This is a genomic window from Thalassospira sp. CH_XMU1458 (assembly GCF_037027205.1).
Classification (GTDB): domain Bacteria; phylum Pseudomonadota; class Alphaproteobacteria; order Rhodospirillales; family Thalassospiraceae; genus Thalassospira; species Thalassospira tepidiphila.
Genome location: NZ_JAYMDW010000002.1, coordinates 399,335 through 455,585, shown reverse-complemented (window position 1 = coordinate 455,585; position 56,251 = coordinate 399,335). Strand labels below are relative to the sequence as shown.

At 55.3% G+C, this 56,251-nt stretch carries 58 protein-coding genes, 5 tRNA genes and 1 riboswitch (2 of these 64 cut by a window edge); of the genes, 33 read left to right on the top strand and 30 right to left on the bottom strand.

Features of this window, described 5'->3' with window-relative positions; genetic code table 11:
* On the top strand, window positions 1–390 hold the final stretch of the coding sequence (locus WBY09_RS09515) for a cysteine synthase A (protein ID WP_197145070.1). It extends 609 nt beyond the left edge of the window; 390 of the gene's 999 nt are visible here — the last part of the coding sequence; its start codon lies beyond the left edge, outside the window; the stop codon is at window positions 388–390.
* A gap of 60 nt (window positions 391–450) precedes the next feature.
* Here the strand turns inward: WBY09_RS09515 and WBY09_RS09510 are convergent, their stop codons facing one another.
* Window positions 451–1,809 carry an MFS transporter gene (locus WBY09_RS09510; RefSeq protein ID WP_336232599.1) on the bottom strand — a complete coding sequence of 453 codons (1,359 nt, stop codon included), beginning with the start codon at window positions 1,807–1,809 and terminating at the stop codon, window positions 451–453.
* A gap of 111 nt (window positions 1,810–1,920) precedes the next feature.
* Between WBY09_RS09510 and WBY09_RS09505 the strand changes: the two genes are divergently transcribed.
* Window positions 1,921–2,826, top strand: coding sequence for a LysR family transcriptional regulator (locus WBY09_RS09505; RefSeq protein WP_197145072.1), 906 nt, complete (start codon window positions 1,921–1,923; stop codon window positions 2,824–2,826).
* Window positions 2,827–2,846: 20 nt separating this feature from the next.
* Here WBY09_RS09505 and WBY09_RS09500 read toward each other — a convergent pair whose 3' ends face one another.
* Window positions 2,847–3,434, bottom strand: coding sequence for an AAA family ATPase (locus WBY09_RS09500; protein ID WP_252723917.1), 588 nt, complete (start codon window positions 3,432–3,434; stop codon window positions 2,847–2,849).
* Window positions 3,435–3,516: 82 nt separating this feature from the next.
* Between WBY09_RS09500 and WBY09_RS09495 the strand changes: the two genes are divergently transcribed.
* From WBY09_RS09495 to WBY09_RS09485, 3 genes are all read left to right on the top strand, one after another.
* Window positions 3,517–4,536, top strand: coding sequence for an LLM class flavin-dependent oxidoreductase (locus WBY09_RS09495; protein ID WP_197145073.1), 1,020 nt, complete (start codon window positions 3,517–3,519; stop codon window positions 4,534–4,536).
* A 181-nt stretch (window positions 4,537–4,717) separates the two neighbouring features.
* Window positions 4,718–6,292, top strand: a complete 1,575-nt coding sequence (locus WBY09_RS09490) for an L-lactate permease (protein WP_336232598.1) — start codon at window positions 4,718–4,720, stop codon at window positions 6,290–6,292.
* A gap of 1 nt (window position 6,293) precedes the next feature.
* Window positions 6,294–6,452: a hypothetical protein gene (locus WBY09_RS09485; protein WP_157194096.1), complete on the top strand. Its 159-nt coding sequence runs from the start codon at window positions 6,294–6,296 to the stop codon at window positions 6,450–6,452.
* Between the two features lie 54 nt (window positions 6,453–6,506).
* On the opposite strand, the gene WBY09_RS09480 is transcribed toward WBY09_RS09485, so the two are convergent.
* On the bottom strand, window positions 6,507–7,139 hold the full coding sequence (locus WBY09_RS09480; RefSeq protein WP_336232597.1) for a LysE family translocator: 633 nt from the start codon (window positions 7,137–7,139) through the stop codon (window positions 6,507–6,509).
* Window positions 7,140–7,538: 399 nt separating this feature from the next.
* Between WBY09_RS09480 and WBY09_RS09475 the strand changes: the two genes are divergently transcribed.
* Window positions 7,539–9,158 (top strand): inverse autotransporter beta domain-containing protein, encoded by a 1,620-nt coding sequence (locus WBY09_RS09475; RefSeq protein WP_336232596.1) that lies wholly within the window; start codon window positions 7,539–7,541, stop codon window positions 9,156–9,158.
* A 72-nt stretch (window positions 9,159–9,230) separates the two neighbouring features.
* The gene (locus WBY09_RS09470; protein WP_336232595.1) at window positions 9,231–10,394 is read left to right on the top strand and encodes a PA0069 family radical SAM protein; all 1,164 of its coding nucleotides are present in this window, start codon (window positions 9,231–9,233) and stop codon (window positions 10,392–10,394) included.
* A 48-nt stretch (window positions 10,395–10,442) separates the two neighbouring features.
* Here the strand turns inward: WBY09_RS09470 and WBY09_RS09465 are convergent, their stop codons facing one another.
* The 3 genes from WBY09_RS09465 to WBY09_RS09455 all read right to left on the bottom strand — a co-directional run bounded on the left by WBY09_RS09465 (window position 10,443) and on the right by WBY09_RS09455 (window position 12,294).
* The gene (locus tag WBY09_RS09465; protein ID WP_197145078.1) at window positions 10,443–10,721 is read right to left on the bottom strand and encodes a tyrosyl-tRNA synthetase; all 279 of its coding nucleotides are present in this window, start codon (window positions 10,719–10,721) and stop codon (window positions 10,443–10,445) included.
* 298 nt (window positions 10,722–11,019) lie between these two features.
* Entirely contained in the window at window positions 11,020–11,547 is a 528-nt protein-coding gene (locus tag WBY09_RS09460; protein WP_040823776.1) for a hypothetical protein, read from the bottom strand.
* 87 nt (window positions 11,548–11,634) lie between these two features.
* A complete protein-coding gene (locus WBY09_RS09455) occupies window positions 11,635–12,294 on the bottom strand; it encodes a hypothetical protein (RefSeq protein WP_197145079.1) in 660 nt (219 codons plus the stop codon).
* A 271-nt stretch (window positions 12,295–12,565) separates the two neighbouring features.
* Here WBY09_RS09455 and WBY09_RS09450 point away from each other — a divergent pair, with 271 nt between their 5' ends.
* The 5 genes from WBY09_RS09450 to rpmF all read left to right on the top strand — a co-directional run bounded on the left by WBY09_RS09450 (window position 12,566) and on the right by rpmF (window position 15,769).
* Window positions 12,566–13,276 (top strand): alanyl-tRNA editing protein, encoded by a 711-nt coding sequence (locus WBY09_RS09450; RefSeq protein WP_197145080.1) that lies wholly within the window; start codon window positions 12,566–12,568, stop codon window positions 13,274–13,276.
* A 168-nt stretch (window positions 13,277–13,444) separates the two neighbouring features.
* Window positions 13,445–14,302 carry a 3-mercaptopyruvate sulfurtransferase gene (sseA, locus tag WBY09_RS09445; protein WP_063089974.1) on the top strand — a complete coding sequence of 286 codons (858 nt, stop codon included), beginning with the start codon at window positions 13,445–13,447 and terminating at the stop codon, window positions 14,300–14,302.
* Between the two features lie 44 nt (window positions 14,303–14,346).
* Window positions 14,347–14,865, top strand: a complete 519-nt coding sequence (locus WBY09_RS09440; protein ID WP_197145082.1) for a GNAT family N-acetyltransferase — start codon at window positions 14,347–14,349, stop codon at window positions 14,863–14,865.
* The gene (locus WBY09_RS09435) at window positions 14,862–15,548 is read left to right on the top strand and encodes a GNAT family N-acetyltransferase (protein WP_336232593.1); all 687 of its coding nucleotides are present in this window, start codon (window positions 14,862–14,864) and stop codon (window positions 15,546–15,548) included. The genes WBY09_RS09440 and WBY09_RS09435 overlap by 4 nt, the downstream gene beginning before the upstream one ends.
* 41 nt (window positions 15,549–15,589) lie before the next feature.
* Window positions 15,590–15,769: a 50S ribosomal protein L32 gene (gene rpmF / locus WBY09_RS09430; protein ID WP_007090029.1), complete on the top strand. Its 180-nt coding sequence runs from the start codon at window positions 15,590–15,592 to the stop codon at window positions 15,767–15,769.
* 129 nt (window positions 15,770–15,898) lie between these two features.
* Here rpmF and WBY09_RS09425 read toward each other — a convergent pair whose 3' ends face one another.
* Entirely contained in the window at window positions 15,899–16,855 is a 957-nt protein-coding gene (locus WBY09_RS09425; RefSeq protein WP_197145084.1) for a threonine ammonia-lyase, read from the bottom strand.
* Between the two features lie 168 nt (window positions 16,856–17,023).
* Between WBY09_RS09425 and metC the strand changes: the two genes are divergently transcribed.
* Window positions 17,024–18,208, top strand: a complete 1,185-nt coding sequence (gene metC, locus WBY09_RS09420) for a cystathionine beta-lyase (protein WP_197145085.1) — start codon at window positions 17,024–17,026, stop codon at window positions 18,206–18,208.
* Between the two features lie 70 nt (window positions 18,209–18,278).
* Here metC and WBY09_RS09415 read toward each other — a convergent pair whose 3' ends face one another.
* The 4 genes from WBY09_RS09415 to WBY09_RS09400 all read right to left on the bottom strand — a co-directional run bounded on the left by WBY09_RS09415 (window position 18,279) and on the right by WBY09_RS09400 (window position 20,958).
* Window positions 18,279–18,773: a DUF3429 domain-containing protein gene (locus WBY09_RS09415; RefSeq protein ID WP_197145086.1), complete on the bottom strand. Its 495-nt coding sequence runs from the start codon at window positions 18,771–18,773 to the stop codon at window positions 18,279–18,281.
* Between the two features lie 82 nt (window positions 18,774–18,855).
* Complete coding sequence (locus WBY09_RS09410; protein ID WP_336232591.1) at window positions 18,856–19,662, bottom strand: metal ABC transporter permease; 807 nt, start codon at window positions 19,660–19,662, stop codon at window positions 18,856–18,858.
* The gene (gene znuC / locus WBY09_RS09405; protein ID WP_336232590.1) at window positions 19,659–20,501 is read right to left on the bottom strand and encodes a zinc ABC transporter ATP-binding protein ZnuC; all 843 of its coding nucleotides are present in this window, start codon (window positions 20,499–20,501) and stop codon (window positions 19,659–19,661) included. The genes WBY09_RS09410 and znuC overlap by 4 nt, the downstream gene beginning before the upstream one ends.
* Entirely contained in the window at window positions 20,482–20,958 is a 477-nt protein-coding gene (locus tag WBY09_RS09400) for a Fur family transcriptional regulator (protein WP_008890884.1), read from the bottom strand. The genes znuC and WBY09_RS09400 overlap by 20 nt, the downstream gene beginning before the upstream one ends.
* Before the next feature lie 151 nt (window positions 20,959–21,109).
* Here WBY09_RS09400 and hisI point away from each other — a divergent pair, with 151 nt between their 5' ends.
* The 5 genes from hisI (at window position 21,110) to WBY09_RS09375 (ending at window position 25,455) form a co-directional block, all read left to right on the top strand.
* Window positions 21,110–21,508 (top strand): phosphoribosyl-AMP cyclohydrolase, encoded by a 399-nt coding sequence (gene hisI, locus WBY09_RS09395; RefSeq protein ID WP_336232589.1) that lies wholly within the window; start codon window positions 21,110–21,112, stop codon window positions 21,506–21,508.
* A gap of 41 nt (window positions 21,509–21,549) precedes the next feature.
* Window positions 21,550–22,674: a CobW family GTP-binding protein gene (locus WBY09_RS09390; RefSeq protein WP_336232587.1), complete on the top strand. Its 1,125-nt coding sequence runs from the start codon at window positions 21,550–21,552 to the stop codon at window positions 22,672–22,674.
* A 336-nt stretch (window positions 22,675–23,010) separates the two neighbouring features.
* Entirely contained in the window at window positions 23,011–23,841 is an 831-nt protein-coding gene (locus WBY09_RS09385; RefSeq protein ID WP_336232586.1) for an aldo/keto reductase, read from the top strand.
* 208 nt (window positions 23,842–24,049) lie between these two features.
* Window positions 24,050–24,712, top strand: coding sequence for a YitT family protein (locus WBY09_RS09380; RefSeq protein WP_336232585.1), 663 nt, complete (start codon window positions 24,050–24,052; stop codon window positions 24,710–24,712).
* A 134-nt stretch (window positions 24,713–24,846) separates the two neighbouring features.
* Window positions 24,847–25,455 carry a hypothetical protein gene (locus tag WBY09_RS09375; protein WP_336232584.1) on the top strand — a complete coding sequence of 203 codons (609 nt, stop codon included), beginning with the start codon at window positions 24,847–24,849 and terminating at the stop codon, window positions 25,453–25,455.
* A gap of 4 nt (window positions 25,456–25,459) precedes the next feature.
* On the opposite strand, the gene WBY09_RS09370 is transcribed toward WBY09_RS09375, so the two are convergent.
* The 5 genes from WBY09_RS09370 to WBY09_RS09350 form a co-directional block, all read right to left on the bottom strand.
* Window positions 25,460–25,536: transfer RNA gene (locus WBY09_RS09370), tRNA-Arg, on the bottom strand.
* A gap of 142 nt (window positions 25,537–25,678) precedes the next feature.
* Complete coding sequence (locus tag WBY09_RS09365) at window positions 25,679–25,972, bottom strand: ETC complex I subunit (protein ID WP_063089999.1); 294 nt, start codon at window positions 25,970–25,972, stop codon at window positions 25,679–25,681.
* A 144-nt stretch (window positions 25,973–26,116) separates the two neighbouring features.
* Window positions 26,117–26,193: transfer RNA gene (locus WBY09_RS09360), tRNA-Pro, on the bottom strand.
* A 162-nt stretch (window positions 26,194–26,355) separates the two neighbouring features.
* Window positions 26,356–26,802, bottom strand: coding sequence for a DUF192 domain-containing protein (locus WBY09_RS09355; RefSeq protein WP_008890893.1), 447 nt, complete (start codon window positions 26,800–26,802; stop codon window positions 26,356–26,358).
* A complete protein-coding gene (locus tag WBY09_RS09350) occupies window positions 26,799–28,013 on the bottom strand; it encodes an acetoin utilization protein AcuC (RefSeq protein ID WP_336232582.1) in 1,215 nt (404 codons plus the stop codon). The genes WBY09_RS09355 and WBY09_RS09350 overlap by 4 nt, the downstream gene beginning before the upstream one ends.
* Before the next feature lie 187 nt (window positions 28,014–28,200).
* Here WBY09_RS09350 and WBY09_RS09345 point away from each other — a divergent pair, with 187 nt between their 5' ends.
* Window positions 28,201–29,289, top strand: coding sequence for an alpha/beta hydrolase family protein (locus WBY09_RS09345; RefSeq protein ID WP_336232580.1), 1,089 nt, complete (start codon window positions 28,201–28,203; stop codon window positions 29,287–29,289).
* Between the two features lie 43 nt (window positions 29,290–29,332).
* Here WBY09_RS09345 and WBY09_RS09340 read toward each other — a convergent pair whose 3' ends face one another.
* Window positions 29,333–30,463, bottom strand: a complete 1,131-nt coding sequence (locus tag WBY09_RS09340; RefSeq protein ID WP_197145096.1) for a citrate/2-methylcitrate synthase — start codon at window positions 30,461–30,463, stop codon at window positions 29,333–29,335.
* A 93-nt stretch (window positions 30,464–30,556) separates the two neighbouring features.
* Between WBY09_RS09340 and WBY09_RS09335 the strand changes: the two genes are divergently transcribed.
* From WBY09_RS09335 to WBY09_RS09310, 6 genes are all read left to right on the top strand, one after another.
* On the top strand, window positions 30,557–31,912 hold the full coding sequence (locus tag WBY09_RS09335) for a CoA transferase (protein ID WP_197145097.1): 1,356 nt from the start codon (window positions 30,557–30,559) through the stop codon (window positions 31,910–31,912).
* A 69-nt stretch (window positions 31,913–31,981) separates the two neighbouring features.
* A riboswitch (TPP riboswitch) is annotated at window positions 31,982–32,093 on the top strand.
* Window positions 32,084–32,869 carry an ABC transporter ATP-binding protein gene (locus WBY09_RS09330; protein WP_197145098.1) on the top strand — a complete coding sequence of 262 codons (786 nt, stop codon included), beginning with the start codon at window positions 32,084–32,086 and terminating at the stop codon, window positions 32,867–32,869. It overlaps the preceding riboswitch by 10 nt.
* Complete coding sequence (locus WBY09_RS09325; RefSeq protein ID WP_197145099.1) at window positions 32,866–33,678, top strand: ABC transporter permease; 813 nt, start codon at window positions 32,866–32,868, stop codon at window positions 33,676–33,678. Before WBY09_RS09330 ends, WBY09_RS09325 begins: the two co-directional genes overlap by 4 nt.
* Before the next feature lie 78 nt (window positions 33,679–33,756).
* The gene (locus tag WBY09_RS09320; RefSeq protein WP_197145100.1) at window positions 33,757–34,710 is read left to right on the top strand and encodes an ABC transporter substrate-binding protein; all 954 of its coding nucleotides are present in this window, start codon (window positions 33,757–33,759) and stop codon (window positions 34,708–34,710) included.
* A 210-nt stretch (window positions 34,711–34,920) separates the two neighbouring features.
* Window positions 34,921–35,973 (top strand): MBL fold metallo-hydrolase, encoded by a 1,053-nt coding sequence (locus tag WBY09_RS09315; RefSeq protein WP_336232578.1) that lies wholly within the window; start codon window positions 34,921–34,923, stop codon window positions 35,971–35,973.
* 91 nt (window positions 35,974–36,064) lie between these two features.
* The gene (locus WBY09_RS09310; RefSeq protein WP_252723921.1) at window positions 36,065–36,916 is read left to right on the top strand and encodes a hypothetical protein; all 852 of its coding nucleotides are present in this window, start codon (window positions 36,065–36,067) and stop codon (window positions 36,914–36,916) included.
* Window positions 36,917–36,951: 35 nt separating this feature from the next.
* Here WBY09_RS09310 and WBY09_RS09305 read toward each other — a convergent pair whose 3' ends face one another.
* On the bottom strand, window positions 36,952–38,265 hold the full coding sequence (locus WBY09_RS09305; RefSeq protein ID WP_336232577.1) for an NAD(P)/FAD-dependent oxidoreductase: 1,314 nt from the start codon (window positions 38,263–38,265) through the stop codon (window positions 36,952–36,954).
* A gap of 102 nt (window positions 38,266–38,367) precedes the next feature.
* Here WBY09_RS09305 and WBY09_RS09300 point away from each other — a divergent pair, with 102 nt between their 5' ends.
* Both WBY09_RS09300 and WBY09_RS09295 read left to right on the top strand, forming a co-directional pair.
* Window positions 38,368–39,522: a trans-sulfuration enzyme family protein gene (locus WBY09_RS09300; protein WP_336232576.1), complete on the top strand. Its 1,155-nt coding sequence runs from the start codon at window positions 38,368–38,370 to the stop codon at window positions 39,520–39,522.
* A gap of 35 nt (window positions 39,523–39,557) precedes the next feature.
* Window positions 39,558–40,607, top strand: a complete 1,050-nt coding sequence (locus WBY09_RS09295; protein ID WP_336232574.1) for a ChaN family lipoprotein — start codon at window positions 39,558–39,560, stop codon at window positions 40,605–40,607.
* Between the two features lie 31 nt (window positions 40,608–40,638).
* Here WBY09_RS09295 and WBY09_RS09290 read toward each other — a convergent pair whose 3' ends face one another.
* The 5 genes from WBY09_RS09290 to WBY09_RS09270 all read right to left on the bottom strand — a co-directional run bounded on the left by WBY09_RS09290 (window position 40,639) and on the right by WBY09_RS09270 (window position 43,414).
* Window positions 40,639–41,199: a Panacea domain-containing protein gene (locus tag WBY09_RS09290; RefSeq protein WP_336232573.1), complete on the bottom strand. Its 561-nt coding sequence runs from the start codon at window positions 41,197–41,199 to the stop codon at window positions 40,639–40,641.
* A 122-nt stretch (window positions 41,200–41,321) separates the two neighbouring features.
* Window positions 41,322–41,768: a hypothetical protein gene (locus WBY09_RS09285; RefSeq protein WP_336232572.1), complete on the bottom strand. Its 447-nt coding sequence runs from the start codon at window positions 41,766–41,768 to the stop codon at window positions 41,322–41,324.
* Window positions 41,769–41,895: 127 nt separating this feature from the next.
* Window positions 41,896–42,423: an adenine phosphoribosyltransferase gene (locus WBY09_RS09280; protein ID WP_008890908.1), complete on the bottom strand. Its 528-nt coding sequence runs from the start codon at window positions 42,421–42,423 to the stop codon at window positions 41,896–41,898.
* 161 nt (window positions 42,424–42,584) lie between these two features.
* Complete coding sequence (locus tag WBY09_RS09275) at window positions 42,585–42,818, bottom strand: hypothetical protein (protein ID WP_008890909.1); 234 nt, start codon at window positions 42,816–42,818, stop codon at window positions 42,585–42,587.
* Between the two features lie 329 nt (window positions 42,819–43,147).
* Window positions 43,148–43,414 (bottom strand): hypothetical protein, encoded by a 267-nt coding sequence (locus WBY09_RS09270; RefSeq protein WP_008890910.1) that lies wholly within the window; start codon window positions 43,412–43,414, stop codon window positions 43,148–43,150.
* A gap of 247 nt (window positions 43,415–43,661) precedes the next feature.
* On the opposite strand from WBY09_RS09270, the gene WBY09_RS09265 reads away from it, so the two are divergent.
* From WBY09_RS09265 to WBY09_RS09250, 4 genes are all read left to right on the top strand, one after another.
* Window positions 43,662–45,374: a methyl-accepting chemotaxis protein gene (locus WBY09_RS09265; RefSeq protein ID WP_120224917.1), complete on the top strand. Its 1,713-nt coding sequence runs from the start codon at window positions 43,662–43,664 to the stop codon at window positions 45,372–45,374.
* Window positions 45,375–45,670: 296 nt separating this feature from the next.
* Window positions 45,671–46,465: a motility protein A gene (locus WBY09_RS09260; RefSeq protein ID WP_063090019.1), complete on the top strand. Its 795-nt coding sequence runs from the start codon at window positions 45,671–45,673 to the stop codon at window positions 46,463–46,465.
* 11 nt (window positions 46,466–46,476) lie between these two features.
* Window positions 46,477–47,169: an OmpA/MotB family protein gene (locus WBY09_RS09255; protein ID WP_064780769.1), complete on the top strand. Its 693-nt coding sequence runs from the start codon at window positions 46,477–46,479 to the stop codon at window positions 47,167–47,169.
* A gap of 181 nt (window positions 47,170–47,350) precedes the next feature.
* Window positions 47,351–48,889, top strand: a complete 1,539-nt coding sequence (locus WBY09_RS09250; protein WP_336232569.1) for an arylsulfatase — start codon at window positions 47,351–47,353, stop codon at window positions 48,887–48,889.
* Window positions 48,890–48,958: 69 nt separating this feature from the next.
* Here WBY09_RS09250 and WBY09_RS09245 read toward each other — a convergent pair whose 3' ends face one another.
* The 3 genes from WBY09_RS09245 to WBY09_RS09235 all read right to left on the bottom strand — a co-directional run bounded on the left by WBY09_RS09245 (window position 48,959) and on the right by WBY09_RS09235 (window position 52,171).
* On the bottom strand, window positions 48,959–49,783 hold the full coding sequence (locus tag WBY09_RS09245) for an MBL fold metallo-hydrolase (protein WP_336232568.1): 825 nt from the start codon (window positions 49,781–49,783) through the stop codon (window positions 48,959–48,961).
* Window positions 49,784–49,893: 110 nt separating this feature from the next.
* Window positions 49,894–50,619, bottom strand: coding sequence for an SAM hydrolase/SAM-dependent halogenase family protein (locus tag WBY09_RS09240; RefSeq protein WP_336232567.1), 726 nt, complete (start codon window positions 50,617–50,619; stop codon window positions 49,894–49,896).
* 142 nt (window positions 50,620–50,761) lie between these two features.
* Window positions 50,762–52,171, bottom strand: coding sequence for an SPOR domain-containing protein (locus tag WBY09_RS09235; RefSeq protein WP_336232566.1), 1,410 nt, complete (start codon window positions 52,169–52,171; stop codon window positions 50,762–50,764).
* 333 nt (window positions 52,172–52,504) lie between these two features.
* On the opposite strand from WBY09_RS09235, the gene WBY09_RS09230 reads away from it, so the two are divergent.
* Together WBY09_RS09230 and WBY09_RS09225 are read left to right on the top strand one after the other, a co-directional pair.
* Window positions 52,505–53,803 (top strand): EAL domain-containing protein, encoded by a 1,299-nt coding sequence (locus WBY09_RS09230; RefSeq protein ID WP_064780765.1) that lies wholly within the window; start codon window positions 52,505–52,507, stop codon window positions 53,801–53,803.
* A gap of 111 nt (window positions 53,804–53,914) precedes the next feature.
* Complete coding sequence (locus tag WBY09_RS09225; RefSeq protein ID WP_336232564.1) at window positions 53,915–55,285, top strand: DNA polymerase IV; 1,371 nt, start codon at window positions 53,915–53,917, stop codon at window positions 55,283–55,285.
* Between the two features lie 77 nt (window positions 55,286–55,362).
* Here WBY09_RS09225 and WBY09_RS09220 read toward each other — a convergent pair.
* From WBY09_RS09220 to WBY09_RS09205, 4 genes are all read right to left on the bottom strand, one after another.
* Window positions 55,363–55,438: transfer RNA gene (locus WBY09_RS09220), tRNA-Glu, on the bottom strand.
* A 44-nt stretch (window positions 55,439–55,482) separates the two neighbouring features.
* A tRNA-Glu gene (locus tag WBY09_RS09215) sits at window positions 55,483–55,558 on the bottom strand.
* A 37-nt stretch (window positions 55,559–55,595) separates the two neighbouring features.
* Window positions 55,596–55,671, bottom strand: a tRNA-Glu gene (locus WBY09_RS09210).
* A gap of 154 nt (window positions 55,672–55,825) precedes the next feature.
* Window positions 55,826–56,251 carry the 3' end of an MFS transporter gene (locus WBY09_RS09205; RefSeq protein WP_296990831.1) on the bottom strand. 837 nt of this gene lie beyond the right edge of the window, so 426 of the gene's 1,263 nt are visible here — the last part of the coding sequence; its start codon lies off the right edge, out of view; its stop codon occupies window positions 55,826–55,828.

The window sequence follows — 56,251 nt, the reverse complement described above, 5'->3', positions numbered from 1 at the left end:
ATCCAGATTGGCCTCGCCGATCCGATGGGTGCCGCCCTTTACAGCCACTACAAGTTCGGTGAACTGAAATCCGAAGGCAGCTCGATCTCAGAGGGTATCGGTCAGGGTCGTATCACCGCCAACCTTGAAGGCGTTGAGATCGATCACCCGTTCCAGATCTCGGACGAGGAAATGTTGCCGATCGTGTTTGACCTGCTCAAGGAAGAAGGTCTGTGCATGGGGGGCTCTACGGGGATCAACATTGCCGGTGCTGTCCGTCTTGCGCGTGAACTAGGCCCGGGCAAAACCATCGTCACCATCCTGTGTGACCTTGGTACACGCTATCAGAGCAAGCTTTGGAACCCGGCGTTCCTTAAGGAAAAAGGCCTGCCGAGCCCTGATTGGCTCTAGGCAGAATCCACCCTGAAAGATAAAACCCCCGTCCGGTTTCCGGCGGGGGTTTTATTTTGGTCAGGTCGCGCGGGCAACCTCGTTTCGGGATTGGCGGAGATCCTGCGCCGCACGCACCCAAAGATAAAGCCCGCAGAGCAGCGCGCAGAGCAACAACGATCCAGCAAAGCCCGCCACCGCGTTCCATCCGCCCTGATCCCAGAACCAGCCACCAACCGATCCCATGATGCTGGAGCCCAAATAATAGGCCAGAAGATACAGCGATGATGCATGTCCCTTGGCCGTTTCGGCAAGTCGCCCGACCCAGCCACTGGCAATCGAATGGGCAACGAAAAAACCACTGGTCAGGATGATAATCCCGCCAATGATCACCGACAGGCTGTCAGATACGGTCAGTCCGACACCAAGGGCCGCCAACAACAGCCCCACCACCAGCACCGAGCCACGCCCGATCTTGTCAGATAGCGCACCGGCAATCGATGAGGTCACCGACCCGCACAGATAGACCACAAAGATCAACCCGATCTGACTTTGCGACAGGCCATAGGGCGCATCCAAAAGACGGAAACCAACATAGTTAAACACGGTGACAAAGCAGCCCATGGCAAAGGCCCCGATCAGAAACACGAACGGCAAGCCCGCATGTTTCAGATGCCCGCCCCAGGCCCGCAGGTGATACCCCACCTGAAAACCGGGACGCCGGACAAAGTTGCGCGATGCCGGCAACAGAACGGCAAACCCAAGGGCCGCGACAAGGCCCAATGTCCCCATCGCGCCAAGGGCAATGTGCCAGCCGAACAGATCGGTCAGAAAACCGATCACGACACGGCCGCTCAGGCCGCCGATCGCCGTCCCGCTGATATAGATGCCCATCGCCATGCCAAGGCCCTTGGGATCTATTTCCTCGCCCAAATAAGCCATGGCAACGGCCGGAACCCCGCCCAGCATCAGGCCTTCCAGTGCACGCACAACAAGAAAGGCGTGCCAGTCGGACAGAAATGGCGCGATCAGGTTCAAAACAGATGCCACGCAGATAGAAATCAGCATCAGCTGCTTGCGCCCGACGGCCTCGGACACCGCACCGGCCAACAAAATGGCAAAGGCCAGAAACCCGGTGGTCAACGAGAGTGCAAGCGAGCTTTCAGCTGGCCCAACCACAAAGTGGCTTGCAAGTTCCGGCAACAGTGGCTGCACACAGTAAATCAGCGAAAAGGTCGCGTATCCGGCCAAAAACAGTGCAATGCTGATACGGCGAAATGCGGCCGATCCCGGCTTTATCCAAACCGGATCGCCAGACGCATTTGCGTTGGTGGACGCGAGCGGGCTTTGCGAACGTATGGGGGGCGTTGCATCAGATGACGCCGTATCAGCAGCACTATCAGAATGTTGTTCTGGGTCAGTGTCCCGGGAAACAGACATTTGCGACCTCTTTTGGAATGGTTCGTGGGGTGACGCTTATGATTGCACTATCGCGTCTATCCGTCCAATATATGGAACTGTCTTCTTTGATATCTTTTGGATATATCATCAATGGAACTGCGCCATATCCGCTACTTCCTTGCCGTCGCCCGCGAGGGGAATTTTACCCGTGCTGCGGCCCGCATCGGCATCGGGCAGCCACCGCTTAGTCAGCAAATCCGCGATCTGGAAAATGAAATCGGCACCGCCCTTTTTCATCGTGTTCCGCATGGTGCCGAACTGACCGAGGCCGGAACGGCGTTTCTTGAGGTCGTCGCCCAATTTCCCGATCTGGCAGAGCGCGCCATTCGTGCTGCCCAACGCGCCGGACGCGGCGAAGTCGGATCGATCCGGGTGGGATTCACGGCGTCCGCCGCATTCAGCCCGTCTGTCCCACGCGTCTTCCGTGACTTCCGGCGCAGTTACCCCGGCGTTGAGATGACACTCGAAGAAGCCAACTCCGCCCAACTTGTCGCCGGCCTGCGCGATGAACGTCTTGATGCGGTGTTCCTGCGACAAGATACGATTGCGGGCGATGGCATTCGCCTGCATGTGATTTCAAGCGAACCGATGGTGCTTGTCCTACCCTCCGGCCACCCGGCCGCCCAACGTGAAAAAGTCGCCCTGTCAGAACTCCGTGACGAGGCCCTGATCCTGACCCCGCGTGCGGTTGGGCCAACCCATTACGACAAGGTTGTCACCGCCTGCCGTGACGCCGGGTTTGAGCCGCAAATGGGCCAGATCGCGCCACAGCTCGGATCCGTAATCAATTTCGTTGCGGCCGAGCTTGGCTTTTCACTGGTCCCCAAACCAATGACGCAGCTTCAGGCAAAGGGTGTCGCCTATCGCGAAATTGAAGGCGAAGTGCCCATTGCGCAGTTGTCGCTGGCCTATCGCAGCAATGATATCTCGATTGCTCTTCGCAATTTCGTCAGCCGTGCGCTCGCCGCCCATCGGCAACCAAGAATTGATGAATAGACGAATAGCTATGTTTTAATTCAGATACTGGCGATCTTCTTCCGAACAAAACTGACAAGTATGTCAGAAGAAGCACAAAGGGATTGGGCCGCGGTGTCAATCACCAGATCCACATCCGGCCAGGGGTGATATTCACGATCACATACCTTTTGCCAGTCGGGCAGTTTCAGGTTTTCTATGTCACCCTTTCGGGTTTCAACCCGGTAACGATGCTCATCAACATCAGAACAAATCAGTTCAATCTGCACAAAAGGCTTGTCTGCGATTATCGCGGCTTCTCGCCACGCGGCGCGGGATAATTCGATCGGATTTACCGCATCGCCGATCACAAGGTGGCCAAGGCGCAAATTATCTGTCGCGATCCGGTTTGCAGCGACATACCCAACCGGGCCCATTTCATCGGATGGTACGACACCGCAATCAATAACTGCCTGCTCGATTGTATCAATTCGCAGATGGATCGCGCCAAGTTCCTGAGCCACCAATCTGGCAATTGACGTTTTGCCGACACCGGGCAATCCACCAAGAATAATCAACATTTTCAACGTCCCTTGATTGTGCCTGTATATGAACATTCCAGTTAGGGACTGGCAAGATGGTTCATTCACGCTAGATTAATGCCAACTGTGAAATCAGGCGCGCCGCTGAAGTCTATTTCTGTGATGCCCGCGCCAAACCGAAAGTCTGGCTATGCTAAGATATTCCCTTCTTGATCTTTGCCCGGTAAATGCGGGTGAACATCCCTCCGATGCGTTGCGAAATACGCTGGCACTCGCCCAACATGCCGAAAAGCTTGGCTATCATCGTTATTGGCTGGCCGAACATCACAATATGCCCGGCATCGCCAGTGCCGCGACGTCTGTTGTCATGGCCCATGTCGCGGCGGGTACCAAAACCATCCGCGTTGGGTCAGGTGGCGTCATGCTACCCAACCATGCGCCGCTGGTAATTGCCGAACAGTTCGGCACCCTTGATGCACTTCATCCGGGCCGTATTGATCTGGGCATTGGCCGTGCGCCGGGCACGGATCAACGCACCGCAGCCGCCCTTCGCCGTGACATGCATGGGTCCGAGGAACGCTTCATTCAGGATGTCCTGCAGGTACAGGCATTCCTTGCCCCGCTTGAAGGCAATCCACCAATCCGGGCCGTGCCGGGCTATGGCTCGCAGGTCCCGATGTGGCTTTTGGGCAGCAGCCTGTTTTCAGCTGACCTCGCCGCCCGTCTTGGCCTGCCCTTTGCCTTTGCATCGCACTTTGCGCCCGACATGCTGATGGATGCGCTGACCCTTTATCGCAACCGGTTTGAGCCAAGCGAAGCACTTGATAAGCCCTATGCGGTTGCCGCGATGGGCTTCTTTGCCGCCGATACCGACGAGGAAGGCGAATATCTGGCCACCTCGATGCAGCAGCAGTTCCTGAACCTGCGCCGCGGGACGCCAGGCCAATTGCCAAAACCTGTCAAGGATATGAGCGAAATCTGGAACCGCGTCGAAAAGGCTGGCGTTGATCACGCCATGCGCTATGCCGCGATTGGCGGGCGCGATACGGTGCGCAAGAAACTGCGCGAATTTGCCTATATAACCAAGGCAGACGAAATCATGGTCACCGCCAACATCTATGATCAGACGGCACGCCTGAAATCCTTTGAAATCGCTGCCGAGCTGTTTGGCGAAATGAATGCAAAGTCCGAGAACAAAGACTGCGCCTAAGACCAAGCGACACCTTGTTTTTGCAAATGCCGGGTTCCCGAGTGAATCCGGCATTTTGCTTTCATCATACGAAATACCAGAACACACCACTTGCGCTTGCATCATTGGTCGGACAATATGCGCGTCCCGTTGAAGACTTCAACGATAGCCCCTTGTTTCAAAAGGTTATGGTGCGCCCTTCATGACCAACTTCCTGCTGGCAGCCCTGCCAATTGCGACCATTCTGTTTCTGATGATCAAGGTCAACTGGGGCGCTGCGCGTGCTGGTGCGGCTGCCTGGTTTGTTACCGTCATCCTAGCAGTGTTCTTCTTTGGCGCGCCGACCGACATGCTGATCATTGCCCAGGCCAAGGGCGTGATGCTGGCCCTTTACATCCTTTATATCGTCTGGGCCGCACTGATCCTGTATTTCGCGGCCGAAGAAGCCGGCGCGATCAAAACCATCGGGCGTGCCATTCGATCACTCACGGATGATCGGCCACTACAGCTTTTGATCTTGGGCTACGTGTTCGCAAGCTTCCTTCAGGGCGTTGCGGGCTTCGGCGTTCCGATTGCCGTTGTAGCACCGCTTTTGCTTGGCATGGGTTTCTCACCGGTTTTGGCGGTTGCTGCCCCGATGATCGGTCATAGCTGGTCAGTGCTGTTTGGCAATATGGCGACTTCGTTCGAGGCACTGATTGGTGTTACCGGCATTCCGGGTACCGAACTAACCCATTATTCGGCAATCCTTCTTGGCCTGTCGGGCTTTATGTGTGGGGCGGCTGTTTTGTGGCTTGATGGCGGGTTCAGCACCATTCGCCGTCGCATTGTGCCGCTGGTCCTGATTTCCGGCGTCATGGGCGTTGTGCAGTATTTCATGGCCAATTACGGCGTCTGGACATTGGGTGGCTTGACCGCCGGGATCTCCGGGCTTGTCGCCTCCATCATTGTGACCCGGTTCTGGAAACCGCATCCCGATGATGTCGCTGAGCAGGTTGCCGATGATCATCAGCACATGCCCTTGATCGAGGCACTGACCCCCTATCTGGTGTTTATCGTGCTGGTCACCATGGCGACCTTTGTTCCTGCAGTCGAGATGCTGCTTGGCAAGATCCGCTTCACGCTTGAGTTCCCGGAAACGGCCACTGCAACCGGTTGGGTGATCGAAGCCGAAAGTGCCAAGGCCATCGCGATCTTTGGCCATCCGGGCGCGCTTTTGCTTTATACCGCCGCCATCAGCTTCACGTTCTTTAAGCTGCGCGGTCATTACGATGACCGCATTGGTAAACGTATCTGGCAACGCACGCTGAAAAGCGGCCTTCCGACCAGCATCGGCATGGTGCCGGTGATCGGTCTTGCCATCATCATGGACCATGCCGGCATGACCTATGCCCTGGCCGAAGGCGGGGCTGCGGTCTTTTCCGGGGCGTTTGCCATTGCCTATCCGGTGATTGCACCGGCAATTGGCGCGCTGGGTGCCTTCATGACCGGCAGCACGAATAATTCCAACGTTGTCTTTGGCATGTTCCAGCGCCACACTGCCGAACTTTCCGGCCTTTCAACCGCCCTTGTTCTGGCCGCCCAGGCAACGGGCGCATCACTTGGCAGCATGCTGGCGCCGTCAAAAATTCTGGTTGGCTGTTCAACAGTGGGCCTGTCAGGAAAGGAAGGACCAGTGCTTTCGGTCGTTCTTAAAACCGGTGTCATCCTGACCGCACTTTGCGGTTTCATGGCGCTGGGCATACTTTTGATCACGACGATGAACGGGGGCGCGTAACATGAAAAACAAACTGTTTAATCCGGTCTTTCTGGTCCTGACCTCGATCATTCTACCAATCGCGGCGTTTGAGGCACTGGTGACAGACAACATCGCTGCAAGCGACATTCTGTTTGCCCTGTTTTGTGCTGTCATGGCGCTGATTGTCGTGCGCAAATAAAAAGCCCGCCGATCAATCTGACCGACGGGCTTTCAAAAATATCTTGGACGAACCTTAGGGGCGAAGGGCTGCCAGCTTGACGCCAAAGGCAATAAACACGGCCCCGGTGGTTGCCTTAAGCGCGCGCTGGAAACGACCATTGCCAGCAAAACGCGTGAGACGCGCCAGCAACATGATCATGGCTATAAACCAGATGGCGTTGATCGCCGCATGCAGGCAGACCAGCATGAAGGCCGATGTCACCGCCCCCTCTCCCACCGGGATGAATTGCGGAAACGCTGCCAGATAAAAGATCGAGACTTTCGGATTCAGCGCATTGGTCAGAAATCCCTCGCCATAGGCCTTGATCAGGGTGCGTTTGCGCTTTGCCGGTGACACATCAGCAACCGTTTTCACCCCGCGCCACGCATCGCGCAATGCCTTGAAGCCGACCCAGCACAGATAAGCTGCCCCCAAAAACTTCACGATCATGAAGGCCTGTGCCGATTGCACAAGGATGACCGAAATACCAAGGATCGACAAAGTCCCGTGCAGGTAGAAGGCCGTCACAAATCCGGCCACATTGGCCATCCCGGCCGCGCGCCCGGATGTCGGGACGGTCTTGGCGACCAGCACGCCATTGGGCCCCGGCGACATAACAAGCAGTGACGCAACCAGCGCAAAACTCAAAACCTGTGACCAATCCATGGCGCGATCCTTTGCAAATGATCAAACGGTGCGCATTGACTGATGACGTTTCGCACCTTGCCTTGACTATATCCCGCCTTGATCAACCAACAAGAAAATCATTGTGACCATACATTTTCCTTGCCCGGTCCGGTCAGCCTGCCGGGATCAGGAAAATGATAACTTCTGCCAAAATGATAAAGAATAGAAGTGGCCGTCAGGATCAGGCGGCACTACGGTCGTTACGACAAAATCAATATGGCAAAAGCCATGCGACGGCGGGGCACGAAACTCCCCACGAGCAAAATCTTCTGATGTCTTGGCAATGTGCCTGCCCCCGCAGGCGCAATGTGAGCCCTGCTGACTAGGTTAAACATGCACGTTACCCGATCCATCCTTTCTATCTTTCTTAGCGCCCCCTTGCTGCTAGCTGCACCCGTTGCCCATGCCGCCGCAGAACCACCCGGCCCAAAATGGGGACCGCATGTTGACCTCGAAGGCAAAGGCGGAACGGATCGTAACCTTGGCGAGACGGACCTGTTCATTCCTCTTTGGCAGGATGAGGACACATTGACCTTCACCAGCCTGCGCGCCCGGATGGATGACAATAACAGCCACGAAGGGAACTTCGGTCTTGGCATCCGTCAGATGCTTGATTCGGGATGGAACATTGGCGGCTATGGTTATTTTGACCGCCGTCACAGCCCCTATGGCAACAAATTCAACCAATTGACCTTCGGCGCAGAGGCCCTGTCGCTTGATTGGGATTTTCGCGCCAATGCCTATGTCCCGATCGGCACCACACAATACATGGAAGACAGTCTGAGTACTGTTGATGTAAGCGGCACCACCTTGATGTACAATCAGGGTGAAGAACGCGCATTACGTGGCTTTGACGGGGAAATTGGCTGGCGCATTCCGTTATTTGCGGCTGATGCCGGACAGCAACTCCGTGCCTATGCTGGTGGCTATCGCTTTACGGAAGACGGTGTTGATACGGTACAGGGTCCGCGTGGGCGACTGGACCTGACCTTTGAAGAAGTCCCCTTTTTGTGGGAAGGGTCGCGCTTTTCGCTCGGGGCGGAAATTCAGCATGACAGCCCACGGGGCACGCAGGGCTTTGCCAGCTTCCGCCTTCGTATCCCGTTGCAAGGCTTCGGCGATACGCCGAAACCCCGCCTGAACGCGATGGAACGGCGCATGACCGATCCCATCATTCGCGACATTGATGTGGTCAGTCAGGCCGGACAGTTTTCAGAAGCAAGTGAAATCACCCAGACTGCGGACGGGGAAACGATCACAGTTCTGAACAGCAACTCGACATCGGCGGCGAACTTTGCCACTGACATTGCCAATGCAGGTGCCAATTCCACCGTAATCCTGAGCGGCAATTACACCGCAATCAATTCCGTCACAACGGTTCAAAGTGGACAAACAATTGTCGGGGGTGGCGCACTCGACATCAAAACCCCGACAGGACGGTCGGTTACGGTCACCATTCCGGATGCATCAATCTCGGGCACCGGCAGCAATGGCGGCACCGGTGGTGGTGCACGTCTCTTTAACATGGCCGATAACAGCAGCCTGGTTGGTGTGACCGCGAACGTTAACACAACAACCGGGTCAGCATACATCGTCCACATCGAAGGAAAGCAGAATGTTACCATTCGGGACAACAAACTGACAACGCAGAACGACACCTCAACAGCAGGGGCTATCATAATCAGAGACAGCCAGGATGTTACGATCAAGAATAATGTTTCATCCATTACCTCCAATGCAAATGGTGCCCGATTCCTGGCGATTATCGGCAACAATTCCAACATCAGCATCGATGACAACAAGCTTTCCGTGAGCGGAGCAGGCTTCGACAAGCGATTTGTATTCTTCGCCAATTCATCAACCATAAACAACCTGTCAGGGACAGGTAACACCACCAATAACCTCAACCCATGTGGTGACGGCGGCGGAACCCTTCCCACCGTTACTGGCTCAGTCACGGTAGACGGCACCGCGGTAGACGGCAGCGCCTGTCCATAACGCGATACCGTAGAAACATGGACATATCGGCTTTGGCTTGAATGTTCTTCTTTTGTTCTTTATTGTGAGCGTATGAAGAACAATATCAGCCAACCCCACGCCCACACTCGCGCTGTCACTTTTGATGATGGATGGTCAAACGCGAAATGTGATCTGAACATCTTGCCCGCCCGCGGACAAAAGGGACGCGGCGCGATGTCCAATATTGACGGGCGATTTGAACGTCATATCCATCAGGCGGTTGATGACGGATGGCTGGGCACATTGATGGAAGATCAGGACGCCCCACGCACCAAAACCACCCTTGGCATAGATGGTGCGCGTTCTGTGATCACCCGCAATCAAAGCCCGGATGTCCCGTTTGATCGCTCGATCAACCCCTATCGTGGCTGTGAGCATGGCTGTGTGTATTGCTTTGCGCGCCCGACCCATGCCTATCTGGGTCTGTCGCCCGGTCTTGATTTTGAAACCAGACTTTTCTGGAAACCGGAAGCCGCCGAGCTTTTGCGCAAGCAGCTGTCGTCAAAAGCCTATCAACCCGCCCCGATCGTGATTGGCACAAGTACCGATCCCTATCAGCCAGTTGACCGCGACAAGCGACTGACGCGGTCGATCATCGAAGTTCTGGCCGATTGCCAACATCCCTTTTCGCTGATCACCAAAAGCGCACTGGTCACCCGTGACATTGATCTGATTGCCCCGATGGCCGCCCGAAACCGGGCATCGGTGGCAGTATCCGTCACAAGCCTTGATCACCGGCTGTCAAACCTTCTGGAACCCCGTGCCTCTGCCCCACACCGCAGGCTTGAGGCCATCCGAAAACTGTCAGATGCCGGCATTCCCGTCACCGTCCTTTGTGCGCCGGTTATTCCGGGCCTGAATGATACGGAGATCGAAAAGATCGTTGCAGCCTGCAAGGACGCCGGTGCGCAATCGATTGGTCACATCGTCTTGCGCCTGCCGCTTGAAATCGCCGATCTGTTCGAAGAATGGCTAGAGGCCCATTACCCTGATCGCAAGGCAAAGGTGATGTCGCTGATCCGTCAGATGCGCGATGGCCAAACCTATCAGTCGGAATTTGGCACCCGCATGCGCGGCACCGGCCCGATTGCCGATCTGATCACCAAACGTTTTGAGGCTGCCCGCAAAAAGCATGGCCTGACCAACCGGTCTCTCAACCTTGATTGCGGCGGTTTCAAACGTCCCAGCGCGAACGGGCAAATGTCGCTGTTCTGACATCACCAGCAACATCGCCCATATCCCGCAACAGATACCCCATCCGGTTCAGTCCGCGCGCCGGATCAGCATCGTGCTGTTGCCCCCAACCGTAAGGCGCAGCACTTCGCCATCATCAAAGGCGTAGCTCAGGATATGATGGTCGGGATCAATGATCTGTTTGCCTTCGATGGTGACAGCACCACGTGCAACCAGTTCACTTGCCGCCGTGCTGGTCTCGGCAAAACCGGCCATCAGAATAAGCGGCACCACCCCGATCCCGTCTTTCAGGGCATTGGGCGTGAAATCAAGTGTCGGCATGCGATCAGCAAGAGAGATATGGGTCATTTTCCGGTTTCCTTGTTGGTGAAGCCACCTCGGGCAAACCGGTTTATGGAAAAAACAAAGGCCGCCCTGGGGCAGCCGGTCTTGGTTTAATTTACAAACACATCAACAGGCGCCGCGCTATGTGCACGACGTAAAATAGGCGTTCTGATGTGTAATAATGTTTTCCATGCTTTTATGCATATGGCGCTTTTTTCGTTTGGTCAAGCCGCTTGTTGCCCCCCCCACGCCAAAGAAAACACCCGCCAGCAAAACCGGCGGGTGCAACGAAACATTGATGCCTGACCTAAAAGCGAAGATCCTAGCTGACAACCCGATAGCGGGCATGCACTGCCGGTTCGCTGATGATGGCGGGATCGATCATGGCATTCACCGCGTCCTGTGCTTCGCTGGCGGCAACACCTTCGCGGTCCTTGGCGTTTACATTTCCGTCTTCGCAAAGCGCCCTGGCACGTGCACTTTCAAAGAAGCGCAAACCACGTTTTTCCATGACATACAGGGTTTCACCACCCCACTGTCCGGTCCAGACAAGACCAGAAAGACCTTCCATTTCCCGTTCAATCCGGGTCGGCGAAATCGGCATTCCGAGGCAAGTGGTCAAAAGGAAGGAAAGTTCGGCCGCGGTCACCCCGTCTTCACAGCATTCCTCGGCCAGAACCGACATCACCGCCATGGTCACAACCCGAAGCGAAACCTTTTCCGCATCAAGCCCCGGGAACCGGTTTTGCTGAAGTTCGACAATGTCGTTGGCAATACGATCAACATCGCCACGAATGACATAACGGCCCCGCCATACCCGGCAGCTGCTTCTGACTTCCCACGCGCTCATGATTTGGTCCCACCCGTTTTTGTTTGTCCCTGCTAAAAAAGATACAACAAACATACATAACGTCAATATCTTTTTCGACTTTTTGTATTATTTTATACACTCGTCACGAAACCAGCGGAAGCCATCAGCAGCAACGGTGTAACCGTCCTCGCCCTCGACCTCTTCAAGGTAGCCTCTTGCCACGGCCACATGGAAATCCCGGCTAAAATTGCGCGGCATCCGCAGGTGATCCTGGCGGCGCAAAAGCCGGCGGACATCACCGCGCGTTACAAAACTCCTGCTGTCGCGATATTGCAGCCAGATTGCCGCCAGCAAGATTATCTCGGCAAAGCCACGCGGTTGCAGGCGTCCGACCAGATCGGCAAAACTGCCAACAAATCCCGTAATGAACATGCCGGGATCTATTGCGCCGGAAAATGCCGCATCGCCTGTATATCCAATGGCACCATATGTCTCGCCCGCCCCCGGCACGCTACTGGCTGCGGTCACGGCGCGATCATCCACCTTGCCCCCCGCACCTTCCTTGGCGAAGCCATCAACCGCGCCGTTATCGCGCGGGTGACCGCCACCCGAAACACCAGGTACAGAACCACGCACCGCGCCAACAGCCATACCCGGCACTGACGGCGCCTGCCCGAACAAAGCAGCCATAACCACCGGCAAACGCGCAGGCGGGATCGCACATTCGAGATCGACTGGCCCGAAGTCCCCTTCACCGGAAAGCTTGACATGGATAATGGCTGGCACGGCTATATCACTCCTGAAACACAACGCAGCGATACCATACATTACGTATAATTTTCAACATCAATATTACATTTATGTATACTAACTTACATACCAGCCGACGGATTGCCGTAACTTTGGCCTCGACAATTGCCGGTCCGCCACCGCACCATAATCCCGGCAATCAATCCTTTCGCACCAATCCTGTGCGACGAACGGACGCCCCGGCACCAAACGCCGGGCGGTAAAATCAAGAACGCCATCAACCGCCACCAACGGGAGACCAGAAAACATGACACGCCTGATGTTTCGCGAAGACGCCTATGCACAGAATTGCAATGCCACCGTCACCAGCATTTCAGATCGCGGCATTGAACTTGATCAAACGGTGTTTTACGCGACCGCTGGCGGCCAATCGGGTGATATCGGTACACTAACCCTTAGCGATGGCACGACCCTTCCCGTCGTTACCACGGTCAAGGATCGCGAAACCGGGCGTATCTTGCACATCATTGCTGATGATCATCCCCTGCCCGCGGTTGGCGATACGATCACAGCCGAACTTGATTGGGACAACCGCCACAAGCTGATGCGCTTTCACACCTGCCTGCATCTTCTGTGTGCTGTGATCGAAGGCGATGTCACGGGCGGCAATATCGCTGCCCACAAGGCGCGGCTGGACTTCAACCTGCCAGAGCTCACGCTCGATAAGGATGAAATCAGTGAGAAGCTTAACGAACTGATCGCACGCGATGCCGATGTCTATGACGGGGAAATCTCCGTGGCCGAGCTTAAAGCCAACCCGGAACTGGTGCGCACCATGTCGGTACAGCCGCCAATGGACGGACATTCCATCCGGACCGTCACCATCGAAGGGATCGATTTCCAACCCTGTGGCGGTACCCATGTGCGCAAAACCGGCGAGATCGGCAAGGTCATGGTTTCCAAGATCGAAAAGAAAGGCCGCCAGAACCGACGGATCAATATCGTATTTGACGACTGATGCCATTTGCAATTGGCAACCAGCAAACATACGGATCACCACCATCCGGTTTGACTGCCAGTTGCCAGCAAGCGGCAGGACCGTTACAAATTTAAATAGATTCAGGACCAAATTTAAAACAATCCCGGAACCAACCGGAAATCCACCACCGTCAATCGGAGCTTGTCCATGACCAACCCACTTTCCGACGCCCTTGTGTCCACCCAATGGCTTGCGGATCACCTTGATGCACCGGATGTGCGCGTCGTCGATGCCAGCTGGTACATGCCAGCCGAAAACAAGAATGCCCGCGACTTCTATGATGCCGAACACATTCCGGGCGCAGTTTTCTTTGATATCGATGATATTGCCGCCGATGACAGCGCCCCGCTGCCACACATGATGCCCGATGCAATCAAGTTTTCCGCCAAGGTTCGCAAACTTGGCCTCGGCGATGGTGTCCGTGTGGTTGTCTATAGCCAAAAGGGTTCCGCCCTTGCCGCCTGCCGTGCATGGTGGATGCTGCGTCATTTTGGCCACCACGATGTCGTCGTGCTCGATGGCGGCCTGCCAAAATGGATCGCCGAGGGACGCCCGGTCACTGATGCACCGACCCCGCCGCGCGAACGCCACTTTACCGCACGCGCCAACAGCTTTTTGCTGCGTGAATATGATCAGGTTCTATCGAACGTCAAAACCAAACGCGAACAGCTGGTGGATGCGCGCGCAGGCGAGCGGTTCCGTGGTGAAGTTGACGACCCGTGGGGCAAATCTGGCCACGTTCCCGGCTCCTACAACCTGCCCTTTACCGAACTTCTGAATGCTGATGGCACGTTCAAGTCGGCGGATGAAATCAAGGCCGCGTTCGACGCAGCAGGTGTCGATCTCAACAAACCGATTGTTGCAAGCTGTGGTTCGGGCGTTACCGCCTGTGTCCTTGCCATGGGGGCCTATATTTCCGGCCACAAACAGGTCGCGGTCTATGACGGATCCTGGGCGGAATGGGCCACCACGGAAGACAGCCCGGTTGATACCGGCCCGGCCTGACCATCCGGCCCCGTCCGTATCACACATTTAAAAAGAGAAACCCGATGCCCGCCCCATCCCCGTTCGGTCCGGATATGACCAACCATACCGCCGATGGCGCGGGCATCAGACTTGAACAGCTTAAAGCCCCTACTAACGACGATATTGCCGCCATCACCCGCCTTTGGATTGCGACCGGCCTGATCCCGGCGATTCGCGATGCACGGCAGGATATTGAAAACTGTATTGCGGCCGATAACGGCAGCCTGATTGTCGCGCGCATGCCAGATGATCAGCAAATCTTTGCCACCATGATGACCGGCCATGACACTGTCTTTGGCTGGATTCATTATCTGGCAATTGCTGAACACGCCCAAGGAGGCGGCATTGGCCGCGAACTGGTAACTTTGGCCGAGGATATCCTGCGTCTTTCGGGCTTAAGTGAAATCCGGATCACGATTGAAAATGCCGCAGCGGGTGATTTTTACGCCAAACTCGGCTATGACTTTATAGCAAGCGTCACCGATCAGGCTGATCCTGATCCGCACCAAAACAAAATAATGCGCAAGAGTTTAGCCCAATGACCCCATCCAATCCGCGCAAGCTGGAAGTTGTGATCAGCTTCCTTGAAATGCAAAGCCCGCCAGAACGCGCGCCAGCCATCGTCCCGCCCGGCAAGGTCGCGATCATCCGGGCCGAAAACCCGACCCTGTCATTTTATCGCTACCTATATAATACGGTCGGCGAACCATGGCTGTGGTGGTTACGCCGCCTGATGAGCGACGAAGAACTCTCCGCGATCCTCGCCAAGCAGGAAACGCATGTTTATGTGCTTTATGTTGCCGGTGTGCCCGCGGGCTTTGCCGAGCTTGATCTGACGGACTTTGAATCGGATAACGTCATTGATCTGCACTATATGGGCCTGATGCCGGAATTCATCGGCAAGGGCTTTGGCAAATACCTGCTGGATTGGGCGATTGATACCGCCTGGAGCTTCAAGCCCACCCGCATTACGGTCAATACCTGCACACTTGATCATCCAAGTGCACTTGGGGCTTACCAAAAGGCAGGATTTGCTATATATGATCGCCGAACCGATATTGTTGATGATCCGCGCGATACAGGACTGATCCCGCATATCGACCACCATGTCGATCATGATGGTCATCCAGCGAGCGATACACCTGATCGCGAAAGTGATCCGGAAAATGCAAATAATGCAGATTCCGACACTTTGATCGTTGACTTTCCCGACCGCGCACGGTAACAAGCGCGCCTGAGTTTACCCAAGCCAGAGGATGATGACCCATGGCAGTGCCAAAGAAAAAAGTGACCAAGTCCCGTCAGGGCATGCGTCGCTCGCATGACAAGCTCGCCAAGGGCTCGTACCGCGAAGACAAAGAGACCGGCGAACTGCATCGCCCGCACCACATTGACCCGAACACCGGTATGTACCGTGGTCGTCAGGTGGTCGAGCCGAAGATGTAATTCCGCACCGGAGAGCTTTTTGCTCTTTGGCGGTTTGCGACGCTATATATTTCCGCGCCAGTCCTATCGGACTGGCGTCTGGTTTAAAAAGGGATGAAACCGTTTGGTTTCATCCCTTTTTATTTATCCCTACTCAAAACCATCCACACCGGTTCCGCACACGATCACCCCGACCCGCCCCGGATTGGGATCACCCAGGCGATCATTCATGACGGCGGCAATACCGGCGGCGGCGGAAAGCTCGACCGAAATGCCAAACTCTTTCCAAAGCCACTTGGCAGATTTTTGCATTTCCTCGTCACTGACCAACGCGATGCGATCCACATTCCTGCCAATCAGATCGACATTAAGTGCGGATGACTGACGCGGCGCCAGACTGGTGGCGGCGGTGTTCACGCTGGGCAAAGTCACGACCTCGTTGGCCTTAAGGCTTTCGAACAGGGTTGCCGCCCCGGTCGGCTCCACACCGATCACCCGGATCGATGGGCGCAACAAGCGTGCGGCTGTCGCCACACCGGCAATCAGTCCACCACCACCAATTGCCACGACCAGTGTATCAAGGTCGGGTTGCTGTTCTAAAAGCTCAAGCGCGATGGTTCCCTGCCCGGCAATCACCTTGGGATCGGCGAATGGATGGATATAGGCCATACCGCTTTCATGTGCGTGTTCCATCGCGGCACGGTTGGCGTCGTCCCAAACCGCCCCGATCAAAGCCACATCAACCCCCTGCGCGCGCAGTTTTTTGACTTTGGGCTGTGGTGTATTGGTCGGCAGGAAGATTTTCACCGGTACACCCAGTGTGCGGGCCGCATTGATCACACCCATGCCATGGTTGCCACCCGATGCGGTGCACAGCCCGGCTGATCTTTGTTCGGGTTCAAGGGCCAGTGCAGCATTCATGGCCCCGCGTGCCTTGAAGGATCCGCTGACCTGCATGTTTTCAAGTTTCAGGAACATCTCGGGGATGCGATCACGTGCGACAAAGCCCGATATATCGCCAAAATTACTGGCCGCAAACACCGGGGTCAGGCGCATATGGTCTGATATCGCCTTGCGCGCAGTGCGAAAATCCTGAAGTTCAATCACGGGGCCCCCTTGCTGTATTCTGTGTCATTCGCTGCTGTTATTGCCTGTAAAAAATAGCCTGATATCAGGCATTAACAATGGCTTTGACACAAAAAGCCTTGAATGGCCGCCGCCAAGGTGGTTTGTCTTTGAAGCATAAGACGTCGCGCCCAAGGAGAACCGCCTGTTATGTCATCGCAAAGCCCCAAACATACCGCAACCAAACTGGTCCATGCCGGTCGCCGTTCCAGCCAGTATCACGGCGTGGTCAACCCGCCGGTTCTGCATGCCTCGACCATCCTGTTTGACAGCCTGGCAGAACTTGAAAAGGCTGGTGCCTCCGTCCCCGGAAAAACGACCTATGGCCGCCACGGCACCCCGACGCGCTTTCTGCTCGAAGAAGCCGTTGCCGAACTTGAAGGTGGCTATGGCACGCTGTGCGTTTCATCGGGCGTTTCGGCGATTACCAATGCCATCCTCGCCTTTGTAAAGCCCGGCGATCATATCCTGATCACCGACAGCGCTTATTTCCCGACTCGCAACCTGTGCAATACCTTTCTTAAGAAGTTCGGGGTCGAGACGGAATATTATGATCCGGCGATTGGCGGCGACATTGCGGGCCTTATTCGCGATAACACTGCCCTTGTCTGGTGCGAAAGCCCGGGGTCGCTGACCTTTGAAATGCAGGATATTCCAGCCATCGCCAAGGCCGCGCATGCGCGCAATGTAAAGGTAATGCTTGATAACACCTGGGCTTCCCCGATCCTGTGCCGCCCGTTTGAACTGGGTGTTGATGTGTCTGTTCAGGCCGGTACCAAATACATTGTCGGTCACTCGGATGTCATGCTGGGCACCATCACGACCGCGACCGAGGAAGACCTTCTGACCATCAAGAAGCAGGTCCTGATTTCCGGTGACGCGGTTGGTCCGGATGATTGTTACCTCGCCCAGCGTGGCCTTCGCACCCTTGCCGTGCGCCTGAAACAGCACCACGAAAGCGGCCTTAAGGTCGCGAACTGGTTGCAGACCCGCCCGGAAGTCAAACGCGTCCTCCACCCGGGTCTGCCCGATGATCCGGGCCATGCCATCTGGAAGCGCGATTTCTCGGGCGCGTGTGGCCTGTTTTCCTTTGTCATGCAGCCGGTTGAAAAGGCCCAGCTTGCCAATATGGTCGATAACATGGAGCTGTTTGGCATGGGCTTTAGCTGGGGCGGTTTTGAAAGCCTGATCCTGCCCTCAGACCCGGCCAAAATCCGCACCGCCACCAAATGGGACGACGATGGTCAGCTGGTCCGGCTCCATATCGGCCTTGAAGACCCCGATGATCTGATCGCCGATCTTGAAGCCGGGTTCGCGCGGCTCAAAACGGCCTGAACCCGAAAATGACAAAGGGCGCTGAACTTTCAGCGCCCTTTTCTGTTCAAGCCTGTAAACCTTCGTGGTCTTAGAGCCACGCAAACAAAAGCGACGCAATCACAATCACCGACAGGATGACGCGCAAGTTGCCATACCACGTCGGAAACTGACCGCCTTTCACTGTCTGCAAGTCAATCAACAGCATGGCCGCAAAGCTCGCCGCCAAAACGGGCAACCCAATCGCCAGCGGCACAAGCAGTGTCAACCATCCGATAAGCGACGGCACCACACTGATGCCAAGCGAAACCCACAGGAACTTGTCGGCACCACTGCCCTTATCAAAGGCATTTATTGCCCTTCCCCAATGCACGCCGCCCAGAAATGACAAAATCACCGCGCCATAGGCGACAAGGGTGAAATAGGCCAATGACTGATGTGCACCCGACAAGAATGCCCCGCCAATTGACAAGACAACAAACGGGATCGCGCCACTTAGCCCGAACCAACGCGCGGGGACCGGGATGGACGCAAAGAAAGCCGAAGCGGATACTGGATTACGATCTGTTGATGATTGCTGCGGCACGCCGATATCCTTTCACGCGGTTCTATCTGCGCTTTACGGAATCGGGTGCCGGGCTGATCACCGCGTTTGCAGTGATAACGCTTTAGCCACCTGCAAAGTGGCGCTTGGCACTCATCACAATGCCGCTGGCAACAAAGATCGCCGCGGCCGAAATCACGATGCTTGGCCCGGCAGGCGTATCGACATGCCAGGACAGGGAAATCCCCGCCAGAACCGATGCCGCACCAAACAGACCGGCCCCAACCGCCATCTGTTCAGGTGTGCGGGCAAAGAAACGCGCACTGGCGGCCGGGACGATCAGAAGGGCTGTAATCAGCAAGACCCCGACAATCTTGATCGCCATGCCAATCACAAGTGCCATCAGAAGCATGAAGATCAAACGCAGCCGTTCGACCGGAATGCTTTCGGCCGCGGCAATCTCAGGGCTGACTGTCAGCGCAAGCAAAGGCCGCCACATCCATGCAAGGATGCCAAGAACAAAGGCCCCGCCAACCGCCAAAAGCAAGATATCCCCGGTATTGACCGCCAGAATATCTCCAAACAGATAAGCCATCAGATCAACAGCAACCCCTTGCACAAAGGCAAGCGCGACCATACCCAGTGCCAGCGTGGAATGGGCCAGCATGCCCAGCACCGTATCACTGCCAATCCGCGATTGCCGCTGGCCATAGGCCAGAATAAGCGCGGCCGCAAGACAGGTCGCGATCATGCCGATCCGCACATCGACCCCGATCAGAAGACCAAGCGCCACCCCCAGCAATGCCGTATGCGCCAGCATGTCGCCAAAGAATGCCATGCGTCGCCAGACGATAAAGGCGCCGAACGGGCCACAAACGACGGCCAGCAAAACACCGCCCAAAACGGCACGAAACAGGAAATCATCCATCATTGGTTTGTTCCCGCCCCTTCTTTGACGGCTTTATTGTGATCATGCGCGTGATCATCTGCATGATGGTGATGCCCATGGTCATGCGAATGATCGTGACCACATCCGCCAACAACATGGCCCGAAAGATCATGTTCGTGATCATGTTCGTGGTGATAGATACCAATCGCATCGGCCTCGCGCACGCCAAACAAAGACCGGTATTCCGGATGCTGACGCACGGTTTCGGGAATGCCCGAACAACAGACATGGCGATTGAAGCACACCACCTGATCGGTTTTGGCCATCACCAGATGCAGATCATGCGAAATCATCAGAACGGCGCAATCAAGTTCACGGCGGATCTCGTCAATCAGGCGATAAAGCTCCGCCTGCCCGGAAACATCCACGCCCTGAGTCGGCTCATCGAGCACCAGCAAATGCGGACGCAGCAAAAGGGTGCGGGCCAGCATCACACGCTGCGTCTCGCCACCTGAAAGCTGGCTCATCTGCGCGTCAATCACATGCCCTGCCCCGACCTGCGCCAGAACGACTTCGCAATCCGCCCGGCTCACGGACCGGGTCAGGCTCAGAAACCGCTTCACCGTCATCGGCAAAACCTGATCAATGGCAAGCTTTTGCGGCACATAGCCAATCGTAAGCCCGCGTTTACGCACGACTTCACCGCTATCGGCTTTCTGCAAGCCCAGAAGCGTCTTGACCAGTGTTGATTTCCCGGCACCATTCGGCCCGATCAGGGTAATGATCTCGCCCGGATGGATGGCAAGCGATACCTGATCAAGGACGCGCTCGTTACCAAAGGACAGAACAAGGTCACGGCCTTCAATGAGTGGCGCAGTCATGGCACAGCCCCTTGATCTCGACCGTGGTCGCCTGAATGGTAAAGCCGACACTGCGCGCCGCCTTGCGCACCGCGTTGCTCATATCCTCATTAACCGCCTCGGCCACGCGCCCGCAATCGGTACAGATGAAATACTGCCCCAGATGTTCGCAATCAGGTCTATCACAGCCGAAATAGGCATTAAGCGACTCAATTCTGTGCACCAGACCAAGCTCGGTCAGGAATTCCAGCGCGCGATAAACCGTTGGCGGCTGAACCCGTTGCCCTTCGGCGGTCAGCGCATCGAGCAACTCATAGGCCGTCACCGCCTTGTGCGATTGCCAGATCAGGGTAAAGACCTTGCGGCGCATGTCGGTAAAGCGCGCATTTTCGCTGTCACAGACTTTCTCTGCCTGCGCAAGTGCGCTATGCACACATCTGTCGTGATCATGGCCCTTTTTGGGGAAAAGATCGCTCATAGCTGAATATCTCGTATCGACGGCCATCTGGTTTCGGCGGTTTCGGCCCAACCGATTTCAAAAAGCCGTGGCATCTGATGAAATGTTATAATATATCATTTTCTGACGCGCCGAACGTCAAAAGTCAACCACCATCGACCGGAGCTTCCCCATGACGGGCTCAAATGCACAGATTGCCGACAAACTGAAATTCAACGAAAACGGCCTGATCCCGGCAATCGCCCAGCAACATGACAGCGGCGAAGTCCTGATGATGGCGTGGATGAACCGTGATGCGGTGCTTGAAACGCTTGAAACCGGCCGGGTGTGCTATTTCTCACGCTCCCGCGGGAAACTGTGGCGCAAGGGTGAAAGCTCCGGCCAGGTGCAGAAACTGGTCGATTTCCGTTATGACTGCGACATGGACACCATTCTGGTCGAGGTCGATCAGATTGGCGTTGCCTGCCACACCGGACGGCGCAACTGTTTCTATTTCGCCGCACGTGACGGCAAGGAAGTCGTGATTTCCGAACCGGAAATATCGGCCGAAGAACTTTACGGCAAGAAATAAGCCCCCAAATCCCACGCCCAGCTCAAAAGACCTGATTGATCATGGCCCTTTCCAACGAACAGTTTGACCGCATCGCCACCACCGTCATCACCGGCTTTCTGGGCAGTGGCAAGACCACGCTGCTTAACGCCCTGCTGACACAGGATGGCATGGATAAAACCGCGGTTCTGATCAACGAGTTCGGGGAAATCGGGCTGGATCATCTGCTGGTCCGCGAAGTATCCGAGGATGTGGTGTTGCTGAACTCGGGCTGCATTTGCTGCTCGGTGCGCGGTGATCTGATTTCGGGTCTGCGTGATTTGTTTGTCAAACGCACACGCGGTGAAATCCCGGAATTCGATCGGGTGATCATTGAAACCACCGGCCTTGCCGACCCGGCCCCGATCCTGCACACCCTGATGACCGACCCACTTCTGACCACCAAGTTCCGCCTTGATAGCGTGGTGACCACCGTCGATGCCATCCATGGCGCAGGCCAGCTTGATAACCATCCCGAAAGTGTCAAGCAGGCGGCTGTTGCCGACCGCATCCTGATGACCAAGGCCGATCTGGCTGATGAGGCAACGCGCACAGCCCTTGAAGCCCGCCTGCGCGCGCTTAACCCGGCCGCCCCGATTTATCCGGTGGTCAATGGCGACATTGCGGTTTCAAAGCTGTTCAATGCCGGGCTGTATGACCCGACAACCAAAAGCATGGATGTGCAGAAGTGGCTGCGTGATGAAGCCTATGAGCAGCACGGCGATGATCATGCACATCATCACGACGATCACGGGGATCATGCTCACGACCACGGCCACCATGATCACAGCCACGACGTCAACCGTCATGATGACCACATCCGATCCTTCTGCATCACCTTTGACGAACCGATTCACTGGGATGCCTTTGTTACCTGGGCCGAAATCTTTACCCAGATGCGCGGCGAAAGCCTTTTGCGCGTAAAGGGCATCCTTAATCTGGTCGGCGAAGATGCGCCTGTCGCCATTCACGCCGTGCAGCATGTCTTCCACCCGCCGGCATCCCTGCCCGCCTGGCCAAGCGACGACCACAGATCCAAGATTGTCTTCATCACCAAGGATCTCGGGCCCCAGGTAATCCGTGAATCGCTTTATCACCTGAATGCCGCGGTCAGTGAAACCAATGATCGCAATACGGTCGAAGAATAATCGACTGCGTTTGAGCCACATCAAGGATCATCACCGGTGATTGCGGCAATCTCGTTCTTGGCTTGATACAGCCTCACTCTAAGTCCTGAACTTCGGGCGACCCATTAATTTGGTCGCCCTTTTTCTTTGCCTGAAAATCCCCACCCGCACACGTGGCAGTCCCGACACTCTCGCCAATTGCACAGCCTGTACCATCCTGATGTACAGGTTGCGATCGGCGACATGCGCACTAAATCTGGCGCAAATCGGGCAAACTGACACCGGATCGTCATTTGCACATGACACCGCGAAGACCCAAAATCACAACAATCAAACGAAACAAGGGGGTACACCAGTATGATTTACCGGAACTGGCAGGACACTAAAATCCCGGCCCTTGGCTTTGGGACGTACGAGCTCAACAACGACGAAGCAGCGAAAATGATCGCCGAAGCCGCCAAGATCGGCTATCGCCATTTCGATACCGCCCAGATGTATCACAACGAACAGGGCGTTGGTCAGGGCCTGAAAAACTCCGGCCTTGCACGCGATGACTACTTCCTGACCACCAAGGTTTGGTACGACAAATTCCAAAGCGGTGATTTGCAGACTTCCGTGGTTGAAAGCCTGCGCAAGCTTGATCTGGACCATGTTGATTTGTTGCTTCTGCACTGGCCCAATGATGACGTGCCGCTTGAAGAAACCATGGCTGCCTTGAACGAGGTCAAAAACCTCGGCATGACGCGCCTGATCGGGATTTCAAACTTCCCGACCGCCCTGATTGATCAGGCCGTGTCACTGACCGATGCGCCGCTGACGGTTAATCAGGTCGAATATCACCCCTATCTTGACCAATCCAAGGTGCTCGAAAGCGTCCGCGCACATAACATGCTGCTGACGGCCTATTGCCCGATTGCGCGTGGCAATGTCATGAAGGATGCAACGCTTAAGGCCATCGGTGAAAAATACGGCAAGTCCCCCGTGCAGGTGACGCTTCGCTGGTTGCTGCAACAAGACGGCGTCATGGCAATCCCGAAATCGGGCTCACCGAAAAATGCCGCGGCCAATTTCGATATCTTTGATTTCGAACTATCGGAAAACGACATGGAAGCAATCCATGAACTTGCCAATCCAAATGGCCGTCTGATTGATCCGTCCTTCGCCCCGGAATGGGACAAGGCCGCCTGATCACCATCCGGCCTAACCGCGAACAAACATAAAAATTTACCAAGACCGGCTTGCTTTAAGCCGGTCTTTTGCGTTTGGCGATCCCGTTACATCAAAAACACGCGATTTACGCCGCGATCTTGCGCACAGCTTGTTTCGCACCTGCGAAAAGCGTATTTTATCAAGGTCCTGACCCTAATCTAATCAACCAACTGGCAGCACACCGCTTATGAGCACCGCAAACACCACCGATAAAACCGACCCGGCCGCAACCAGCGAAACACCCAAAAAGGACGATATCGCCCATCGCCCGTATGAGGATGTGCTGGCCCTTTTGCTGGGCACCATGGTGGTGTCGCTTGGTGTCACGCTTTATAGCGAAAGCATCCTTGTTACCGGCAGTACCGCCGGCGCTGCCCTTCTGATTGAACATGCCACCGGGCTGTCGTTTGGCGTGATCTTCTTTGTGATCAACCTGCCCTTTTACTGGCTGGCTTTCAAACGCATGGGCAAGGCGTTTACCATCAAGACCTTCATCGCCGTAGGTCTGGTCTCGGCCTTCTCGAAGCTGACCCCGATGCTGGTGGAATTCAACACGCTCAACCCGATCTATGCCGCGGTTGCCGGGGGTGCGTTGATGGGGATTGGCCTGCTCATGCTGTTTCGCCATCGCGCCGGCCTTGGCGGGGTCAATATCCTGGCGCTCTATTTGCAGGAAAACTTCAACATCCGCGCCGGCTATTTCCAGCTTGCCGTTGATATGGTCATCCTCGTCTGCGCCTTCCTGACCCTGCCCTTTGACAAGGTCCTGCTCTCGATCCTCGGTGCCGTCATCCTGAACCTGATCATCGCGCTTAATCACCGTCCGGGGCGGTATTTCTCAGCTCGATAGATTGTTGAACAACAAAAATCTATCAGCTTGCCTATCGAATGAGTTGATAAGCGCGGTCACCTGTCATCCAAGCTAACGCTGACTTTCGGATAAGTCGAAGCTGCGCTATGGTTTTGCAAAACACGGGAGATCGAATGAGAGACAGCGGGATACTGCTTTTGACCAGCTTTGTAGCACTGGTAGCAGGATGCATAGGATACGGACTCGGCGATGGTTTGGCGCGATACGAAAACGTCACCAGTGCTTTGGTCGGCCCAGATCGGTTGCAATGGGAAGTTATGCTGACTGGGTTAGCCGCAATAATTGCAGGTTACATGGCGATATACGCAGCCTCGACATCCCAACGCCGGAAAGAAACCAAGGAAGCCATTAGATTTTCCGGCAAAGTTCGAAGAACAATTCGTGGGTCTATACGAGGAATTGAGAATTCAATTGGACGTATTAATGAATCACGATTTGCGCCGGAGAACCTTCGAGAGATAGCAGACCTCACGAGGGAAATAGCACCCGAACCAAATGAGTTCACCCCGTTAGAACTGCAACTCTCGTACGATCAGCTTGATGTTATGCTTAATCAGACAAACGGATACTCAAGACATCAGTTTGAGACCGAAGCTGAAGCAATCAATGAAGCAAGGCAACTACTCACTCATTTAACCGGCTGCTTGAAGGATTTGGATTACAGAGCCAGCAAATGGTACGACAAAGCATTCGAAGAAATGCACCAAAAACACGGAAAATGAAAAATGGCGATCCCTGCAGGACTCGAACCTGCAACCTACAGATTAGAAGTCTGTTGCTCTATCCAGTTGAGCTAAGGGACCGCTGGGTGGGGTGGTTACGAACCCCGGGGCATGGCATTGGACGCCTGCCCGACTGTCTTCACAGGCTTTAACGTCCCCTGTCAGACGAAACGGGGCGGAAATCCGCCCCGAGAATTGGTCAAATACGCTGGCGATTGCCAGATCAGACGACGCGTTTGAACGCGAAGTTATCGGCATAGGCCTTGAGCTGCAGTTTGCGCGGTTTCGGCATTTCGATGTCCGCGATCAGCTTGTGCTTGGCGGCAAAGGCCTGCGCTTCTTCGAGGGTTTCGAAATACATGCGGACCTGACCACGGGTGTCGGTCGATCCGATCCAGCCCATCAGCTGATCCGCAACCTTTTTCGCACCCGGTTCAAATTCCATGACCCAGTGCTTGGTCGCAGCCTGACCGGACTGCATGGCGTTCTTGGCAGGTTTGTAAACACGGACCTTCATCGGGACCCTCGTCTTGACCTTCGGGATAAGATGATGATGGCAGTTAAGCGGGTCTCTCTAACCCCTGCTATCAGTTCATCTTTTACACCTTTTATCGTGACTTGGAAATCCCGTTGGGCATCCGAAAAACGATAAAAGGGGAAATGGTCGGGAAGGCGAGATTCGAACTCGCGACCCCCTGCTCCCAAAGCAGGTACGCTACCAGACTGCGCTACTCCCCGACGCGGATGTGGATTTAGCACCATCTTGCTGGGTGGGCAAGACCGCATTGCGTGTTTTTATCGAAAATATGACACAAAAACCGACGCAAAAACCAAAGGCCGCAGATATCACCTGCGGCCTTGCTATTGCTGATTGATTGCGTGGCGTATCGAAGGTGCTACCTAGCGCGGCAGTCCTTCGACCTTTTCACCAACTTCAAACCCCATCCGGTCAGATGAACCACCATTGAGTTCAAGCACAAAGCGCACAGGCCTTGGCGATGGAATTATGGTTTCTGATTGCGGCACGGTGCGCTTTTCAATGCCGACAATCGTGCCATCGGCCGCGATGAACAACATATCAAGCGAGATAAAGGTGTTTTTCATCCACATCGAAATGTCGCGTGGTCCGCCGAAATCAAACAGCATTCCGGCGTCTTCAGCCATTTCGGTACGGAACATCAGGCCGCGTGACCTTTCTTCGGGTGTGATGGCCAGTTCAACATTGAACACTTCGCCATCAACAAGAAGACGCGACCGTTCATAACCGGTTGCCTTTGCATTCAGCCCGGCAACAACCGCCGCGCTAACAAAGCACACAACCAAAGCCATCTGAAAGAACGACTTCATACCCCATAACCTCTTAGTCTTTTGACGCGATCCCGGACCTCGTCCCGGATGGCGCCACCCCGCCATGGATCCGCAAGCGTTGTGAACAACTCACTTGCCGGCTGTCTTCCACGACTATGCGCCCATTTTATGACACGCAGGATATTTTCCGCTGTGATGGGTAACACATCAGGTATTTCGATCCCGTTAATGGTTGCCCACACCCCTGACCAACAGCGTGCAACGCCATATGGACTATATCCTCCGCCGCCAAGAACAAGACTTCGGGGCGCCAATCGGGTCATCGCCCCCACGACTTCCCAGATCGACTGATTGCCCAAAAGCTGTCTGGACAGTGGATCTTCTGCGAGAGTATCACATCCACATTGTAAAACAATAGCTTGGGGCGCAACACTTAATCCAAGCGGAATCAAATATTCAAAAAGGATGAAACGCATCTCGTCATCATGCATGCCGCCCGGCATCGGAAGGTTGCGCGCCATACCGCCTGCAATGTCATCAATTGCGCCGGTCTTGGGCCAGAGGTCTTCCTGATGGATGGAAACAGTCAGTACGCGTTCATCCTCGGCAAAGGCGATCTGCACGCCATCGCCGTGATGGGCATCGATATCAACATAAAGCACACGGTCCAACCCGCTATCAAGCAAGGCATAAATGCCCAGAACCGGATCGTTGAAGTAACAGAACCCCGATGCCCGATCGCGCAAACCGTGATGGGTGCCCCCTGCCGGATGATGAATGATCCCGCCATCCTTGATCAGGTTGGCCGCCATCACCGATGATCCGGCGGCAGTCGCCGGACGCCGGAAAATTTCCGGATAGATCGGATTGCCATTCTTGCCCAGACCAAACCGCTCCATCAGCTCGACGGGCAGCGATTGATCGCGCTCGGCCTGCATGACGGCGGCGATATAGTCCGGGTCATGGAACCGTGCGAGCTGATCGGGTGTTGCCACCGGCCCGGTCAGATAGGTGGTCTCATCAACCCACCCCAGCGCATGCACCATATCAACCACCAGCGACACACGCGGTATCGCCAGCGGATGTTTGGGACCATAGCTTGATCCACGATAAATCTCGGCCGCAATCATGCGCGGGGCAGGATCGGCAATACGGTGGTCAGGTATCTCGTCAGAAAGGATCACAATTGCACGCAGGGCAGATTTGGTTGCAGTGCCGAAAGCATTGACCGTTTCATGATGCTCTTTCAAGTTCTGTTTTGTGCAATTCCAGGCTCAGGACCTAGCGCCTTGCACTTATGATCCGGATGCTTTTGGGCTAAACACCTGATTTCATCGACATAACCGGTTGCAAGGCGATTGACGGGCCCCCTGACTTCTCGCAATCTGCGAATAGTGCCAAATCGTCCTTGCTGCCACCAACCTGAAAGGCTGTGCCGTGCCATCGCCTCGCCGCATTCGTTACCGCCGCCTTGTCAGGGTGGCGATTGTTCTGTTTGTGCTGCTTGTTGCTGTTCCCGGAAGTCTTGCGCTTGTCGGATTGTCTGACTTTGATATCAGCAACCGCCCGACCAAACAGATCAGCTTTGCACACGAAGATGCTGTTCTGTCTGGCAGCCTGATCTTGCCAGATGCGCAGCATACAGGCCCGATTGCCCTTCTGGTTCACGGCGATGGTCCGCAGGACCGCTTTGCGGGCGATGGCTATTTGCCCCTGATCAATGCCCTGCTCGATCGCGGGATCGGTATTTACAGCTGGGACAAGGCCGGCGTCGGCGAAAGCACGGGAAACTGGCTTTCGCAATCCATGAATGACCGCGCAAACGAGGCCGTTGCAGCATATGAGGCCATCAAAACCGCCCATCCCGACAGCGGACAACAAATCGGCTTTGTCGGTTTTTCCCAGGCGGGCTGGGTGATCCCCAAGGCATCGCGGACGATCCCGGACAATGCCTTTAATGTCATCATTGGCGGGGCGGTGAACTGGCAAGACCAGGGTGCTTATTACACGCGTCAACGCCTGCTGGCTGGTGGCGCAACAAAAGCCGATATCACCCGTCAGCTCGAACGCAATCAGGTTCGCGACAGCGTGATCTTTGCGCCCGATGCAAGTTACGAAACCTACCTCGCAAACAGCAATGATCCATCACCGATGGCATCGGACCGGTACGAATTCGTAAAACGCAACATCACATCTGACGCAAAAGCAGACCTGGCAAAACTTGAAACACCGACACTTGCCATGTGGGGGCATGATGATCTGAATGTGGATGCAAAATCCGATGCGAATATCTATCGCGATATCCTGATCGGGCGACATCCTGAAAATGAGGTGGCTGTTATCCCCGATGCCACGCACGGGCTGCTAAGAAGCAATCTGTTCAACTACCAGCTCAGTCGCGAGATGCCGACATCCCGCCAGATGCTTTATGTTGCCCTTGGCCGGTATGCCTATGCGCCCGGCACGTTTGACAAGATCGCGGGCTGGATCAAGCAGGTGGTTGAGGCTTCGACCCCGTACAGATGACGCAAGGGTCAGATGTAACTTATGCTGCACAATCTGGATCGCATCAGGACACGCTGGCGCGTGGCCGAATGATCTTGCCACTTTTGCGCTGTTCAAAAAGATGCGCGATCCAGCCTGCCATGCGCCCAACGGCAAAAATACCAAGTCCTGCCCCCTTCGGCAGACAAAGTTCGCGTTCAATCAAGGCCAATCCGAAATCAAGGCTGGGATGCTGCCCGGTATTTTGCACGACCTCATTTGCAATGCGCGCCCAGAAGGCATCGCCAGTCTGACCACTGGCCTGCATGAGTGCACGGGTGCGCGGATCGCCATCGGGGTAAAGCGGATGACCAAACCCCGGCGGCACATGATCGGGATCAATCTTGCCGCCAGCTTTTTCGACCTGATCCATCCACGCCCGACATCTCGGTGTCAGGCCGCCATGGCGCGTACCCGACAGGGTCGACAACCCCGCCATCAGGGATGCCGGTATGGTCGCCCCGGCCGATGCAGCAACACGCACCGCATAGGCCGATGCATTAAGCTCGTGATCGGCACAAAGTACCAGGGCCCGACGCAACAAGTCCGGTGCATTTTCATGATCTGACCATGCGTTTGCCAGGACCAAATGGATCGGGCTTTTCCCGTCGCCTGAGACCCCGGCAGCGGCCAGGGCGCCCAGCCGAACGATCCGTGCGGCGGTCGGGCGACCATCACCACGGGGCGATCCGGTCATCAGCTCTGCCAGCATCGCCACCATGCGCTGAAGCGCCAGGTCACGTTTGGCCGGAACAAAATCCGGTGTGGCATTCAACACAGGATCGCATCGAAGCCCTGCCAAAAGACCGGCCGCGTCCTCAAGCGTCATGGTGCGGGACAGTTCGACGGCGTTTTGACCACGATAGTAAAACTGCCCATCGGCAATGCGGGTGATGCCCGACACCAGGATCGGCTCCCCCCAATCAATGGTCGAGGCCGCAACAGATTGCCGTGACCGTCCACGTCGTTTCCGATCATGCAGTTTGGCGACATCGCGCCGGTCATACAGGCTTTTGCGTGCATCACCCGGATGGGCAACAGCGCGCACAATACCCCGACTGACATAGGCGTAAAGCGTGTCGCGCGATATGCCGACCTGCGCGCACACATCTGCTGCCGACAATGTGCAGAATGATCCGTCATCGATTTTTTTCATATTGATTATCTTGATCAAGATTGACGATTTGTCCAGTCCGGCATGATGCTTTGATCACTACTGGTTCCGCCCCTTGAGAAAGGAAACGCCATCATGCCCAACCGGTTCACACCCCAGATCGCCAATGCCCTTGGTCTATCTGACCAACCTGTAATCACGACCATCGGCACAGATGTCTTGCCGTCCTATTTCGCAGTCACCGAACTCGCCTGCGCGAGTATCGGGATGGCCGCCGCGATGATTTCAAACTGGCGCGCCCTTGAAACCGGATCAGACGCACCGGTAACGGTTGATCAGCGGCTGGCGTCGAAAGGGTTCAGTATGACAATCCGCCCACAAGGCTGGACATTGCCAAACGTCTGGGACCAGCTGGCGGGCGACTATCAAACGCGTGACGGGTGGATCCGGCTACATACCAACGCGCCACATCACCGCGCGGCGGCACTTTCTGTTCTGGGCGATTACGAAACCCGCGATGATCTGGCGATGGCTGTGCTGGATTGGCAAAGTGACATGCTTGAAAACGAAATTGTCGCGGCCAGTGGATGTGCCGCAACCATGCACAGCCTTGAGGAATGGCAGGCACATCCGCAAGGAATATCCATCGCTACCGATCCACTGATCTGCTGGGACCAGCACGCAAACACCAATGTCGCCCCCGCGTCAATTGACCCGGCCCGCCCGCTTCGTGGTATCCGCGTTCTTGATCTGACACGTATCCTGGCCGGCCCCGTCGCCGGTCGTTTTCTGGCGGCTTATGGTGCCGATGTGTTGCGCATCGATCCGAGGGGCTGGGACGAAGGTGCGGCCATTCCCGAAGTCACACTTGGCAAACGCTGTGCGGGACTTGATCTACGGGACCGGGAAGACCGAAAACTGTTTGAAGACCTGATTAGCGGTGCTGACATCTTGCTGCATGGCTATCGTCCTGACGCCCTGTCCGAATTGGGGTATGACGCCAAAACGCTGCGCGCGATTAACCCGGCGCTGATTGATGTGACGTTGTCTGCCTATGGCTGGACCGGGCCGTGGGCCAAACGACGCGGGTTTGACAGCCTCGTGCAAATGAGCTGCGGCATTGCCGATTGGGGGATGGAACAATCAGGGTCGAAAAAGCCCCTACCGCTTCCGGTTCAGGCCCTTGATCACGCGACGGGATATTTGATGGCGGCCAGCGCAGTTCACGCCCTGATCCGCCGCGCCGCCCATGGCGAGGTCACAACCGCCCGCCACTCATTGGCCCGAACGGCACATATGTTAAGCAAGACAGCGACACCTGACTGCCTTGGCATGATCGCCGCGGAAACAGATGCCGATATTGCCCCGCATTTTGAAAACACAGACTGGGGCCCAGCCCGGCGCATCGCCTTTCCGGTCAGTATCGCAGGAACACCGCATCACTGGGATCATCCGGCGGGAAAGCTGCATCGTCATGGCGCGCACTGGTAAGCTGTGATCAGGATCAAGTCCAAGAACTGTTACAAAACTTGACGGCAGCGATTTGTCTGCGCATAGTCCCCTGATCTCCGGGGGGGCCGATCGTAAATCGGCTGAGAGGTTCGGTGTTGCCGAACGACCCTTTGAACCTGAACCGGTTAAGACCGGCGTAGGAAGGATCGAATGCGCAGCACAGAACACGCGCCCCAGATGGCGCAAGACAATCCAACCAGATTTGATATTGCGCTCCGTGCGGCCCGCGTGGCTTTCAACGGCGTCGATATTTTCCATGATCTCGACCTGACCTTACAGGCGGGCAGTTTTACCTGTCTACTCGGCCCAAGTGGTGTCGGCAAAAGCACGCTTTTGCGCTATTTCGCAGGCCTCGTCGAAGGCGATGTTAGCGGTACCATCACCTGTTCGGACAACATCGCGCTTACCGGTCGGGTCGCCTATATGGCGCAACAGGACCTGCTCTTGCCATGGCGCAGTGTTCTCGAGAATGTGGTGCTGGGTGCTGTCCTACGCCACGAAAAACCCGATTATGAGAAAGCCTCACATTTACTGACCGAAGTCGGATTGCATGACGCGGCAAACCTCCGCCCGGCTGAACTGTCCGGTGGCATGAAACAGCGTGCGGCCCTTGCCCGCACATTGATGGAAGATCGCCCGGTCGTTTTGATGGACGAACCGTTTTCGGCCCTTGATCCGCTCAACCGCCTGCGCTTGCAGGAGCTGGCCGCACGGGTGCTGCGGGGCAAAACGGTGTTGCTTGTGACCCACGACCCGCTTGAGGCATTGCGCCTTGGCGATCGCGTGCATGTCCTGACCGGCAGCCCGGCACGCTTGCAAGACGCCATCACGCCCAAGGGCCAAAGCCCGCGCAACATTGCCGATCCCGAAATCCTGGCACAGCAGGCCGAACTACTCGGCCAACTTGGTGCCGAGCGGTCGGAGGGCGCAGCATGAGCACGCAAAACAATCCTCATACCAATAAAAAAGCACTGTCGGAGCAACGCTGGCTGATCCTTGCGCGGCCGCTGATTATTATCATTGCGCTGATTGCCACTTGGCAAATGTTGGTGATTGTTACCGGTGCGCCGAAATACATGCTGCCACCGCCTGCAGATGTCTGGCATACCCTAATCGCGCGTCATGCAGTCCTGTTCGATCATGCGAAATATACCATCGCTGAAACCGTGATCGGCCTGTTTGCCGGTGCTGCCCTTGGCACGCTGGCCGCGATCCCTATGGCGCTGTTTTCGCCGGTGCGTTTCTGGCTGATGCCGATCCTTTTGGTTTCGCAGGCGATCCCGTTCTTTGCCCTGGCGCCGCTTCTGGTTCTCTGGCTCGGCTTTGGGCTGGCGTCCAAAATCGCCATGGCGGCCCTGATCATTTTCTTCCCGGTCACGGTTGCGTTCTTTGACGGCCTGTCACGGACCGAGACCGGCTGGCTCGATCTGGCGCGCACCATGGGGGCCAGTCGTTGGCGACTTTTGACCCATATTCGACTGCCCGCCGCCCTGCCCGCCTTTGCATCTGGTTTTCGCGTTGCCACCGCCGTTGCCCCGATCGGGGCGGTGATTGGCGAATGGGTCGGGTCCAGTCACGGCCTGGGTTATCTTATGCTGCATGCCAATGCGCGGGTTCAGATCGATATGGTCTTTGCCTGTCTTCTGATCCTGTGCGCGTTTTCTATCACGCAATATTTCATTGTCGATCGCGTGCTGCGCGCGGCCTTGCCATGGCAACCCGACAGCCTGAAACCGGTTCGGTAAGACACCACACGCCGGCCTGTTTGGCAGCGTTTTAAATCCTCATACTATTTATTTGGCGCATCTTACGGAGGTTCATCCATGTCACGCCTTAAATCCATGATCACCGCGACCGCACTGGGCGCACTTGTTCTTGGAACGTCTTCAACCGCCTTTGCCGCGGACAAGCTGGTCATTCTTCTGGACTGGTTTGTGAACCCCGATCACGCACCGCTGATTGTTGCCAAGGAAAAGGGCTTCTTTGCCAATCATGATCTGGATGTCGAACTGATCGAACCATCCGATCCGTCCGCCCCGCCACGCCTTGTTGCCGCCGGTCAGGGCGATGTCGCGGTGAACTATCAGCCGCAGCTTCATGTCCAGGCGGCCGAAGGCCTGCCGCTGACGCGTATCGGCACACTGGTTGCCACCCCGCTTAACAGCCTGATTGTCCTTGAAGACGGCCCGATAAAGGAAATCGCCGATCTGAAAGGCAAGAAGATCGGTTATTCCCTGGCCGGATTTGAGGATGCGCTTCTGGGCACCATGCTCGGCAATCATGGGGTTTCGATTGACGATGTCGAGCTTATCAATGTGAACTTCTCGCTTTCGCCGTCGCTGTATTCCGGCCAGGTCGATGCGATCATTGGCGGCTATCGCAATTTCGAGCTCAATCAGATGGAAATCGAAGGCAAACCGGGCAAGGCATTTTATGTCGAGGAAGAGGGCGTTCCGCCCTATGACGAACTGATCCTGACCGTCCGCAACGACAAGGTCGATGACCCGCGTTATGCCCGCATGCTGGCCGCCCTTGAAGAAGGCGTGCAGTACCTGATCAACCATCCTGATGACAGTTGGCAGGCCTTTATTGCCGCCTATCCGAACCTTGATGATGAACTCAATATCAAGGCATGGGCCGATACCCTGCCGCGCTTTGCGCTGCGTCCGGCAGCCCTTGATAAGGCGCGCTATGCCCGCTTTGCCGATTACATGGTCAAACAGGGTCTGATCACCGAAAGCCCGGCGCTTGAGAGCTATGCGACCGTGATCGAATAAAATTCAGTCCCCCCTGCTTTCGCAAGGCTCGCCCCAGCAACTGCGAAAGCATTGGTCTGCACCCCGCATGGGCAGACCACCAAGAAAGGCCGGAATGTGTGTCCCGCGTTCCGGCCTTTCGCTTGCGCAGGTCAAACTCCCAGTTACCTTATGGTCACCCGCGTAAAATGCAGAATGGCGACCACATTCAAACCGGATCAGGACCCAAAAGTGCAGCAGCAAACAAAACCAGCCCATCACACCGATAACGGCTTTGAAAACCGTCACCCCCTGCCCGATCCGGTCAAACGGTCGTTCTGGCATTTCCTGAAACGGCGCTATTTCGGTGATGATAACTGGCCGAAGGCCAAACATCAGGTCGGTAAAATCCCCACCGAAACACCTGATCATGACGCCATCCACAACCCGGATCCCAAACGCATGCAAGTCACATGGGTCGGCCATGCCACGGTTCTGGTGCAATATGGCGGGCTCAATATCCTGACCGATCCGGTGTTTTCTGACCGCGCATCACCGTTCAAACGCGTTGGACCGAAACGCTATACCCGACCGGGCCTTGCCATCGATCAGTTGCCCAAGCTTGATCTGGTGTTGCTGTCACATAATCACTATGACCATTTTGACCTGGCCAGCCTGACGCAGCTTGGCAATGCGCCGCGCTATGTCCTGCCACTGAAAAATGGTCCACTTCTGGAAAAGGCGGGCATTCGTGCTGATCGCTATGTCGAATTGGATTGGGATGAAAGCCATCATCACGATGACCTGAAGATCACCCACGTGCCATCAAATCACTGGTCAAGCCGCACTACCAAGGATCGCAAGGAAATGCTGTGGGGTGGCTATATCCTTGAATTCGGCGATGGCTACCGGTTCTATTTTGTTGGCGATACCGGCTGGAACGAAACCCTGTTTAACGAGATGGGCGAAACCCATGGCGGGATTGATTTCGGCCTGATCCCCATCGGGGCCTATGACCCGCGCGACTTCATGCGCAATGCACATTGCAACCCCGAAGAAGCCATTCAGATCATGCAGAAAATGGGCGTCAAACAGGCGCTTGCCATTCATTGGGGCACGTTTGTCCTGACAGCTGAGCCGGTAGATGAGCCGCCGGTCCGGTTAGCGGCAGCCCGTAAGGATAGCGGAATTGCAGATGGCGATTTCGTTGCCCCACCAATCGGGGCGACCCGGTTCTTTGATGGCAAAGCCGCACCCGCATCGACAACCACGCAAAAGGTCGAGCATACGGCGTCTGGCTCATAGCTGCCCTTTCAAGTTCGGTTTGGTGGTTTTTCAAACTGCATGCTAAGCATCAATGATTGCGTCACAAAACCGTAACATTGGTCGCCCCGCCATGAGTTTGACTGTCTTTCTTGCTGTAATGGGCGCTGCCCTGATGCATGCCGTGTGGAATGCACTGGTCAAGGGTGGCTCGGACAAATTGATGAACATGACGGCGATCGTGCTGGGTCATACGCCGATTGTTCTGATCCTGTTGCCGTTTGTTGACCTTCCTGCCCCCGAAAGCTGGCCTTATCTGCTGACGTCCCTTGGGCTTCATATCGGCTATCAGTTGTTTCTGATCCTGGCTTATCGTTTGGGCGATCTCAGCCAAGTTTATCCGATTGCACGCGGGTCTTCGCCGCTGATTGTTGCGGCGGTGTCCGTGTTGATCATGGGGGTTACCCTGCATGTCAGCGAGTGGCTGGCGATTGTTATCATCGGGGTTGGTATTATCAGCATGTGCATAACGCGACAAGCCGATGGCATGCGTAACCGCAATGCTGCCCTTGCCGCGATCATTACCGGTTGTTTCATCAGCAGCTATTCACTGGTGGATGGCACCGGTGCACGACTGGCTGGCACGGCACTCGGGTATTACAGCTATCAGACGATTGGCAACGTTGTGATCTTTGCCGTGATCGTGACCTTCATGCGCCCGCGTATCCTTGCCGATATCGCGCGATCTGGCAAAAGGGTCTTTGCGATTGGCGGCACCGCGTCCTTTGCGGCCTATGCCACTGTGATGTGGGCCTTTACACAGGCACCGATCCCGCTTGTCGTCGCCCTGCGGGAAACCGGCATTGTCTTTGCCCTTTTGATCGGGGTGTTCTTCATGGGCGAGAAGCTTAACCTTGTGAAGCTGTCCTCGACCATGATGACGCTGGGCGGGGCGATTATCTTGCGACTGGCACGTAGCCTGTAACCGCCCTTGCCCACTATCAGTTTCAGAACACGCGATCAGACCCGTGTACGCGGCGTGCGGCGAGTACCGTCTTCGAACCGGGAAAGCTCCATCCCCTTTAGCGTGATGGATGGCTGCCCGGTGGTGATCCAGTCTGCCAGCACCTTGCCAACCACCGGCCCCATGGCAAAGCCATGGCCCGAGAAGCCCGATGCGACAAAGAAGTGTTTGGGATTGTCGAACTGATCGATCACCGGCACGGCATCCGGGGTGACATCAATGTCGCCCGCCCAGGTATCGACGATGCCGACTTTCTTGATCTGTGGCAGGACCTTTTGCAGGTTGCGCATCGCGTTTTTAATCCGCACCTCATACGGCTCAGCCTGGTTGGTGCGTCGCCCGATCATGGGTTGCCGTGATGCATCTGATCCCGGCATACGATCGACCAGATCATCAAAGAACCGCTTGTTAAAGTGGAACTTGAAGGTCGCCCAGTTATCAAACAGCCCCGGCATGAAATCACGGGCGTATTTAAACCGGCCCAGGGTCAAATCAATGTCGGTCATGAATTCATCGGCGATGTTCATTGATCCATCTGCGCGTTGACGAAACGCCAGCCCAGCCGCCAGCGTGCCCGCAGCCGAAATATCGGGCACGGGTGTGGTACGGATCACCGTCCCGCGCGTAGTTTGTTGCGGCAAACGCCGCCCGAACTTGGCGACGAATTTATGCGTCGCAGCCCCGGCCGCACAGATGACGTATTTGCATTTGATTTCGCCCTGTTCGGACACCACCGAACTGATCGCCCCGGCCTCTGTTTCAATCGAAAGCGCGCCGCAGCCCTCGGCAATCACAGCACCCAATTCACTGGCGCGTTTGGCGATTGCCGGTGCGGCCTTTTTCGGTTCGGCCTGCCCGTCTGATGGCGTGTAGATCCCGCCAACACCAGGTGTTGTGATCCCCGGTGTCAGTTTTTCGACCCCTTTGGGGTCAAGGACCTGGGTTTCGATGCCAAAGTGCTTGGTGTCGTTAATCCAGCCTTCGAATTCCGACATTTCCTTGTCATCGCGGGCGACGAACAGCACTCCGCCCTGGCGCCATTCCAGATCGGCATTCAGTTCTTTTTCAAGACCTTGCCAGATCTTGTTGCATTCAATCATCAATGGCAACTCTACCGGATCGCGGCCCTGTTGGCGGACAAAGCCCCAGGCACGACCGGACTGGTGTGACGCGATGGTATCCTTTTCCAGAAGCACGACTTTCATGCCGGCCTTGGTCAGGTAATAGGCGCTGGAGGATCCGTGAATGCCGCCGCCGATGACAACGACGTCGCATTCCTTGGGCAGGGTGATTTTGGGATAATTCGTCATGTGGGGACCTAAAGATCAATATTGGTGGCAAATCAATTTGGTGTGTGGCGGGAACCACGTTATGTTGCGCGCCAACAAATCTCAACCAAATCAGGTGCCACCATGTCTGATCATGCAAAAAAACAGTCCCCCGCCACCGTAAGTGCACAGGCGCTTGGCTGGGTCGATGAAGCCACCAAGTCCGTCACGCCGCCGCTTTATCCGTCAACCACGTTCGAACGCAACACGGATCTGAGTTACCATGACGGGCGCTGCTATACGCGCGCAGACAACCCGACCTATGATCAGGCCTGTGCAGTCCTGAATGAACTTGAAGGCGGTTCTGAAACCCGCCTGTTTGCATCGGGCATGGCGGCTGCCGTCGCGGTTTTGCATGCATTGAACCCGAGTGATCATGTTGTCGCCCCGAAGGTAATGTATTGGGCCCTGCGCAGCTTCATGCTGGATAGTGGTGTGCGTGCCGGGCTGACATTTGATTTTGTTGATAACGCCGATATTGCCGATTGGGACAAGTACATTGTTGCTGGCAAGACCAAGCTGGTCTGGCTTGAAACCCCGGCCAACCCGGATTGGCAAATCACCGATATCGCCGCTGTTACCAAACTGGCCAAGGCCGCTGGTGCTATTGTTGCGGTTGACAACACTGTTGCCACGCCGCTTCTGACCCGTCCGATTGATTTTGGTGCCGATATCGTCATGCATTCGGCGACCAAATATCTGAACGGCCACAGCGACGTTTTGGCGGGGTCCCTGACCACTGCCAAGGATAGCGAGTTCTGGCAGCGTGTTTGCAAACAGCACGCATCTGGCGGTGCCGTTCTTGGCGTGTTTGAAACCTGGCTTTTGCTGCGCGGGATGCGCACCCTTTCGATCCGTGTGGAGCGTGCCAGTGCCAATGCCATGGCGATTGCCAAGCATTTCGAAAACCATCCGGAAATCGAGCAGGTTCAGTATCCTGGCCTTGAAAGCCATGTTGGTCATGACATTGCCAAAAAGCAGATGCCAGGTGGTTTTGGCGGGATGTTGTCGCTGCGCGTCAAGGGCGGTGAAAAGCGTGCGGTTGATTTCCACAACCAGTGCAAACTGTTTAAACGCGCGACATCGCTTGGCGGGGTTGAGAGCCTGATCGAACATCGATCCTCGGTCGAAGGGCCGACCAGCCCGGTACCGGCAGACCTTCTGCGTCTTTCGGTCGGGATCGAAGATTGTGGTGATCTTGTTAACGACCTTGAAACGGCCTTGCGCTTAAGCAAATAAGACACATCCGTTTTCAATCAGGAATCAACTGATCGATGCCCAAGTCGATGCCGATCCAAATCGCAGTCAGATCATGGACACGTGCCGTCAAACGCACTGTCGGTATCTCTGTGGTTGCGCTGGCATCGACTATCCTTCCCATCGCCCCGACGGTTGCGCATGATAGCAATACCCCCCAGGGCAGTCTGACCGACGTCAATGCCCTGCCCCCGGCGCCGGGTTTGATTTTTGACGTGGTGGCAGGCGAATACATCATGTTTGATACGCTGGTCGAACGGCTGTCAGGTCGCAAATACATCCTGATCGGTGAAAAGCACGACAATCCCATTCATCACCATCATCAGGCACAGTTGGTCAATGCACTCAGCAAGTCGGATGAACGTGAACGTGCGATTGTCTGGGAAATGTTTACCCGTGATCAACAGGCATCGCTTGAAGACAGCTGGCAGATGCTTCCGGTTTCGGAACTCGGACCGGCGATGGCGTGGGAAGATCGCGGTTGGCCGTCATGGCATGACTACGCGCCGATTGCGCAGGCTGCACGCGACAACGGTTTGATGATGGTGGCGGGTAATCTGCCGGATGACCTGCTTAAACCCATGATCAGCAATGGCAACGATGCCCTGCCCGATGATCTGGCGGCCAAGCTTGATTTGCCAGATATGCCGACAGAAATACTTGATCGCTTCAATGTCGAAATCGCTGAGGGGCATTGCAATATGTTGCCCGAAAGCATGCTGGGTGGTTTTTCCGCCGTTCAGTTTGCCCGCGATGCGTCTCTTGCCCGTGCAATGAGCGATGCGGCAAATATTGACGGCATTGATGGTGCCTTCCTGATTGCAGGCGCCATGCATGTCCGCCACAGTATTGCCACCCCCTGGCATTTGCAGCGCTATGAACCGGATCTTGAGGCACGCGATATCGCAGTCGTCAGCCTGATCGAGGCAGATGATCCCGGCCCGGACGCGTCAAGCGTCGAAGATTACGCCATGCGGTTTGGCGCACCCGACGATATCGATTTCATGTGGTTTACCAATGACATCGCGCGTGGCGATCCGTGCGAGAACCTGGGGATGGGGCAATAACCCCAAAACCCGTTCAGCCAAGCTTTTCGGACTACTTGATCTTGCGCGGCAACCAGTCGGTGGTCGCAACCGGTTTGCCTTTGTGAGAGCGCATGACACGCGGGCGCACGACTTCCTTGGCCTCGGGCGTGGTCGCGGTTTTCCGGACCGAGGCATAAAATTCAACCAGTTCGTCGAACGGGATGATCGTTCCGATCCCTTCCTTGTAGGCCTTGGTAAAGGGTGGATGATTGCGCACGGTCACACTGAGATGTTCGACCGTGTGATGACCAAACTGCGCCCAGATGCTTTCAAGAAAATGGATGGTTTTCGGATCAACCGATTTTAGCCGCACATCAGGCCGGGTTTCTTCCATCACGGCATAAAGGTTCGGTTCGACCGGGCCGAATTCCTCGGCGACAAAAATGGCGGGCATCAACATGTTGCCGTGATAGTTCGCGCCGTAATAGGCCTGCGCCAGATACAACAAACGATGCAGTTTTTGCGGCTGCAGATATTCGTTGTCATTGAGTGCGAGGTCAATGAACCTGAATGCGGCATCAAATACCGTATTAAGAACCGGCTTGTTCTTCATGCTGTGCCCGATGGTCATGGGATACGATCACGTGTTGCCAAGGATCATAAAACCTATGGCAGATACCAACAAGCATCACCGATCAGGTTTTTAAATTTTCGGGGAAAGTAGCGGTTTGAAGTGCCTATGGGCAGGCATCCCTAAACGGTCGCATCCAGATGCTTGCCGCGCACGCCCACACCGTGGGCCACCGCATTGACCACAGCATAAAACGATGTACCGCTATTGGCCGACAGATCAAACGAGATCGACGGATCAAGCAGGCTGGCAAAATCGATCTCGCTGGGCAAATCAACAGCCCCCTCGCGATCACTTGCGCGACGGGCAGCCGACAGGTTGCGCTGTTCGGTGCGCTGGTCTTTCTGTTCGCCGGGATTGCCCTGCCCCGATTGACGTTTGTTTTTGCCATCGACATAGGCATTAAACAGAATACCGTCATCATCCGGGTCATAGGTGTAGTTCTGAGACGATGCCTCAACCTGATTGTCCCGGTCAGCCGTCGCCACACCGCGCGCACCGGCAGGCGCAAGTCGGCCATACTGGCCAACCTGTGAAACTGTCTGTGCGTTTTGGACCGGTGCGATCATGTTCCTCTGCCTTGGCGAAAGACCGATATGGGCTAAGACCTAATTCAACCCATGCATTATACATGAATATATAGTGATACGGCAGGAAATTCGCAATTCCTGCCACTCACCCTAGTTTCGCGGCGTCTTAATCGCCTTCGAATTCGACCAAATGGAATTCTTCGATACCGCGATCGCGGATTTTCTGCGCCCCGCCAAGATCGGGCAGATCAATGATAAAGGCGCACCCTGCGACCTCTGCCCCGATCTTTTCGACCAGATCAATCGCGGCAAGAGCGGTACCACCTGTTGCAATCAGATCATCCATGATCAGAACGCGACTGCCCGGTTTGACGGCATCCTTGTGAATTTCGATGACGTCGGTGCCATATTCGAGCTCATACTCGACACCGACCGTTTCAGCCGGAAGCTTGCCCTGCTTGCGGATGGTGACGAAACCGACACCAAGGGCCACGGCAACCGCCGGACCGATGACAAAGCCACGCGCTTCGATCCCGGCGATCATGTCGATCTTCTTATCCTGGAATTCGGCGGCGAAACTGTCGATCACTTCGCTAAGACCATACGGATCCTCGAACAGCGTCGTGATATCCCGAAACATGATGCCCTTTTTCGGGTAATCGGGAATGGTACGAATCAACGACTTGATCGACATGGGATACTCCGGCCAGATATCAGGAAAAACGACGTCGCAGATCAAAAGCCATGACTGTCACGGCCAGATCACATACGGCGTCACTTGATGCCTGAAACAGAGTGAATTGGCAAGGTACATCCCATCATCCGTACCTTGCCAGAGCCGAGTTTTTAACCGCGTCAAGCCGCGTGCGGTGTGGACAGGCGCGGGTTGATATGTGCGACAGACGGTACCGCCGCAACAAAGTCATTGGCGAGCTTCTTGCTGATTTCTGCGCGTGTTCCACGCGGCAAGCCGGTTTGCGCCGCCTGACGATTGCCCCAAACGGCCCGGTAAAGGCGATAATCATGGTCGTTGATCTGACCGAATACTTTTTCGACTTCCATCAGAGTCTGGACGTAACTCTTTTTCATGTCAGTCATCCTGTTGCTCGTTGGTTTTCGACGGTTTTGCCCATCGAATTTTGTCGCATCCATTTATGTGATGCGGCGTTTACAGAAGCCATATAGTCCTAACTTCATGGCCGCTCAACTGCAGCACGGTGACAAGATCAGGAAGAATTTGTGACAGTTTGCCCAATTCTTCCGATGTCCCAAAATAAGCCTTTCCTGAGGTTAGAAGATTTGTGCCAGTTTGCGGCTTACCAGCCATATAAAAACGGCCCGTCTTCAAAACAGAAGACAGGCCGAAAATAATTCAGATCTATACGCAAACGACGCGCCCAGAACGCTAGGCTCAGGACCTAGTTCAGTTTTTTGGCGGCTTCGGCCTGTTTGGCTTCTTCGTCGATCTGCTTTTGCAGGGCATCGCCATATTCACCGTAAATCCGCCCCTCAAGCGACAGCTCCAGAAAACGGATGTAGTCGTTTTGGTCAGTGATCTTTGCACGCGCGACTTCGATCACGTCAAACGGGCTTGCCGCATCCAGACCGTATTTGCGGATCAGTCCCAGCATTTCTGCGGTGATCTGATCAAGCTTCTTGCGGGTGTCGCTATAGGAAAGCGTCATCAGATTGTCCTGTGTATCGAATGTGTTTATTGGGCTGCTTATGCCTGTTTGTCGATGGGCTTGCAAGCCCCGCAACGTTGAAAACAGCGCGTTTGGCGATACGAACTATACCAATTCAATTCGCCCCGCTTGAGGCATATCAAAGCACTTTTCCCGCGATCATGCATGGTTCACAAGCCCGCGAAACAGAACAAAAAACATCCTGTTCCGTCGGGTTTATTGAAGCCTATGCCATCGGGGAGTTACCATGCGCATCCTGTCTGCCTTCAACGCCATGAGCATTCGCAAACGATTTATGTGGGCGTCCGCATTTGGCGTCTCTACCACCGTGATTATTGCGCTTTTGATGATGACTGTGGTCGAGGAAAAAGCCATGGATGAAAAGCTTCATCAGCTAAGTGAAAACGAGCTGACGTCGCTGCATGCGCTGATTGTCAATGTGATGGCTGCCCGCCCCGATGATGTCGACGATATCGGCATTCAGGTTTTCAACAACTGGTTTGACAGCCGCAATGGCGACTATCCGGGCGAACTCTGGTCCGCATGGGGACCGACCACCATGGCCTATATGGAAGAATTCGGCGAGAAGCCGCTTAAAACCCCGCGCGACGAGATTGATATCGAGGCCATCGAAACCGGCAAGATGATTGGCCGCTATACCGACAATGGCACCTATCGCCTGTCGATGCCGATTGTGCTGGGTGAAACCAAGGGTGCGGATCGCGAAGTCTGCTTTAGCTGCCATGGCGCAATGGAGGCCGACACCGGTGACGTCATCGCCGTTCTATCCTCAAGTCTTTCCGTCGCACCCGAACAGGAAAAAACCAACCGTATCCTGATCGGTATTGTTCTGGGTGGTCTGGCGATTGCGATTGCCACCATCATTGGTATGCGGGTACTGCTGTCGCGTATTGTCACCGGCCCGCTTTCTGATCTGGGCAATGACATGAATGCGCTGGCTGATGGCAATACCAACTTTGAAATCAACGCCTTGTCGCGCCGCGATGAAATCGGCGAAATGGCGAAATCGGTTGATGTCTTCCGCACCAATGCGATTGCCAAAAAACAGATGGAAGCCGAACAAAAAGAAGAATCCCGCCGCCGTGAAGAACGCATGCAAAGCCTTGAACGCCATATCGGCAGTTTCGAAGGCGTGATTGCGCAAATCGTCGGTGCGGTTTCGGCCTCGGCCGAACGCATGCAGACCACGGCACGCGGTCTTGTCGACTCAGCCGACCGGGCCAGCAAGAGTGCAACCACAGTTGCTGCGGCATCCGAACAAGCAACGGTCAATGTCCGTACTGTGGCAGATGCCGCCGACCATCTGTCTGAATCAATTTCCCAGATCGGGGAACAGGCACAGCAATCAACACAGATTGCCGCCGAGGCATCGCGCGAAGCCGCCCAGTCGTCCGAAACCGTTCAGGGTCTATCGGAAGTTGCCAACCGCATTGGTGAAATTGTTGAGCTGATCAGTGACATTGCGGGCCAGACCAACCTTCTGGCGCTCAATGCCACCATTGAGGCCGCCCGTGCGGGCGAAGCAGGCAAAGGTTTTGCCGTGGTCGCAGCAGAGGTCAAAAACCTTGCCAACCAGACGGCCCGCGCAACCAACGAAATTGCCGAACAGATCACGGCCATTCAGGAAGAAACCGGCAAAACGGTAAGCTCGATCGGGGATATTTCGGATGTGATCAGCCGCATCACCGAAATGGTCAACACCATCTCGGCCGCGGTTGGCGAACAATCCGATGCCACCGACGAGATCGCACAAAATGTCGAACAGGCTGCCATCGGCACCCAGGAAGTCAGCAGCAACATCGAACGGGTCAGCAACACCGTCGCCGATACCGATCAGGCTGCCCATCTGGTTCTTGATGTTGCCGAAGAACTTGGGACGCTGTCCAACGATCTGCGCGCGCAGGTCGATCAGTTCCTTGCCGACATCCGCAGCAGCTAGGCACAAACCTGCGCTGAAATCGCGCACCATTGACCGGCGGCAAGACAGTTGTTTTGCCGCCGGTTTTGGTTTTGGCAACCATCGGATGAACCGAACTTATGCCAGAAGTTGTACTGATCACGCCCCCTGCATCTGCCCCCGGCCAACATTATCGACTTTGAATTGAATAAAATTAACTTCAAAACAACGAAATGCGGGCCTATTCTTACGTAAAATTATAATATTCTTTTTTCTAATGTCTGGTGTCTTTGACACACAAAAGCGCCATGTCGACGACCCGGGGGATTGTGGGGACAATGTCGTTTACGACGATTTTAGGCATTATGGTCGGCCTTGGCCTGTTTATCGGGTCGATCTTTATTTCGACCGATAACTATCTGGTATTCTTAAGCCTTTCGAGCGCACTGATGGTGGTTGGCGGGACGCTGGCCGCGACATTTATTGCCTATGAGGCGCGCTATGTGTTGCTGGCACTCAGACTGATTTTCAAGATTTTCCGCGCCCCGCAAATGGGCCGCGGCCAACTGACCGGCGAAGTCGGCCGTGTGGTAAAATGGGGCTATCTGTTGCAGAAAAAGGGTATCAACGCCCTTGAACAGGAAGCCGAACGGGTCGGCAAGGACGAACCGTTTCTGGGCTGGGCGATGGAGGTCGTCATTACCGGCTATGATGGCGAGGAAACAGCCGAGATGCTTCACAATGCCATCGACAACGCCTTTAGCCGCAACCTGGTACCGGTTGCTATCCTTAAGAGCATGGCCGCCGCCGCCCCGGCCTTTGGCATGATCGGGACACTGGTCGGCCTTGTCATCATGCTTGATAAAATGGCCGATGATCCGACCTCGTTGGGGGCCGGTCTCGCGATTGCGCTGATTACGACATTGTATGGCATTGTTGCCGCCCGGTTCTTTTTCCTGCCAGCGGCCAGCAAAATCCAACAGCGCGAGGAAATCATGCGGTTTCGCAATTACCTGATCGCTGAAGGCCTGATCATGCTGGCCGATCGCAAAGGCCCGCGCGCCATTCAGGACAGGATGAATTCCTTCCTTGATCCGGCCATTCATTTCAACATCGACAAGTCGTCGAAGTAAGGGGATCGATCATGGCCCGCGGCAAGAGACGCCTGCAATTCAAGGAAGAAGAACCGGTCAACGAGGATTGGCTTGCGACCTATGCCGATGCCATCACCCTTTTGATGGCTTTTTTCGTCATGCTGGTCAGCTTCTCCAAGGTCGAAATACCGATGTTTGAAAAGGTCCAGGCTGGCATTGCCGAACAGATTGGCAAACGCGAAGTTGTACGCCCGACACAGGTGCTTGAAACAGATCTGCGCGATGTCGTTTTCAACATGGCGCTGGACAGTGCGGTCAATGTGTCAACCGATGACGAAGGCATTCTGATGGAAATGGGCAGCGCGTCATTCTTCCAACCGGGATCCGCCAACCTGACCAATGATGCTGTCCTGTTTCTCAAGGATGTCGGGGATCTTCTGAAAGAACCGCGCTATCTCGGTTTTCAGGTCGAAGTTTCCGGTCACACCGACGATAGCCCGATCAATTCACCGCGGTTCCCGACAAACTGGGATCTGGCGGCGGGTCGTGCCATCGCTGTTGTACGCTTCTTTGCCGCCCTTGGCGTTGATCCTGACAGCAAACGCATGCGTGCGATTTCTTACGGCGACACCAAACCGAAATTGCCAAACCGCAACGATTTCGGCGAACCGATCCCGGAAAACCGCGAAGCCAACCGCCGGATTGAAATCCGTGTCTTCCCGAAATACTCCCGCGTGTTTTGAAACGTCCCCCTGTCACACCACCATAACTTGACGCCAACCCGACCCGGAAATACAATTCAAGGGCGCGCAGAAGATACAAAATTTCACCCTGAGGTTATCACCGAGCTCAGCCTTCTTTTCTTTTGGCTTGGTCAGACGACCATCTGGTCTGCGCTGACACGTCAAACAGGAAGGTGGGAAAATGAAACTCTCCAAAATTTTTCAAACCCTGACTGCCCTGATGATCCTCCCGTGTGCGGCTATTGCACAAACCAATCAAGCTTCCGAGCGCCCCAATATCCTCGTCATATGGGGCGATGATGTCGGAATGTGGAACATCAGCGCCTATCACCGTGGAATGATGGGTGGTAGCACCCCTAATATTGATCGCATCGCCAATGACGGCATGCTGTTCATGGATCATTATGCACAGGCTTCCTGCACGGCTGGTCGTGCGGCGTTCCTGACCGGCCAATATCCGATGCGTCTCGGACTTAGTACCGTAGGCATCCCGGGATCGCCCATTGGCCTGCAGGAAGAAGACCCGACACTTGCAGAAATGCTGCGTGAACAAGGCTATGCAAATGGCCAGTTCGGCAAGAATCACCTTGGCGACCTCGATGAACACCTCCCGACCAATCATGGCTTCGACGAATTCTATGGCATTCTTTATCACCTAAATGCCGGGGAATATATCGAACAGTACGACTATCCGACCGACAGCAAGGTGGCCGAATACATCGCCCAGCGCGGTATTATTCATTCCCTGCATCAGGAAGACGGCACGCAATCCATCGAGGACCTTGGTAGTTTCGGGCGCGAACGGCAACGGACGCTTGATCAGGAAGTCCTCGAAGAGTCCAAACGTTTTATTCGTGATGCTGTGTCAGACGACAAACCATTCTTTGTCTGGCATAACACCACGCGCATGCATTACCGCACCAATCTAAGCCAGGAATATGACGGTGTAACCGGCTACGGCCTTTATGCTGACGGCATGAAAGAGCTTGATGATGATGTCGGCGAGCTCCTCGACCTTCTTGATGAACTTGGTGTGGCAGACAACACCATGGTCATGTTCTCCACGGACAATGGCGCGGCATCCAACAGCTGGCCCGACGGCGGCAACCAGCCGTTTCGTGGCGAAAAGGGTGTTGGCGGTTATGAAGGCGGGTTCAGGGTCCCCATGGCAGTCAAATGGCCCGGCGTTGTGCCCCCCGGCACCACAACCGGCGAATTCATGACCATGGAAGACTGGGTACCAACCATCATGTCGCAGCTCGGTGAGAAGGATCTCAAGGAAAAGCTGCTTGATGGTCACAAGATTGGTGATCGCAATTACCGTGTCCATCTGGACGGTTATGATCAAACCGATATCCTGACCCAGGCAGGCCCAACCAAACGCAAGGAATTCTTCTATTTCACGGAGACGAAGTTCCACGGCTTGCGCTATGGCGACTGGAAATTCCTGTTTACCGAGCAGGATCAATGGTTCAACGGTGTGGCCAACAACCTGACCAGCCCATTGATCACCAACCTGAAACTCGACCCGTTCGAACGGTTCCATGAAGCACGCGGCTTTGATGAATGGCAGGAAAACCGCACATGGACTCTCGGCCCGGCAATTAGCGTCGTGAACAATTTCTTCAAATCATTTGAAGAATACCCGCCGCGTCAGGCCAGCTTTACGGTCAATGTCGACGAGATTATCCAAGACATGCAAAGCGGCCATTCACGCTAAGACGACTGGCTAAGCGTCCCTGCAAGGATCGCGGGGACGCGGCCACGGGCTTTTTTGCGCGAAAACACTCTATTCGATGTGCAACACCATTTCATCGCGGGCGGCAAACGCGCCTGACCAGGTGGCGCGTGCCTTTTGCTCGATAATGGTCATCGCCGCATCATCATGTTCCGGATCGTGATGGAACAGTGCCAGTTGCTTGGCATTGGCGGCCCGGCACAGGCGAATGCCTTCCTGCCATGTCGAGTGCCCCCACCCGACTTTTTGCGGGAATTCTTCGTCGGTGTAGGTGCAATCGTAAATCACCAGATCAGCATCTTCGATGAAATCAAGAATGATCGGGTCCGGGGTTTCCGGATCGTGTTCGGTATCGGTCACATAGCACACCGCATTGCCATCATGCTCGACACGAAACGCCGTCGCCCCGTTAGGGTGACGCAAGGGTGCCGTCTTGATTACGATACCGTTGGCGGGATGCAATTCATCCCCGACACTGAAATCCTCAAATGTGAGTTTAGATTGCATGGTAGACAGCTGCACGGGAAACGTCGGATCGGCCATTTGCGCCGAGAACACCCGCTCCACCCCGCCCTGATGGGTCAGATGCCCTGCCATGACACGGAAGGACGCATTTGGGTTATAGGCCGGCACAAAGAACGGAAATCCGTTGATGTGATCCCAATGTGTGTGGGTCAGGAAGATATGGGCATGGGTAATATGACGCCGGATCAAGTCCTTGCCAAGATTGCGGATCCCGGTCCCGGCATCAAAGATCAGGACCTCGTCACCGACACGCATTTCGATGCAACTGGTATTGCCACCATAAATAACATGGTCAGGTGACGGGCATGCAATGCTGCCACGAACGCCCCAGAATTTAACCTCAATCGCCATTCACCAAATCCTGCTCAAGGATTGATTGCTTATCGCAAACACCAATATTCAAACCGTCATACGATCACATAACATGCTTACGAACCCATCATTTATTGCGCGTAGCACATTCACTTAACGCCAACAATGCTTCCGATCACAGCGCCCATCACTTTATCGGCGCGTCCGCAATTCACCGCCACTTCACACAGCCCGATCGAATTGCGGTAATGGAAAGCCGATCCTTCCGGAACGTCGGAGAATGTCCGCGCCCCGGAAACGACATGCGCATTGATCGTGATCTTTTCAGCAAGTGAACGCGCAGAAAGTCCCGTCATCAGGTTGCCATAGGGATCGACATAGATCACTTCAGCCAATTCATCCGGCCAATCCTGTGCCGGACCGAACCGCGCATCAAGTGCGATCGGATGTGATGCAAAAGCCTGATCGGTTGCGATCCATGCGGTAACGGGGCCAAAGATATCCCGGCCATGGAAGCTTGCCGATGCATCATCGGGCATCCAGTCAATGACCTTGATCGATACCTTTTCGGCACGCCTTATAATCATTTCAAACAAACCATTGTCCGGCCCGACATATGAAACGTCATCGGCCGTAACAACAAGCCCCTGACGCGCACTGCCCACGCCCGGATCAACAACCGCCAACACCACATCGCCCGCCTGAAATTCGCGGGTTAAGGCCGCCAGAAGGTAACTTGCGGCCTTCGGGTTCCGGTCCGGCGCATCACACATCAGATCGCAGACCGGCACATCGGGCGCATGGCGCATCACGACCGACCGCATGGTGCCGCTATAAGGGCCGTTTACACCAAAATCGCTAAAGACAAAGATCATGGCATGTTACCGGGATAACGGTTGAACAAGTTTAGGTTTAGGCTCAGGACCTAGCGTGCAGACAACAACGCCGGTGGCAACATTTTGATCCCACCGGCGTTGTCGCAATTCTTTTTAAGATAAGGTCGATGGACCCGAAGTGCTACTTGACCTCGCAGAACTGGCCACGTCGTTTCAGCTCCGCACACAGCGAGCTTGCCGCACTATCGCTTAGTCCCGTTGCCATCAGGCGATAATAGGTGCCCTTGCCCGGAATGCTGGCGCGCGTGACACCATGTTGAAGCGGGGCAAGTTGGCCATAGCGGCTGCTCAGGATCTGCCAGCCGCGTTCAGCCTGTGCCTCATTGCGATAAGACGCCAGATGAACGGATTTGGAGCCACTTGCCATGGCAGCAGGCGCGCTTGCCATTTCCTCAGCCGCCTGAACCGGGCGGCTTTCACCCGTGGCGACACGGCGAACCGGTTCCCCGGAATTAAGCGTCATTGCCGTGCCCTGTGCCGGTTCGACAATGGCGGCCTCAATCGCGTCACGTTCGCGCTTGAACTCATCGGGTGTCACCAGCTTCATCTGTTGCAGGTCTTCGATGCGCGCAATCTGGCGTGCAGCATCCATCAGACCTTGCGGCGCTGGCGGCGGGGTTGCGCGTTGGCGCGGCAGGGCTGGCAATAACGCATCGAGAATGGCGGTGCGTTCTGTAACATGTTCCTGCACGGTAATCGCCCCGATCTGAAGCGCACGGTTTAGCTGATTAAGGCGCTGTTCGACCTGTTCGCCTTCTGGCGGCGGGTTATTCAAGAATGCCGACGGTGCCGGTTGGCTCATCGGCAGCAAGGCACCAAGGTTTGCCGAACGCCGGGCAGAATATTCCTCGGGCGTGACAAGTCCGGTGGACTGTAAATTGCGCAATATCGCAAACCGTTTGGCGATTGCTTCGTCCCCTGCCGACAGGGCCGCACCAGCCGGAACATCCATCGGCCTGGTTGACGCGCTGGTCATGGACGAAACCGGGTTGCCCGTCATTGGCGCGTTTGTGGCACGACCGGCGGCCACAGCCGCAGCACCATTGCCAAGGCCCGACGGCCCGCTGATGATTTGATCATTGATGCTAAGCGACCCCGGCAGGCCGCGCTGAAGCCGCGACAGGTTGAATTCAGCGGCATCACGCAGCGGACGCGGCTGTGTCCCCGTTGCCGAAGACATCAGAACCGTACCGGGCGGGTTCATCGCGATCAGAGTTTCATATCCATCGCGCGCCCGATCCGGGCGGTTGGTATTTTGATAAAGAACCGACCGCCACAACATTGCATGGCCATCCTGGGGATTTTTGCGCAGTGCCTCGTCAAAATACTTTTCAGCAGATGCATAATCACCGCTGGCCAATTGTTGCAGGCCAAGGGCCGTGTAATTGTCATCGGCAAAGGACGTTGCCTCGTCCCAGAAGTCCTGATCCAGCAGCGGCGCACAGGCCGACACCCATGAAACCATACCGATCACAGCAATACCCTTGCCGATTTTCAGCCAGTTCCCGGTCCGCTTTGCGGATACCTGCATGGCGCCAATCCCCTATTCCATAAAACCCGTTTCGGAAATCATGCTGTAGTGCCAGTTCATATTCCAGCAAAACCAAGCATGGACTTCCCCCATACAGCCTTGATTTTGCACCCTGCTTGCCAACAATTCGTTAAAGCAAATTAATCACTGTTTTTGACGCGACACTTGTCCTGCCATACGTATAGTTTCTATACATAGAATAGTGCTAAAGTGAGTATCTCAACCATTAACCAGACCTTCAGAACATTATGATTTGATCAGACTTCGGTCTTCGGTGTATTCAACCGGCAAATAGCCACTCAAAAAAACGTTTTCTCTTTCAGGGGTTTCGGCGTGATTGAACCGCAGCAATATGGCCAACAGGCCCTTCAGGAATACCTGTTGCTGGATTATGTGCAACGGCTGGAGACCCGTAAGTACGGGCACCGGGCGGTACATATTCACCTGTCGCGCCTAAAGCCGTTCCATCGCCGCGATTATCATATCCGCGTTGCGACCAATACCTTTGAAAGCTATGTCAAACTCTATGTCGGCCGTATCTTTGTTCTGACCAACAATGATCTGATCTTTGTCTGGAAAGACAAATCGATTGCTGATGTGGAACCGGCTGTAGATACGCTGCGCTATCTGTTCCGCGATGATCCGCTTTCACAGGATGACAGCGAGGAAACCGGTTTTTGCACCTGGTACAACCTTAATACCGAGTTCCAGGAATTCCTGTTGCTGTGTCAGCACCTTGATGAGCGCGCCAAAAAGCTTCAGAAAAGCCTGAACATGCGCAGCGCCATCCAGCGTGAAAAAGACAACAACGTCCTCAACCCGATCACGGCCGAAAACCTTGGCGAACTTGAGGAAACCATTCATACAGCCGATCTGTCCGAACATATTCGCCAGCAACCGGTCTGCGTCTTTGCGCATGGCAGTTCCAAGGAACTGCATCCGGTTTTTGACGAGTTCTTTGTCTCGATCACCGATCTGCGTAACGCGCTGATGCCCAATATTGACCTGGCGTCAAACCGTTGGCTGTTCCAGCACATGACCGAGACACTCGACAAACGCATGCTGAACTACCTGTGCAAGCGGACCTTCAAGACGCATGCAAGTTCGTTCTCGATCAACCTTAATCTTGGCACCCTGACGTCCAAGGATTTTGACAAGTTTGATGAAACCGTGCGCCGCAACTGGCAAGGCAACGTGATCATCGAGCTTAATCAGGTTGATCTGTTTTCAAACCTTGAGACCTATCTCAGGGTGCGTGACGATTTCCATGAGCGCGGCTATCGCATCCTGATCGACAACTTGACGGTCGAAGCCCTATCGTTTGTTGATCGTAAACGCCTTAAGGCAGACTTCATCAAGGTCGCTTGGCGCGAAGAGATGACCGATAATGTCATCCGCAAAAAATACTCGGAAATGGACAGCCTGGTGAAGAACTCCGGCCGGGAACGTGTGATCCTTTGCCGTTGTGATTCACCCACCGCAATCAAATTCGGCCAGTCGCTTGGCATCACCCTGTTCCAGGGCCGCTATATAGACAACATGATCGCCCGGCAACGCCGCGCCAAGCGCGACGCCAAAAAGCCCGTCAGACCTGCGCCGACAAGGCCAACCGACGACAAGCCGACGCGATAACCGACAGGCGCCAGACATCCTCCTGACAAACCGGTCAGGAGCCTTGGTTTACCGGCAACCACCTTCATTTCACCTCTTGGCAAAACGGGAACAAAAGCAGTACACATAAGCATGTTGTACGCGCTTTGCCCGGATTGCCATCACAAATGGCGACTGCATCTTGACCGACCGCTCCCCAAAAGCGGTAGCGGGTCCTATGTGCCCTGCCCGGTCTGTTCCTGCAAGCGCGCCATCGCCCACCCGGAACTGCCAGAGCTTGCGATTGGTCATCTTGATTGCGATGCCTTTTATGCCTCGATTGAAAAGCGTGACCGGCCGGAATTGATCGATCAGCCCGTTATTATTGGCGGCGGTCATCGTGGTGTTGTTGCGACATGCTGTTATGTTGCGCGCAAATATGGTGTTCGGTCCGCCATGCCGGCCTTCAAGGCACGGGAACTCTGCCCTGATGCGGTGTTTTTGAAATCCGACATGAAAAAGTATCAGCGCGAAGGCTATCGCATTCGCGACATGATGCGCGCACTCACCCCCGATATCGAACCGCTGTCGATTGACGAGGCCTTTATGGACCTCACCAACGCCATGGGAACCCATGGCAAATCGGCGGCAGAATGCCTGATCGACCTTCAGGCGACAATCAAACGCGAAGTCGGCATTACGGTCTCGATCGGGCTTTCCTATAACAAGTTTCTTGCCAAAATCTCATCGGACCTCAACAAGCCGTTTGGCTTTTCCATGATCGGACGGCGTGAGGCGCTTGATTTCTTGGCCGACAAGCCGGTGCGCATGATGTGGGGTGTCGGCCCCGCGATGGAGCGCAAACTGCACGCAGATGGCGTTACAACCATCGGGCAGTTGCAGGAAATGGACATCCATACCCTTCAGGGCCGATATGGCAGCATCGGCAAGCGGTTCTTTTACTTCTCGCGCGGTGAAGATAACCGGCGTGTGGAGCAAAGCACGGAACGCAAAAGCCTGTCTTCGGAAACTACATTCAACGAAGATATCGCAAGCCTTTCCGAGCTTTCCGAGATCGCCACCCGCCTAACATCACGGGTCGCAAGCGATCTGGCGCGCAAGGAAATCGCCGGGCATACCGTGATCCTGAAACTGAAATCATCGGACTTCAAGCTCCGCACCCGCAACATGCGCCTGACCTATCCGACATTGCGCGAAGACGTCATTCTGGATGCCGCCCTGACCCTGCTTAAAAAGGAAATCGATGGCACGCGCTATCGGTTGCTTGGCGTCGGCGTCGCCGACCTTTATGACGCCGATATGGCCGATCCGGTTGATTTGTTTGCCGGGGATCTCGCCGCCATCACCGATGATGCCGCGCAATCAGACGCAATCACACCAGAAGCCCCGCGTACGATCATCGACCTGCCCCGCCCGACTGCCGAACAATTGCGCGAAAGCCTCACACGGCGTTATCGGCAACACAAAAAGATGGCACCACGCCAACACAAATTCCGTTTCTAGAAGCGAAATCGCGTAAAAGACAATTGACGCACCGCGCGACATTTACACGCTAACATACTGATTTATATTTGGAAAAATGGCGTCCCCTAGGGGATTCGAACCCCTGTTGCCGCCGTGAAAGGGCGGTGTCCTAGGCCTCTAGACGAAGGGGACACAGGCACAAGCATTTTTGTGCGAATGTCGTGACTTTCGGTTGGTGGCGTCCCCTAGGGGATTCGAACCCCTGTTGCCGCCGTGAAAGGGCGGTGTCCTAGGCCTCTAGACGAAGGGGACACATACGCACCAATCGAAGTCAGTCTATGTTAACGAGTGGCGTCCCCTAGGGGATTCGAACCCCTGTTGCCGCCGTGAAAGGGCGGTGTCCTAGGCCTCTAGACGAAGGGGACGCAGCGCGTTAACGAGGCCGGTTTTTAGCGATTGGGTGGGGTCAGGTCAAGCGGCTTTTTCGCCCCTGTGACGTTTTTTTTAATCCCTTGGCGTAAATGATGCCATTCCCGACCAAATACTGAAAAACCCTGGCACACTGTTTAACCAGACGGTTTATTGGCCGCGGCGTCGGGTTCCAATCCAGAAACTGATCCCCGCCACAGCAAGACCACAGCCCAAAAAGACAAACATCGCCTTGTAACCGGTATCCGGGTCGGCCTCATAATGGCCGACAATCAGCCCGGCAATGCCCTGAAGGACGAACAGACCGCCAAAGGTCGCCAGATTGATCGTGGTCAGTGCGCGGCCAATCTGATGTTCGGCCACCGCCTTGCGCGATGCGGCGTAATTAAGCGTCGCACTGCTACCCAGGAAGCCGTGCAACAACATCAAAACCATGGCGATGCCGGTCCCCATTGGCCCGACAAAGGCCTGCAACAGGCAGGCAACCGCCCCGACCAGCACGGCAAAGACGATCAGGCCACGGGTATTGTCCGGCATCATGCGCGAAAGTTGCCCATAGGTCGGCGGACCAATGAT

What these genes read in the sequence shown, in the direction of transcription:
- WBY09_RS09225 (WP_336232564.1), top strand. Translation starts at nt 53,915, where the DNA reads ATGTTGTACGCGCTTTGCCCGGATTGCCATCACAAATGGCGACTGCAT.
- WBY09_RS09385 (WP_336232586.1), top strand. Translation starts at nt 23,011, where the DNA reads ATGATTTACCGGAACTGGCAGGACACTAAAATCCCGGCCCTTGGCTTT.
- rpmF (WP_007090029.1), top strand. Translation starts at nt 15,590, where the DNA reads ATGGCAGTGCCAAAGAAAAAAGTGACCAAGTCCCGTCAGGGCATGCGT.
- WBY09_RS09510 (WP_336232599.1), bottom strand. Translation starts at nt 1,809, where the DNA reads ATGTCTGTTTCCCGGGACACTGACCCAGAACAACATTCTGATAGTGCT.
- WBY09_RS09505 (WP_197145072.1), top strand. Translation starts at nt 1,921, where the DNA reads ATGGAACTGCGCCATATCCGCTACTTCCTTGCCGTCGCCCGCGAGGGG.
- WBY09_RS09280 (WP_008890908.1), bottom strand. Translation starts at nt 42,423, where the DNA reads ATGTCGATCAAGTCGTTGATTCGTACCATTCCCGATTACCCGAAAAAG.
- WBY09_RS09480 (WP_336232597.1), bottom strand. Translation starts at nt 7,139, where the DNA reads ATGGATTGGTCACAGGTTTTGAGTTTTGCGCTGGTTGCGTCACTGCTT.
- WBY09_RS09240 (WP_336232567.1), bottom strand. Translation starts at nt 50,619, where the DNA reads ATGATCTTTGTCTTTAGCGATTTTGGTGTAAACGGCCCTTATAGCGGC.
- WBY09_RS09310 (WP_252723921.1), top strand. Translation starts at nt 36,065, where the DNA reads ATGAGTTTGACTGTCTTTCTTGCTGTAATGGGCGCTGCCCTGATGCAT.
- WBY09_RS09365 (WP_063089999.1), bottom strand. Translation starts at nt 25,972, where the DNA reads ATGAAGGTCCGTGTTTACAAACCTGCCAAGAACGCCATGCAGTCCGGT.
- WBY09_RS09485 (WP_157194096.1), top strand. Translation starts at nt 6,294, where the DNA reads ATGAAAAACAAACTGTTTAATCCGGTCTTTCTGGTCCTGACCTCGATC.
- WBY09_RS09490 (WP_336232598.1), top strand. Translation starts at nt 4,718, where the DNA reads ATGACCAACTTCCTGCTGGCAGCCCTGCCAATTGCGACCATTCTGTTT.
- WBY09_RS09400 (WP_008890884.1), bottom strand. Translation starts at nt 20,958, where the DNA reads ATGAGCGATCTTTTCCCCAAAAAGGGCCATGATCACGACAGATGTGTG.
- WBY09_RS09250 (WP_336232569.1), top strand. Translation starts at nt 47,351, where the DNA reads ATGAAACTCTCCAAAATTTTTCAAACCCTGACTGCCCTGATGATCCTC.
- WBY09_RS09305 (WP_336232577.1), bottom strand. Translation starts at nt 38,265, where the DNA reads ATGACGAATTATCCCAAAATCACCCTGCCCAAGGAATGCGACGTCGTT.
- WBY09_RS09330 (WP_197145098.1), top strand. Translation starts at nt 32,084, where the DNA reads ATGCGCAGCACAGAACACGCGCCCCAGATGGCGCAAGACAATCCAACC.
- metC (WP_197145085.1), top strand. Translation starts at nt 17,024, where the DNA reads ATGTCATCGCAAAGCCCCAAACATACCGCAACCAAACTGGTCCATGCC.
- WBY09_RS09270 (WP_008890910.1), bottom strand. Translation starts at nt 43,414, where the DNA reads ATGACGCTTTCCTATAGCGACACCCGCAAGAAGCTTGATCAGATCACC.
- WBY09_RS09465 (WP_197145078.1), bottom strand. Translation starts at nt 10,721, where the DNA reads ATGACCCATATCTCTCTTGCTGATCGCATGCCGACACTTGATTTCACG.
- WBY09_RS09295 (WP_336232574.1), top strand. Translation starts at nt 39,558, where the DNA reads ATGCCCAAGTCGATGCCGATCCAAATCGCAGTCAGATCATGGACACGT.
- WBY09_RS09260 (WP_063090019.1), top strand. Translation starts at nt 45,671, where the DNA reads ATGTCGTTTACGACGATTTTAGGCATTATGGTCGGCCTTGGCCTGTTT.
- WBY09_RS09255 (WP_064780769.1), top strand. Translation starts at nt 46,477, where the DNA reads ATGGCCCGCGGCAAGAGACGCCTGCAATTCAAGGAAGAAGAACCGGTC.
- WBY09_RS09325 (WP_197145099.1), top strand. Translation starts at nt 32,866, where the DNA reads ATGAGCACGCAAAACAATCCTCATACCAATAAAAAAGCACTGTCGGAG.
- WBY09_RS09470 (WP_336232595.1), top strand. Translation starts at nt 9,231, where the DNA reads ATGAAGAACAATATCAGCCAACCCCACGCCCACACTCGCGCTGTCACT.
- WBY09_RS09300 (WP_336232576.1), top strand. Translation starts at nt 38,368, where the DNA reads ATGTCTGATCATGCAAAAAAACAGTCCCCCGCCACCGTAAGTGCACAG.
- WBY09_RS09265 (WP_120224917.1), top strand. Translation starts at nt 43,662, where the DNA reads ATGCGCATCCTGTCTGCCTTCAACGCCATGAGCATTCGCAAACGATTT.
- sseA (WP_063089974.1), top strand. Translation starts at nt 13,445, where the DNA reads ATGACCAACCCACTTTCCGACGCCCTTGTGTCCACCCAATGGCTTGCG.
- WBY09_RS09435 (WP_336232593.1), top strand. Translation starts at nt 14,862, where the DNA reads ATGACCCCATCCAATCCGCGCAAGCTGGAAGTTGTGATCAGCTTCCTT.
- WBY09_RS09235 (WP_336232566.1), bottom strand. Translation starts at nt 52,171, where the DNA reads ATGCAGGTATCCGCAAAGCGGACCGGGAACTGGCTGAAAATCGGCAAG.
- WBY09_RS09440 (WP_197145082.1), top strand. Translation starts at nt 14,347, where the DNA reads ATGCCCGCCCCATCCCCGTTCGGTCCGGATATGACCAACCATACCGCC.
- hisI (WP_336232589.1), top strand. Translation starts at nt 21,110, where the DNA reads ATGACGGGCTCAAATGCACAGATTGCCGACAAACTGAAATTCAACGAA.
- WBY09_RS09495 (WP_197145073.1), top strand. Translation starts at nt 3,517, where the DNA reads ATGCTAAGATATTCCCTTCTTGATCTTTGCCCGGTAAATGCGGGTGAA.
- WBY09_RS09340 (WP_197145096.1), bottom strand. Translation starts at nt 30,463, where the DNA reads ATGAAAAAAATCGATGACGGATCATTCTGCACATTGTCGGCAGCAGAT.
- WBY09_RS09450 (WP_197145080.1), top strand. Translation starts at nt 12,566, where the DNA reads ATGACACGCCTGATGTTTCGCGAAGACGCCTATGCACAGAATTGCAAT.
- WBY09_RS09285 (WP_336232572.1), bottom strand. Translation starts at nt 41,768, where the DNA reads ATGATCGCACCGGTCCAAAACGCACAGACAGTTTCACAGGTTGGCCAG.
- WBY09_RS09320 (WP_197145100.1), top strand. Translation starts at nt 33,757, where the DNA reads ATGTCACGCCTTAAATCCATGATCACCGCGACCGCACTGGGCGCACTT.
- WBY09_RS09410 (WP_336232591.1), bottom strand. Translation starts at nt 19,662, where the DNA reads ATGATGGATGATTTCCTGTTTCGTGCCGTTTTGGGCGGTGTTTTGCTG.
- WBY09_RS09245 (WP_336232568.1), bottom strand. Translation starts at nt 49,783, where the DNA reads ATGGCGATTGAGGTTAAATTCTGGGGCGTTCGTGGCAGCATTGCATGC.
- znuC (WP_336232590.1), bottom strand. Translation starts at nt 20,501, where the DNA reads ATGACTGCGCCACTCATTGAAGGCCGTGACCTTGTTCTGTCCTTTGGT.
- WBY09_RS09460 (WP_040823776.1), bottom strand. Translation starts at nt 11,547, where the DNA reads ATGAGCGCGTGGGAAGTCAGAAGCAGCTGCCGGGTATGGCGGGGCCGT.
- WBY09_RS09335 (WP_197145097.1), top strand. Translation starts at nt 30,557, where the DNA reads ATGCCCAACCGGTTCACACCCCAGATCGCCAATGCCCTTGGTCTATCT.
- WBY09_RS09355 (WP_008890893.1), bottom strand. Translation starts at nt 26,802, where the DNA reads ATGAAGTCGTTCTTTCAGATGGCTTTGGTTGTGTGCTTTGTTAGCGCG.
- WBY09_RS09290 (WP_336232573.1), bottom strand. Translation starts at nt 41,199, where the DNA reads ATGACCATCGGGCACAGCATGAAGAACAAGCCGGTTCTTAATACGGTA.
- WBY09_RS09390 (WP_336232587.1), top strand. Translation starts at nt 21,550, where the DNA reads ATGGCCCTTTCCAACGAACAGTTTGACCGCATCGCCACCACCGTCATC.
- WBY09_RS09375 (WP_336232584.1), top strand. Translation starts at nt 24,847, where the DNA reads ATGAGAGACAGCGGGATACTGCTTTTGACCAGCTTTGTAGCACTGGTA.
- WBY09_RS09380 (WP_336232585.1), top strand. Translation starts at nt 24,050, where the DNA reads ATGAGCACCGCAAACACCACCGATAAAACCGACCCGGCCGCAACCAGC.
- WBY09_RS09275 (WP_008890909.1), bottom strand. Translation starts at nt 42,818, where the DNA reads ATGAAAAAGAGTTACGTCCAGACTCTGATGGAAGTCGAAAAAGTATTC.